Annotated in this window: 51 protein-coding genes and 2 pseudogenes (2 of these 53 running past the window's edge); 26 read left to right on the top strand and 27 right to left on the bottom strand. The window is 68.8% G+C overall.

Features of this window, described 5'->3' with window-relative positions; translation table 11 throughout:
- Positions 1-1,694: pseudogene (locus LXE91_RS00560) on the bottom strand (DNA translocase FtsK) (it extends 3,060 nt beyond the left edge of the window).
- A gap of 176 nt (positions 1,695-1,870) precedes the next feature.
- On the bottom strand, positions 1,871-2,416 hold the full coding sequence (locus LXE91_RS00550; RefSeq protein ID WP_039370419.1) for an META domain-containing protein: 546 nt from the start codon (positions 2,414-2,416) through the stop codon (positions 1,871-1,873).
- 213 nt (positions 2,417-2,629) lie between these two features.
- Here LXE91_RS00550 and purT point away from each other — a divergent pair, with 213 nt between their 5' ends.
- The 4 genes from purT to LXE91_RS00530 all read left to right on the top strand — a co-directional run bounded on the left by purT (position 2,630) and on the right by LXE91_RS00530 (position 6,471).
- Complete coding sequence (gene purT, locus LXE91_RS00545) at positions 2,630-3,844, top strand: formate-dependent phosphoribosylglycinamide formyltransferase (protein ID WP_039370421.1); 1,215 nt, start codon at positions 2,630-2,632, stop codon at positions 3,842-3,844.
- 18 nt (positions 3,845-3,862) lie between these two features.
- A complete protein-coding gene (locus LXE91_RS00540; RefSeq protein WP_039370423.1) occupies positions 3,863-4,048 on the top strand; it encodes a DUF6726 family protein in 186 nt (61 codons plus the stop codon).
- A 78-nt stretch (positions 4,049-4,126) separates the two neighbouring features.
- On the top strand, positions 4,127-4,507 hold the full coding sequence (locus tag LXE91_RS00535; RefSeq protein ID WP_039370427.1) for an MliC family protein: 381 nt from the start codon (positions 4,127-4,129) through the stop codon (positions 4,505-4,507).
- Positions 4,508-4,968: 461 nt separating this feature from the next.
- Entirely contained in the window at positions 4,969-6,471 is a 1,503-nt protein-coding gene (locus tag LXE91_RS00530) for a DEAD/DEAH box helicase (protein WP_321200088.1), read from the top strand.
- 185 nt (positions 6,472-6,656) lie between these two features.
- On the opposite strand, the gene gluQRS is transcribed toward LXE91_RS00530, so the two are convergent.
- Both gluQRS and LXE91_RS00520 read right to left on the bottom strand, forming a co-directional pair.
- Positions 6,657-7,550, bottom strand: a complete 894-nt coding sequence (gene gluQRS, locus LXE91_RS00525) for a tRNA glutamyl-Q(34) synthetase GluQRS (protein ID WP_039370432.1) — start codon at positions 7,548-7,550, stop codon at positions 6,657-6,659.
- 22 nt (positions 7,551-7,572) lie between these two features.
- A complete protein-coding gene (locus LXE91_RS00520; protein WP_039370435.1) occupies positions 7,573-8,430 on the bottom strand; it encodes a sulfurtransferase in 858 nt (285 codons plus the stop codon).
- 216 nt (positions 8,431-8,646) lie between these two features.
- On the opposite strand from LXE91_RS00520, the gene dnaE reads away from it, so the two are divergent.
- The 3 genes from dnaE (at position 8,647) to LXE91_RS00505 (ending at position 14,928) form a co-directional block, all read left to right on the top strand.
- Positions 8,647-12,177: a DNA polymerase III subunit alpha gene (gene dnaE / locus LXE91_RS00515; protein WP_039370438.1), complete on the top strand. Its 3,531-nt coding sequence runs from the start codon at positions 8,647-8,649 to the stop codon at positions 12,175-12,177.
- Between the two features lie 308 nt (positions 12,178-12,485).
- The gene (locus LXE91_RS00510) at positions 12,486-13,577 is read left to right on the top strand and encodes a glycosyltransferase family 9 protein (protein WP_039370670.1); all 1,092 of its coding nucleotides are present in this window, start codon (positions 12,486-12,488) and stop codon (positions 13,575-13,577) included.
- 175 nt (positions 13,578-13,752) lie between these two features.
- Positions 13,753-14,928: a glycosyltransferase family 9 protein gene (locus LXE91_RS00505; RefSeq protein WP_278068103.1), complete on the top strand. Its 1,176-nt coding sequence runs from the start codon at positions 13,753-13,755 to the stop codon at positions 14,926-14,928.
- A gap of 142 nt (positions 14,929-15,070) precedes the next feature.
- Here LXE91_RS00505 and LXE91_RS00500 read toward each other — a convergent pair whose 3' ends face one another.
- The 3 genes from LXE91_RS00500 to LXE91_RS00490 form a co-directional block, all read right to left on the bottom strand.
- A complete protein-coding gene (locus LXE91_RS00500; RefSeq protein ID WP_039370444.1) occupies positions 15,071-16,351 on the bottom strand; it encodes an O-antigen ligase family protein in 1,281 nt (426 codons plus the stop codon).
- Positions 16,352-16,514: 163 nt separating this feature from the next.
- Positions 16,515-17,357 (bottom strand): glycosyltransferase family 2 protein, encoded by an 843-nt coding sequence (locus tag LXE91_RS00495; RefSeq protein WP_039370447.1) that lies wholly within the window; start codon positions 17,355-17,357, stop codon positions 16,515-16,517.
- A gap of 116 nt (positions 17,358-17,473) precedes the next feature.
- On the bottom strand, positions 17,474-18,226 hold the full coding sequence (locus tag LXE91_RS00490) for a glycosyltransferase family 2 protein (RefSeq protein WP_278068102.1): 753 nt from the start codon (positions 18,224-18,226) through the stop codon (positions 17,474-17,476).
- Between the two features lie 224 nt (positions 18,227-18,450).
- On the opposite strand from LXE91_RS00490, the gene msbA reads away from it, so the two are divergent.
- The gene (gene msbA / locus LXE91_RS00485) at positions 18,451-20,202 is read left to right on the top strand and encodes a lipid A export permease/ATP-binding protein MsbA (protein ID WP_039370450.1); all 1,752 of its coding nucleotides are present in this window, start codon (positions 18,451-18,453) and stop codon (positions 20,200-20,202) included.
- 118 nt (positions 20,203-20,320) lie between these two features.
- Entirely contained in the window at positions 20,321-20,701 is a 381-nt protein-coding gene (locus LXE91_RS00480) for an RcnB family protein (protein ID WP_039370454.1), read from the top strand.
- 64 nt (positions 20,702-20,765) lie between these two features.
- Here LXE91_RS00480 and LXE91_RS00475 read toward each other — a convergent pair whose 3' ends face one another.
- The 13 genes from LXE91_RS00475 to upp all read right to left on the bottom strand — a co-directional run bounded on the left by LXE91_RS00475 (position 20,766) and on the right by upp (position 32,198).
- Positions 20,766-21,332, bottom strand: a complete 567-nt coding sequence (locus tag LXE91_RS00475; protein WP_039370458.1) for an FUSC family protein — start codon at positions 21,330-21,332, stop codon at positions 20,766-20,768.
- A gap of 41 nt (positions 21,333-21,373) precedes the next feature.
- Complete coding sequence (locus LXE91_RS00470; RefSeq protein WP_039370460.1) at positions 21,374-22,633, bottom strand: MFS transporter; 1,260 nt, start codon at positions 22,631-22,633, stop codon at positions 21,374-21,376.
- Positions 22,630-23,595: a PRC-barrel domain-containing protein gene (locus LXE91_RS00465; RefSeq protein ID WP_039370462.1), complete on the bottom strand. Its 966-nt coding sequence runs from the start codon at positions 23,593-23,595 to the stop codon at positions 22,630-22,632. Before LXE91_RS00465 ends, LXE91_RS00470 begins: the two co-directional genes overlap by 4 nt.
- Before the next feature lie 270 nt (positions 23,596-23,865).
- Positions 23,866-24,201, bottom strand: coding sequence for a YggL 50S ribosome-binding family protein (locus LXE91_RS00460; RefSeq protein WP_039370464.1), 336 nt, complete (start codon positions 24,199-24,201; stop codon positions 23,866-23,868).
- A gap of 127 nt (positions 24,202-24,328) precedes the next feature.
- Positions 24,329-25,798 (bottom strand): ribonuclease G, encoded by a 1,470-nt coding sequence (rng, locus tag LXE91_RS00455; RefSeq protein WP_011352748.1) that lies wholly within the window; start codon positions 25,796-25,798, stop codon positions 24,329-24,331.
- 7 nt (positions 25,799-25,805) lie between these two features.
- Positions 25,806-26,438, bottom strand: coding sequence for a Maf family protein (locus LXE91_RS00450; RefSeq protein WP_039370469.1), 633 nt, complete (start codon positions 26,436-26,438; stop codon positions 25,806-25,808).
- 51 nt (positions 26,439-26,489) lie between these two features.
- The gene (gene rlmH, locus LXE91_RS00445; RefSeq protein WP_011352746.1) at positions 26,490-26,960 is read right to left on the bottom strand and encodes a 23S rRNA (pseudouridine(1915)-N(3))-methyltransferase RlmH; all 471 of its coding nucleotides are present in this window, start codon (positions 26,958-26,960) and stop codon (positions 26,490-26,492) included.
- A 25-nt stretch (positions 26,961-26,985) separates the two neighbouring features.
- The gene (rsfS, locus tag LXE91_RS00440; protein WP_039370472.1) at positions 26,986-27,435 is read right to left on the bottom strand and encodes a ribosome silencing factor; all 450 of its coding nucleotides are present in this window, start codon (positions 27,433-27,435) and stop codon (positions 26,986-26,988) included.
- A gap of 4 nt (positions 27,436-27,439) precedes the next feature.
- Positions 27,440-28,171, bottom strand: coding sequence for a nicotinate-nucleotide adenylyltransferase (locus tag LXE91_RS00435; RefSeq protein ID WP_046196932.1), 732 nt, complete (start codon positions 28,169-28,171; stop codon positions 27,440-27,442).
- Positions 28,168-29,091: an oxygen-dependent coproporphyrinogen oxidase gene (gene hemF / locus LXE91_RS00430; protein WP_039370475.1), complete on the bottom strand. Its 924-nt coding sequence runs from the start codon at positions 29,089-29,091 to the stop codon at positions 28,168-28,170. The genes LXE91_RS00435 and hemF overlap by 4 nt, the downstream gene beginning before the upstream one ends.
- Positions 29,092-29,209: 118 nt before the next feature.
- Positions 29,210-30,487 carry a phosphoribosylamine--glycine ligase gene (gene purD, locus LXE91_RS00425; RefSeq protein ID WP_039370477.1) on the bottom strand — a complete coding sequence of 426 codons (1,278 nt, stop codon included), beginning with the start codon at positions 30,485-30,487 and terminating at the stop codon, positions 29,210-29,212.
- A gap of 104 nt (positions 30,488-30,591) precedes the next feature.
- Positions 30,592-31,320, bottom strand: coding sequence for a YebC/PmpR family DNA-binding transcriptional regulator (locus tag LXE91_RS00420; RefSeq protein ID WP_046543589.1), 729 nt, complete (start codon positions 31,318-31,320; stop codon positions 30,592-30,594).
- Positions 31,321-31,547: 227 nt separating this feature from the next.
- The gene (gene upp, locus LXE91_RS00415) at positions 31,548-32,198 is read right to left on the bottom strand and encodes a uracil phosphoribosyltransferase (RefSeq protein ID WP_011352740.1); all 651 of its coding nucleotides are present in this window, start codon (positions 32,196-32,198) and stop codon (positions 31,548-31,550) included.
- 229 nt (positions 32,199-32,427) lie between these two features.
- Between upp and LXE91_RS00410 the strand changes: the two genes are divergently transcribed.
- The 17 genes and pseudogenes from LXE91_RS00410 (at position 32,428) to LXE91_RS00330 (ending at position 49,705) form a co-directional block, all read left to right on the top strand.
- Positions 32,428-33,207, top strand: a complete 780-nt coding sequence (locus LXE91_RS00410) for an SDR family oxidoreductase (protein WP_039370482.1) — start codon at positions 32,428-32,430, stop codon at positions 33,205-33,207.
- Positions 33,208-33,255: 48 nt separating this feature from the next.
- Positions 33,256-33,648: a methylglyoxal synthase gene (locus LXE91_RS00405; RefSeq protein WP_039370485.1), complete on the top strand. Its 393-nt coding sequence runs from the start codon at positions 33,256-33,258 to the stop codon at positions 33,646-33,648.
- A 190-nt stretch (positions 33,649-33,838) separates the two neighbouring features.
- Positions 33,839-34,813 (top strand): quinone oxidoreductase family protein, encoded by a 975-nt coding sequence (locus LXE91_RS00400; protein WP_039370487.1) that lies wholly within the window; start codon positions 33,839-33,841, stop codon positions 34,811-34,813.
- 192 nt (positions 34,814-35,005) lie between these two features.
- Positions 35,006-35,128, top strand: coding sequence for a hypothetical protein (locus LXE91_RS00395; RefSeq protein WP_256093628.1), 123 nt, complete (start codon positions 35,006-35,008; stop codon positions 35,126-35,128).
- Positions 35,125-35,217: a K(+)-transporting ATPase subunit F gene (gene kdpF / locus LXE91_RS00390; RefSeq protein WP_006752209.1), complete on the top strand. Its 93-nt coding sequence runs from the start codon at positions 35,125-35,127 to the stop codon at positions 35,215-35,217. The genes LXE91_RS00395 and kdpF overlap by 4 nt, the downstream gene beginning before the upstream one ends.
- Positions 35,214-37,019 (top strand): potassium-transporting ATPase subunit KdpA, encoded by a 1,806-nt coding sequence (gene kdpA / locus LXE91_RS00385; RefSeq protein WP_039370493.1) that lies wholly within the window; start codon positions 35,214-35,216, stop codon positions 37,017-37,019. The genes kdpF and kdpA overlap by 4 nt, the downstream gene beginning before the upstream one ends.
- 54 nt (positions 37,020-37,073) lie before the next feature.
- Complete coding sequence (kdpB, locus tag LXE91_RS00380) at positions 37,074-39,158, top strand: potassium-transporting ATPase subunit KdpB (protein WP_039370496.1); 2,085 nt, start codon at positions 37,074-37,076, stop codon at positions 39,156-39,158.
- A 25-nt stretch (positions 39,159-39,183) separates the two neighbouring features.
- The gene (gene kdpC, locus LXE91_RS00375; RefSeq protein ID WP_039370500.1) at positions 39,184-39,765 is read left to right on the top strand and encodes a potassium-transporting ATPase subunit KdpC; all 582 of its coding nucleotides are present in this window, start codon (positions 39,184-39,186) and stop codon (positions 39,763-39,765) included.
- A gap of 153 nt (positions 39,766-39,918) precedes the next feature.
- Positions 39,919-42,762 carry a DUF4118 domain-containing protein gene (locus LXE91_RS00370; RefSeq protein ID WP_039370503.1) on the top strand — a complete coding sequence of 948 codons (2,844 nt, stop codon included), beginning with the start codon at positions 39,919-39,921 and terminating at the stop codon, positions 42,760-42,762.
- Positions 42,755-43,453 carry a two-component system response regulator KdpE gene (gene kdpE / locus LXE91_RS00365; RefSeq protein ID WP_039370506.1) on the top strand — a complete coding sequence of 233 codons (699 nt, stop codon included), beginning with the start codon at positions 42,755-42,757 and terminating at the stop codon, positions 43,451-43,453. The genes LXE91_RS00370 and kdpE overlap by 8 nt, the downstream gene beginning before the upstream one ends.
- A 157-nt stretch (positions 43,454-43,610) precedes the next feature.
- On the top strand, positions 43,611-43,895 hold the full coding sequence (locus LXE91_RS00360; RefSeq protein ID WP_039370679.1) for a putative hemolysin: 285 nt from the start codon (positions 43,611-43,613) through the stop codon (positions 43,893-43,895).
- A 146-nt stretch (positions 43,896-44,041) separates the two neighbouring features.
- Positions 44,042-44,362 (top strand): quaternary ammonium compound efflux SMR transporter SugE, encoded by a 321-nt coding sequence (sugE, locus tag LXE91_RS00355; RefSeq protein WP_039370509.1) that lies wholly within the window; start codon positions 44,042-44,044, stop codon positions 44,360-44,362.
- A 211-nt stretch (positions 44,363-44,573) separates the two neighbouring features.
- Positions 44,574-45,191: a DUF4126 domain-containing protein gene (locus LXE91_RS00350; protein ID WP_011352729.1), complete on the top strand. Its 618-nt coding sequence runs from the start codon at positions 44,574-44,576 to the stop codon at positions 45,189-45,191.
- 107 nt (positions 45,192-45,298) lie between these two features.
- Positions 45,299-47,802, top strand: a pseudogene (locus tag LXE91_RS00345) (ABC transporter permease).
- Between the two features lie 43 nt (positions 47,803-47,845).
- On the top strand, positions 47,846-48,256 hold the full coding sequence (locus LXE91_RS00340) for a group II truncated hemoglobin (protein ID WP_039370515.1): 411 nt from the start codon (positions 47,846-47,848) through the stop codon (positions 48,254-48,256).
- 103 nt (positions 48,257-48,359) lie between these two features.
- Positions 48,360-49,091, top strand: a complete 732-nt coding sequence (locus tag LXE91_RS00335) for an alanyl-tRNA editing protein (RefSeq protein ID WP_039370520.1) — start codon at positions 48,360-48,362, stop codon at positions 49,089-49,091.
- Entirely contained in the window at positions 49,088-49,705 is a 618-nt protein-coding gene (locus LXE91_RS00330; RefSeq protein ID WP_039370521.1) for a DUF924 family protein, read from the top strand. Before LXE91_RS00335 ends, LXE91_RS00330 begins: the two co-directional genes overlap by 4 nt.
- A 185-nt stretch (positions 49,706-49,890) precedes the next feature.
- Here LXE91_RS00330 and LXE91_RS00325 read toward each other — a convergent pair whose 3' ends face one another.
- The 7 genes from LXE91_RS00325 to LXE91_RS00295 all read right to left on the bottom strand — a co-directional run.
- The gene (locus LXE91_RS00325) at positions 49,891-51,783 is read right to left on the bottom strand and encodes an ArnT family glycosyltransferase (protein ID WP_039370524.1); all 1,893 of its coding nucleotides are present in this window, start codon (positions 51,781-51,783) and stop codon (positions 49,891-49,893) included.
- A 229-nt stretch (positions 51,784-52,012) separates the two neighbouring features.
- On the bottom strand, positions 52,013-52,774 hold the full coding sequence (locus tag LXE91_RS00320) for an SDR family oxidoreductase (protein WP_039370526.1): 762 nt from the start codon (positions 52,772-52,774) through the stop codon (positions 52,013-52,015).
- A 28-nt stretch (positions 52,775-52,802) separates the two neighbouring features.
- Positions 52,803-53,384 (bottom strand): LOG family protein, encoded by a 582-nt coding sequence (locus LXE91_RS00315; protein WP_006497020.1) that lies wholly within the window; start codon positions 53,382-53,384, stop codon positions 52,803-52,805.
- On the bottom strand, positions 53,381-54,139 hold the full coding sequence (locus tag LXE91_RS00310; protein ID WP_039370533.1) for a TetR/AcrR family transcriptional regulator: 759 nt from the start codon (positions 54,137-54,139) through the stop codon (positions 53,381-53,383). Before LXE91_RS00310 ends, LXE91_RS00315 begins: the two co-directional genes overlap by 4 nt.
- Positions 54,140-54,344: 205 nt before the next feature.
- Complete coding sequence (locus tag LXE91_RS00305; protein WP_039370536.1) at positions 54,345-54,881, bottom strand: diacylglycerol kinase; 537 nt, start codon at positions 54,879-54,881, stop codon at positions 54,345-54,347.
- Complete coding sequence (locus tag LXE91_RS00300) at positions 54,878-55,912, bottom strand: glycosyltransferase family 4 protein (protein WP_039370539.1); 1,035 nt, start codon at positions 55,910-55,912, stop codon at positions 54,878-54,880. The genes LXE91_RS00305 and LXE91_RS00300 overlap by 4 nt, the downstream gene beginning before the upstream one ends.
- A gap of 29 nt (positions 55,913-55,941) precedes the next feature.
- On the bottom strand, positions 55,942-56,741 hold the 3' portion of the coding sequence (locus LXE91_RS00295; RefSeq protein ID WP_039370541.1) for a UDP-2,3-diacylglucosamine diphosphatase. 139 nt of this gene lie beyond the right edge of the window; only the last 800 of its 939 coding nucleotides appear in the window; its start codon lies beyond the right edge, outside the window; it ends in the stop codon at positions 55,942-55,944.

Raw genomic sequence — 56,741 nt, 5'->3', positions numbered from 1 at the left:
GTCGGTATCGAACGATGCCGGCGGGTTGCTCGTGGCGAGGTCCTGGGCCGCCTCGGTCCTTGCTTGCACGAAGGCGGCATGCGCCGGTTCCGATCCCGTCACGTTCGTCGATGACTCGGTGACCGGGTTCCATGCGGACGCGTCGAACGCGGAAACCGGCGGGCTGGCGAGCTCTTCCCACGGTGCGAGGTCGACGGGCGCGTCGAACGACGGCGCGGACGCGATCCCCGATGCCGGCGTGGCAGCGACATCGTTCGCGTGCCGGGTCTCGTCATTGGCGCGATGAGGGAACGCGCCGTCGTCGCCGGTATTCGACATCGCGTGCGGTGCGGCGGCGTTGAATGCCGCGGCTCCCGCATCGGCGACCGGTGCATGGACGGCGGGCGCTGCCGGCATGAATGCGTCGAGCACGATCGGTGCGTTGTCGTCGTAGGCCGGCGCCGGCTCGTGGGCGAGCGGAGCACTGGCGTCATGCGCAGCGGCGGGGCCGTGGGCCGCGGGGCGATCCCGGTCGGCACGGCCGCTGCTGCCGGCGCTGCCATGCCGGTAGCCGCCGCGGTTACACCGGCCACGGTTGCCGCTGCCGCCGCGTGCCCGGCATCGTCCTGCGCACCGGCCAGCGTCGCCCACTGGGCGGTGCTGGCTTCGATCGAGCGCAGCGTGTCGTGCACGCTCGGCGCCGGCGTGATCGGCGCGGCAGGTTTCTCCGTCCACGCATAGAGCGGTGCACGCGCCGGCGTTGGCTGCGCCGGGCGACGTCGTGCCGCATCGGGTGGCAGGCCGGCCGAACCGGCACCTGCGGCGGCACGTACCGGCGGGCGCTGCGGCTGCGTGGCGGCCGGCCGCGGCGCGACCGTGGTACGCGGCGGGGTCGGCTTCAATGCGGCGGTGGCCGGCCGCGCGGCAGTCGGCCGCGGGCGCACAGGTTGGAATCCGGCAGGAAGCGGGGCCGGATCGGGGCGCGGGACTTGCGAGTTCGCGGCTGCGCGCGCGAGGCTGGCGGTGCTGCCGGTCGTCGGCGGCGGCATCGCGGTGGCCGGTGTGATCGGCGCGGGCGGTGTCGGCATGCTGCGCTGGGGTGCGGTCGGTTTCAACCAGCCCGATGGCGCGACAGGTTCCACGTGCGGGCGCGCAGGCGTGCTGCTGCGCGGCTTCGGCCGCGCCTGCGGGTCGGGTTTCCACAGCGTCGGGCGCGAATACCGGCCATTCTGGCGCGGCGCCATCGAATTGACGGTATGCGCGGTGGTCGGCTGGACGACGTCGTCGTCGCGATGCAACGCGCTGCGCGGCAGGTCGGCGATGCCGCGCGCTTCGTCATCACCGCCGTCGCGCGCCAGCTTGACGCCGAACGACGTGTCGACCCACGCGGCGAACTGGCGCCAGCCGATGCCGGTCAGCCAGGGCAGCCCGGCGAAGAACAGCACGACCATCGCGACCGGCGTGCCGATCGGGCCGAGCACGTGGGCGAAGCCTGCCGAGAACGCATGGCCGAGCGCGTTCGTGTCGGGGCCCGACAGCGGGCTCGTCAGCGTGCAGCTCGCCACGAACACCGCGGCGAAGCCGAGCCACAGACGGATCGAGCCGCGGCCGGCAAGCCCGACACCGCCAGGCAGCATCGCCTGCACGAGACGCCAGAAGAGAAGGAGGAACCAGACGGCGGAGATGCCGAACCAGCCGAAGACTACCGTGTGCATGCTTTGAAACAGGAGTGGGGAGGGGCGCGCGGGGCGCGACCCGCCGAGTTTAACCGGCCGGCGGACAAGACTCTAACGCGGCGTGCATTCGATTCACGCCGCGCGACGCGTGGCGCGGCACACGCGCGTGGCGCGCCACGCGAAGGCGGTCGGTCGGCCTTCGCGCGCGCCGTGCATCAGGGGCTCCGGTGCGTGAAGGTGAGCGTTGCGCCGGACGTGGTCACGATCTGCAATTGCTGCGGCTCGCGCATCTGCACGCCGGTCTTGTCGACGTGGGCGAGCGCGTCGAGGTACGCGGTTTCGAGCTGGCCGCCGAGCGTATTCGGGCAGGCCATCCGCGTGCCGGCGAGCGGCCCGAAGCTCAGCAGGCCGTTCTTGATCGCGTAGGTGCCCATGTAGCGATTGCAGCCTGAGAACCCGCTGGCGCGCCGGATGCCCGAGTCGGTCGACAGTGCGAGCTTGATCGGCTCGCCGTTGTCGCCGTGCGGGATCGCGCGCTGCGTGCCGTCGGCATTCAGCCAGCTGGTGAGTTCCCAGCTTGTATCGTCGAGCAGCTGGACGGCGGCCGGGTTGTACGGGTCGGGCGCGGGGGCGGCGGAGTCGGAATGGGTCGGCATCGCGCAGGCGGCGAGAAGCGTGGCAAGCGTCAACGCACAGAGCGGCGCGCGCAACGGGCGAAGCAGGCCGTTGCGAGCGCGTGCGGCGGCGGACAGGTGGGACATGAGCCTCGTTCCTCATCGGATTCTGATCAAGGCGTAAGAGTAACGCACCCGTGCCGCGGCAGGCGAGCCGACACTTCACGCGTGAAAACGTTCGCAGCCCGCTCGCGAGCGGCCCGCGGCCGGTTGCCGGCGCGGCGAAACGCGCAAAACCGGCGCCGTGGCGCGTGTTAACATCGGAGCCGTTTTCGTCCTCCACCAGAAGCGGGTAATCACATGCAGATCGGTCAGCGGCTCGGTACGCCGCTCTCACCCTCGGCCACGCGCGTCATGCTGCTTGGCGCCGGCGAACTCGGCAAGGAAGTCATCATCGCGTTGCAGCGGCTCGGCGTCGAAGTCGTCGCGGTCGACCGCTATCCCGATGCACCGGGCCACCAGGTCGCGCATCGCGCGCACGTGATCGACATGACGGACGCCGCCGCGCTGCGCGCGCTCGTCGAAGCCGAACGCCCGCACCTGATCGTGCCCGAGATCGAGGCGATCGCGACCGACGCGCTCGCGGCGATCGAGGCGGCCGGCCTCGCCGAGGTGATCCCGACCGCGCGCGCGACGCAGCTCACGATGAATCGCGAAGGAATCCGCCGGCTCGCGGCCGAGGAGCTCGGCCTGCCGACCTCGCCGTATGCGTTCGCGGATTCGTTCGAGGCGTTCAGCGCGGCGATCGCGAAGATCGGCATGCCGTGCGTCGTCAAGCCCGTGATGTCGTCGTCGGGCAAGGGGCAGTCGGTCGTGAAGACCGAGGCTGACGTGAAGCCGGCGTGGGACTACGCGATGGCGGGCGGGCGTGTGAACCACGGCCGCGTGATCGTCGAGGGCTTCGTCGATTTCGACTACGAGATCACGCAGCTCACCGTGCGCGCGATCGACCCGGCGACGAACGCCACCCGCACCTATTTCTGCGAGCCGGTCGGCCACGTGCAGGTCGCGGGCGACTACGTCGAATCGTGGCAGCCGCAGCCGATGAGCGCGGTGGCGCTCGAGAAGTCGCGCGAGATCGCGCACAAGGTCACCGAGGCGCTCGGCGGGCGCGGGATGTTCGGCGTCGAGCTGTTCGTGCGCGGCGACGACGTGTGGTTCTCCGAGGTGAGCCCGCGGCCGCATGATACGGGCCTCGTCACGCTCGCGTCGCAGCGCCAGTCGGAATTCGAGCTGCACGCGCGTGCCATTCTCGGGCTGCCGGTCGATCCGGCGCTCGGTACGCCGGCCGCGTCGGCCGTGATCTACGGCGGGCTCGACGAGCGGGGGATCGCGTTCGAGGGCGTGCGCGACGCGCTCGCGGTGCCGGGCACCGACCTGCGCCTGTTCGGCAAGCCGGAAAGTTTCGCGAAGCGGCGCATGGGCGTCGCGCTGGCGACCGGCGCGACCGTCGACGAAGCCCGCGAACGCGCGAAGCGTGCCGCCGCGGCCGTCCGGCCGGTGTCGGCCCGCTGACGTAACCAGGAGAGGACGATGACGCCGAACTGGCTGCGTATCGGTAAGCTGGCCGCCGCGCTGGCGCTTGCAGTGAGCCTCGCGGGTTGCGGGCTCGCGGCCGCACCGTGCCGGGTGGCCTCGGCCGGGCTCAAGATCGTGCCGCTCGTCGGCCATGTCGCGGCCGCACCGACCGACGCGTGTGCCGACGTCATCGATCCCTGATCGCGACCCGACCCGATCGGCAACAACAATCACGCGCCCCGCGGGGCGCGTTTCCACCCGTCTCGTGAGAGGACCTGCATGATTCGCCAAACCCTCGCCGCGCTCGCGCTCGCCGGCACGGCCGTTTCCGTCGCGCATGCCGCGCAGCTGACCGTCGAGGAGATCGACGCCGATTCGCGCCAGTCCACCGTCTACCAGTGCGCGAACCAGAAACAGCCGGTGCGCGTGTCGTACTGGCTCGCGGGCAACGGCCAGAGCTTCGCGCTCGTGCCGGTCAACGGGAAGCAGATGCTGTTCGTCGACACCGTGTCGGCGTCGGGCGCGCGCTACCAGGCCGGCCGCTACACGTGGTGGACGAAGGGCAAGGAAGCGACGCTGCGCGACGAGATCGCCGACCAGAGCTCGCCGCCGCTGCTGGGCGACTGCGTGCAGGTCGAGAAGAAAAAGAAGAAGGGCTGAGCGCCGGGCGGGAACGTGGATCATGCCGCCGGTGGCGGCCAGCGGCCGGCTTCCGGGCCAGACAGCTCGGCATGCCGGCTGGCAGCGGGAGATTGGGCAAGACGATACGCGATCGGGCCCCTTAAATCGTCCACTGGCCGATTCGGATAGCCCGATCGGGGCGTTCCTCCGGCCGCGCGGGCCTGCCCGGGCCCGCCGCGCGACCCGCCGTTGTGGCCGTTCGCCGCGTTGTCACGGACAGATGGCCGCGCAGTGCTACAATACGCCCCTTTCCGCCGGCATTCGCGCCGAACGGAGTCCGCACGGCCTGGCGTCCAGCGTTCACATTGAACCGGTCCCAAGCGCCAGAGCGGCGCCGCGCGGCGCGCCGCGGCTCCGTCTATTTCCGAATTGTGATGAGCGCAGGCCCGGCTGGCCTGACGCACGATGTCCCCGCCGCGCCTTTTGAGCGAAACGCCACCATGTCCGATTCTGTCGCCAAGCCCGTCGACGCAACCTTCGATCAATTCGGCCTTGCCGCCGATATCCTGAAAGCCATTGCGGAGCAGGGCTATACGACGCCGACGCCGATCCAGGCGCAGGCCATTCCGGTCGTGCTCGCCGGCCGCGACGTCATGGGCGCCGCGCAAACGGGCACCGGCAAGACCGCGAGCTTCTCGCTGCCGATCATCCAGCGCCTGCTGCCGCAGGCCAACACGAGCGCGTCTCCTGCGCGCCACCCGGTGCGCGCGCTGATCCTCACGCCGACCCGCGAACTCGCCGACCAGGTCGCCGCGAACGTGCACGCGTATGCGAAGCACACGCCGCTGCGCAGCGCGGTGGTGTTCGGCGGCGTCGACATGAATCCGCAATCGGCCGAACTGCGCCGTGGCGTCGAGATCCTGATCGCGACGCCGGGCCGCCTGCTCGACCACGTGCAGCAGAAGACGGCGAATCTCGGCCAGGTGCAGATCCTCGTGCTCGACGAAGCCGACCGGATGCTCGACATGGGCTTCCTGCCGGATCTGCAGCGCATCCTGAACCTGCTGCCGAAGGAGCGCCAGACGCTGCTGTTCTCGGCCACCTTCTCGGGCGAAATCAAGAAGCTCGCGTCGACCTACCTGCGCAACCCGCAGACGATCGAAGTCGCGCGCAGCAACTCGACGAACGCGAACGTCACGCAGATCGTCTACGACGTCGCCGAAGGCGACAAGCAGGCGGCCGTCGTGCAACTGCTGCGCGATCGCGGCCTCAAGCAGGTGATCGTGTTCTGCAACAGCAAGATCGGCGCAAGCCGGCTTGCGCGCAATCTCGAGCGCGACGGCGTGGTCGCGTCGGCGATTCACGGCGACAAGACGCAGATCGAGCGGATGCAGGCACTCGACGCGTTCAAGCGCGGCGAGATCGAGGCGCTGGTCGCGACCGACGTGGCCGCGCGCGGCCTCGACATCGCCGAACTGCCGGCCGTGATCAACTTCGACCTGCCGTTCAGCGCGGAAGACTACGTGCACCGGATCGGCCGTACCGGCCGTGCGGGTGCGACGGGCGATGCGCTGTCGCTGTGCAGCCCGAACGAGCGCAAGCAGCTCGCCGATATCGAGAAGCTGATCAAGCGCCCGCTCGAAGTGCAGACGCTCGCGCTGGACAAGCCGGCGCGCCATCGTCACGACGAGCGCGGCAGTGAGCGCGGCGGCGATCGCAACAGCGAGCGCGGTGGCGAACGGGGCGGTGAGCGAGGCGGCCGTCGCGATCGCGACGAGCATCGCGGCGCAGCGGGGCGCCGGCCGGCCGGCGCCGAGCGCGGTCATCACCGTCGCCACGAAGCGCCGGTCGACGATTTCTTCCTGAAGCCGTACGAGCCGTCGGCGCCGGCGAAGCAGCGCGACGACGCGCAGCCTGCGCAGCAGCCCGAGAAGAAGGGGCCGAAGCGTCAGGTCGCCGCACTGCTCGGCGGGTTCGGGATGCCGCGCAAGCCGTCGGCATAAGCCGCGCGGACGTGACGGCGCAGCGCGCGAGCGCTGCAGGAGAAGCGGGTGCATGCGATGAGCATGTGCCCGTTTTTCATTGGGGCTGCGGTTCGAGGGGGAAGCCGGAACGCGGCATCGGCGGCGGTGATGCAGTCGGCATCCGCCTCAATCCCGGTCGCCGCGAAATCGGCGCACTGCGTGCGTCAGCCGGCCCGCGGCCCGAAGCGCATCGCCCATGCGGCCGTGGCGGCGGCGTAGAACGCGTCGAGCGTGGTGCCTGCGAGCGTGCCGTCGGCGGCAAGACCCAGGTGCGCGGCCGCGGCGTGCAGCGCCGGCAGCGGATCGCTGCGTTCGAGCGCGGTCGCGCCCGTCTGCTTGCTGAGCTTCTCGCCGTTGGCATCGACGACGACGGGCACGTGCAGGTATTGCGGCGTCGGCACGCCGAGGCAGTGCTGCAGGTGAATCTGGCGTGCGGTCGAGTCGAGCAGGTCGGCGCCGCGCACGACGTGCGTGATGTGCGCGTCGGCATCGTCGACGACGACCGCGAGCTGGTAAGCCCATTGGCCGTCCGCGCGCTTCAGCACGAAATCGCCGACTTCGGTCGCGAGGTTCTGCGATTGCGTGTGCTGCCAGCGATCGTCGAACGTGACGATCGCGTCGTCGCCGTCCGGCACGCGCAGCCGCCAGGCGCGCGCGGGCTTGCCGTGCAGCCCGGTGCGGCAGGTGCCCGGGTAGGCGAGCGTCGTGTGGCGCTCGTGCGCGGCGCGCAGCGAATCGGCGATTTCCTTGCGCGTGCAGCCGCACGGATAGACGAGCCCGGCCGCGACGAGCCGCTCGAGCGCAGCCGTATACGCGGCATCGCGCGTGCTTTGCCAGACGGGCGGCTCGTCGGGCGTCATGCCGAAATGCGCGAGCGTCGCGAGGATGTCTTCGGCGGCGCCGGGCACCGTGCGCGGGCCGTCGAGATCCTCGATGCGCACGAGCCATGCGCCGCCGTGCGCGCGCGCGTCGAGCCAGCTCGCGAGGGCGCCGACCAGCGAGCCGAAATGCAGCGGGCCGGTGGGCGACGGCGCGAAGCGGCCGCGATAGCCGGTCATCGGGGTGCGGGGCAGTGCGCGCTTACGCGGCGCTGGCCGCCGCCGGTGCGCAGGCCGGGCACGACTTGCCGGGCACGTAGCTCGGCGACTGTTGCGCTTCCGGCGTGACGACCGCGCGGCACGCGAAGCACGTGACGTTCTCGGTGGGCTGGAGCTGCGGGTTCAGCGCGGTGCGGTAATCGAACACGAAGCAGTCGCCGTGATAGTGCGCGCCGCCGACTTCCTCGAAGTACTTCAGGATCCCGCCTTCGAGCTGGTACACGTTCTCGATGCCGATTTCCTTCATGTGGATCGCGGCCTTCTCGCAGCGGATGCCGCCCGTGCAGAACGACACGACCGTCTTGCCTTCGAGGTCGGCGCGGTTCGCGTCGATCACTTCCGGGAATTCGCTGAACTTGTCGATCCGATAGTCGAGCGCGTCGTCGAACGTGCCGACGTCGACTTCGAAGGCGTTGCGCGTGTCGAGCATCACGACCGGGCGGCCGGTGTCGTCGTGGCCGCGGTCGAGCCAGGTCTTCAGCGTGCGCGCGTCGACGAACGGCGCGCGGCCGAGTTCCGGCTTGATCGCCGGCTTCTTCATCGTGATGATTTCGCGCTTCAGGCGCACGAGCATGCGGCGGAACGGCTGCGAGTCGGACAGGCTTTCCTTGAACTGCAGCGTCGCGAACTTGCCTTCGAACAGCGGATCGTGGCGGATGTAAGCAATGAACGCGTCGGCGGCTTCGCGCGTGCCGGCGATGAACAGGTTGATGCCTTCCGGCGCGAGCAGGATCGTGCCGCGCAGGCCGAGTTCGTTGCAGCGGGCGGTGACGAGCGGGCGCCATTGCTCGATCGTGTCGAGCGACACGAAGTGGTAGGCGGCGAGGTTGACGATGGTCATGATGGTCCGACGGGAAAACGGCCGCACGGCGGCCCGCAAAAAAGGGTGCGAAGCCGGGGCGTTGATTCGAAAAACCGTATTATCCCGCAAACCGCGCCCCGGCCGGCACCCTGCCGTTTGGCCAGCCATGCGACGGGCGGTCGCGCACATCGGCCGAACGGCCAGCGCGGGGATTTTTTGGGCAGCCTGCGTGGCGAGGCGGCTACAATAGCGCCCATGTCAGATCCCCGCTTCGTCCATCTTCGCGTTCACTCCGAATTCTCGATTGCCGACGGCATCGTGCGCATTGACGACATCGTCAAGGCGGCGGCCGCAGACGGCCAGGGCGCGCTCGCGCTCACCGATCTCGGCAACGCATTCGGCCTCGTCCGTTTCTACCAGGAAGCCCGCGGCAAGGGCATCAAGCCGATCGCCGGCTGCGACGTCTGGATCGCCAATCCGGACGACCGCGACAAGCCGTCGCGGCTGCTGCTGCTCGTCAAGGACAAGGTCGGCTACCTGAATCTGTGCGAGCTGCTGTCGAAGGCGTGGCTCACGAACCAGTATCGCGGCCGTGCAGAGCTTGACGCGAGCTGGCTCGACGGCGAGCTGTCGCAAGGGCTGCTCGCGCTGTCGGGCGCGCAACAGGGCGATATCGGGCTCGCGCTTGCCGCGGGCAACGAAGACGCCGCGCGCCGTCACGCCGAGCGCTGGGCGAAGGTGTTCCCGGGCGGCTTCTACATCGAGCTGCAACGTTACGGCCAGCCGGGCGCCGAGGCCTACATCCAGCAGGCCGCGACGCTCGCCGCGGCGCTGAAGCTGCCGGTCGTCGCGACGCACCCGACGCAGTTCATGACCGACGACGATTTCACCGCGCACGAGGCGCGCGTGTGTATCTCGGAAGGCGACATCCTCGCGAACCCGCGGCGCCAGAAGCGTTTCACGACCGACCAGTATTTCCGTACGCAGGACGACATGGTCGCGCTGTTCGCCGACCTGCCGTCGGCGATCGCGAACACGGTCGAAATCGCGAAGCGCTGCAACCTGAAGCTCGAGCTCGGCAAGCCGAAGCTGCCGCTGTTCCCGACGCCGGACGGCATGTCGCTCGACGACTACCTGGTCCAGCTGTCGAAGGAAGGGCTCGAGACCCGTCTCGCGCAGCTGTATCCGGTCGAAGCCGAGCGCGACGCGCAGCGCGACACGTATTACAAGCGGCTCGAATTCGAGTGCGGGACCATCACGAAGATGGGCTTTCCGGGCTACTTCCTGATCGTCGCGGACTTCATCAACTGGGCGAAGAACAACGGCGTGCCGGTCGGCCCGGGCCGCGGCTCGGGCGCCGGTTCGCTGGTCGCGTACGCGCTCGGTATTACCGACCTCGACCCGCTGCGCTACAACCTGCTGTTCGAGCGTTTCCTGAACCCGGAACGCGTGTCGATGCCCGACTTCGACATCGACTTCTGCCAGCACGGCCGCGACCGCGTGATCCAGTACGTGAAGGAGAAGTACGGCGCGGACGCCGTGTCGCAGATCGCCACGTTCGGGACGATGGCCGCGAAGGCGGCCGTGCGCGACATCGGCCGCGTGCTCGACCTCGGCTACATGTTCACCGATGGCATCGCGAAGCTGATCCCGTTCAAGCCGGGCAAGCACGTGACGATCGCCGACGCGATGAAGGAAGAGCCGCAGCTGCAGGAGCGCTACGACCACGAGGACGAAGTGCACCAGCTGCTCGATCTCGCGCAGCGCGTCGAGGGCCTCACGCGTAACGTCGGGATGCACGCGGGCGGCGTGCTGATCGCGCCCGGCAAGCTGACCGATTTCTGCCCGCTGTACACGCAGGGCGACGACGGCGGCGTGGTCAGCCAGTACGACAAGGACGACGTCGAAGCCGTCGGCCTCGTGAAGTTCGACTTTCTGGGTCTCACGACGCTGACGATCCTCGACTGGGCCGAGCGCTATATCCGTCGCCTCGATCCGTCGAAGGCCGACTGGTCGCTCGCGCAGGTGCCGCTCGACGATCCCGCGTCGTTCCAGATCCTGAAGAAGGCCAACACGGTCGCGGTGTTCCAGCTGGAAAGCCGCGGGATGCAGGGCATGCTGAAGGATGCGCAGCCCGACCGCTTCGAGGACATCATCGCGCTCGTGTCGTTGTACCGTCCGGGCCCGATGGACCTGATCCCGAGCTTCTGCGCACGGAAGCACGGCCGCGAGAAGGTCGAGTATCCGGATCCGCGCGTCGAACCCGTCCTGAAAGAGACCTACGGCATCATGGTCTATCAGGAGCAGGTGATGCAGATGGCGCAGATCATCGGCGGCTACTCGCTCGGCGGCGCAGACTTGCTGCGTCGCGCGATGGGCAAGAAGAAGCCCGAGGAGATGGCCAAGCACCGCGAGATCTTCGCCGAGGGTGCGGCGAAGAACGGCCTCACGCGCGAGAAGTCCGACGAGATCTTCGACTTGATGGAGAAGTTCGCGGGCTACGGCTTCAACAAGTCGCACGCGGCGGCCTACGCGCTGCTCGCGTATTACACCGCGTGGCTGAAGGCGCACCATCCGGCCGAATTCATGGCGGCCAACATGACGCTCGCGATGGACGACACCGACAAGGTGAAGATCCTGTTCGACGACTGCGTCGTGAACAACCTCGTCGTGCTGCCGCCGGACATCAACGCTTCGCATTACCGGTTCGAGCCGGTCGCCGAAGCCGACGGCAAGCGCTCGCGCACGATCCGCTACGGCCTCGGCGCGGTGAAGGGCAGCGGCCAGAACGCGATCGAGGAAATCCTGCGCGCCCGCGAGGAAAAACCGTTCACCGATCTGTTCGACTTCTGCGAGCGGATCGACCGGCGCATCGTCAACCGCCGCACGGTCGAGGCGCTGATCCGCGCCGGCGCGTTCGATTCGCTGAACACGAACCGTGCGCAGCTGATCGCGTCGGTGCCGCTGGCGATGGAAGCGGCCGACCAGGCCGAGGCGAACGCGATGCAGGCCGGCCTGTTCGACATGGGCGCCGAGTCGCCGCACGCGCATGCGCTCGTCGACGAGCCCGCGTGGGACGACAAGCGCCGCCTGCAGGAAGAAAAGGGTGCGCTCGGCTTCTACCTGTCCGGCCACCTGTTCGACGCGTATCGCGACGAGGTGCGCCGCTTCGTGCGGCAGAAGGTCGGCGACCTGAAGGAAGGGCGCGACAAGCTCGTGGCCGGCATCATCGCGTCGCTGCGCACGCAGATGACCCAGCGCGGCAAGATGCTGATCGCGCTACTCGACGATGGCTCGGGCCAGTGCGAGATCACGATCTTCAACGAGCAGTTCGAGGCGAACAAGGCGCTGTTCAAGGAAGACGAACTGCTGATCGTGCAGGGGCAGGCGCGCAACGATGCGTTCACGGGCGGTATCCGCTTCACGGCCGATACCGTGATGGATCTCGAGCGCGCGCGCAGCCGCTATGCGCAGGCTGTCCGGCTGACGATGAACGGCAACGCCGACGCGGCCGTATTGCGCCGCGTGCTCGAGCCGCACGTGTCGAAGGACGATCCGGCGGCGAACGTGGTTGAAGCACCGGCGCCGCGCGGCGGCGGGCGCGATGGCGGTCGTCGCCCGCAGGCGCCGCTGCCGAACGGGCTCGCGGTGCAGGTCCACTACAGCAACGCGCGGGCACAGGGTGAGATGCGCCTCGGCGACGCATGGCGCGTGAAGCCGAGCGACGTGCTGCTCGCGGAGCTGCGTGCGACGTTCGACGGCAGCGTCGTCGAAATCACGTACTGATCGCGGCTTCGCCGGACGGCTGTCACGCCATGCGGCCCGTCGCATCGCCATCGAGCGGTGCGGCGGGCCGTTTTTGCATGTTCACGCAAACGGGTATTGGGCTGGCCATCCGGACGCTATACAATCCGGCGCTAGCCGCACGAACGCGGCGCTGACCGCCGCTTGCCCGGCGGATTGCGCCGGCATCGCGCACATAAACGGGGGCGGATCCGTGCGGCAAGCGGCGACATGCGACCAGGCCGCCGCAGAACCGGATGCCGTGATATGGCCCGTCGCGACGACAAAAAACGGACAGTCTCCACATGACCATGGCCAATGTGAACCCGACGCAGCGAATCCTCGTGATCCGGATCGATTTTCTGGGCGACATGCTGTGCACAACGGCGTTTCTCCGTGCGCTGAAGGAGCGCTGGCCGGGCGCGGAACTCCATGTGGTCGCGAACCGCTACAACGCGGCCGCGCTGGCCGGAAACCCGGACGTCGACGCGATCCACACCTACGTCTATAGCCGTCAATGCGAGCGCAACGACCGTCCTGGGCGGATGCGCGCGTTCTTCGACCGGCTGCGGCTGGTGCGTCGCCTGCGTCGCTTGCGGTTCGACCTCGTGGTCGTGCCGAACGGCGGCATGCATCGCAGCAGCATGCAGTTCGCGCGCCAGATCGGCGCGAAGGATTGCCGCTGGCACGATGCCGGGACCGAGTTCGACGATCGCAAGCCCGAGCACGTCGCCGAGCGGCCGATGTGCCACGAGGCGTTGTCGGGTTTCCGGCTCGTACCCGAACTCGGCCGCGCCGATGTCGACCGCCTCGCGTTGTCGGTTCATCCCGACCGCGCGCTGCAGGATGCGTGGCACCGGCTGCTCGGCGCGCGCACGAAGCCGCGCGTCGGGCTGTTCGTCACGAACAAGGCGCTCGAGCGCCGCTGGCCGGCCGATCGTTGGCGCGACCTCGCCGAGCGGCTCGCGCCGCATGCCGACGTGATCGTGTTCCGCGACCCGGCCGTGGGCCATGCTCCCGAGGACGACTCATGGCGCGACGTGTGTGCGCGCCATGTTGCGCCGTCGTCGGTCGCCGATCTGGTGGCCGCGGCAAGCCTGCTCGATGTGATCGTCTCGGCCGACAGTGCCCCCGTGCATCTCGGGTCGGCGCTCGGCGTGCCCGTCGCCGCGCTGTTCCAGGACCGTCCCGAGAAATATCTGCGCTGGCATCCGCTCGGTGTGCCGCACGTGATCCTGCGCGCCGGCGCGACCGTCGACGCGATCGGCGTCGACGCGGTCGAGCGCGCGGTGAATCACCTGTTGCCGCAGGCCGCCCGTCGCGACGAACCGTCGGCAGACACCGTACACGCGGAGCCGGCGGCTGCGGCTGCGACGCCGGTGGTCATGGCCGTCGCTTCGTAGCGCCACGGGCCTCGCGGGCACCGCGTACCCCACCGGCGCGAGGTGCGCATGCCGCGCCGCACCTCGCGAGCGGGGCCGCATCAGGCTAGCCGCACGGCCGATTCGCGATGTCGCGCCGGCTGCTGCAAAATCCTGTACATTGCCAGCCTTGTTCAGCCAGCCAGACACCCCCGCCGTGGCCCTGTTTTCTTCTGCCCGCCCGCCCAGAACCATCCTCGTGGCAGCCCCCCGCCGTATCGGCGATGTGCTGCTGACGACGCCGCTCGTCCGTTCGCTGAAAGCGCGCTGGCCGGAAGCACAGATCGACATGCTGGTGTTTCGCGGCACCGAAGGCGTGCTCGAGCACAATCCGGACGTGCGGCGTGTGATCGTCGTCGCGCAACGCGCGGGCTTCCGCGAGCGGCTGCGCGACGCGCTGTCGATGTGGCGTCGCTACGATCTCGCGTGCGCGGCGCTCAGCTCCGACCGGCCGCGCTTCTACAGCTGGTTCGCGGGCCGCAAGCGGGTCGGCCTCGTCGATCCGGACCGCGTGACGTGGCTCACGCGGATGATGTTGAACGGGATCGCGATCAATCACCACGAATCCGCGCATACGGTCGTCAGCACGCTGGCGCTTGCCCCCGTGATCGGCATCGAGCCGGTGTCCGAGGTCATTGCACCCGGTATCGGCGACGATCCGGCGCGGCGCGCGCACTTCGACGCGTGGCTGGCCGAATCGCCGGCGATCCGTGCCGGCAAACCGCTGGTCGTCCTGCATCCGTATCCGATGTTCCGTTACAAACAATGGCGGCTCGACGGCTGGGTCGAGATGATCGGCTGGCTGCGCGAGCACGGCTTCGCGGTCGCGCTGTCGGGCGGCCCGGCAGACAGCGAGCGCGAGTACGCGGAGCAGGTCGCGGCCGAAGCGGGCGGCGATGTACTGAACCTGGTCGGTCGCCTGACGTTCGGTGAAAGCGCCGAACTCGTGCGGCGCGCACGGCTTTTCATCGGGCCCGACACCGGCGCGACGCACGTTGCGGCCGCGACCGGCACCGACACGATCGCGCTGTTCGGCCCGTCCGACCCCGTGCGCTGGGGGCCGTGGCCGCAGCACTGGCCGGCGACCGAGAATCCGTGGCCGCTGCGCGGCTCGGGGCGGCACGGGAACGTGTGGCTGCTGCAGGGGGGTGATTGCGTGCCGTGCCGGCACGAAGGCTGCGAGCGCAAGGTCGACAGCCGCAGCGACTGCCTCGTCAATCTCGGTGCGCTGCGCGTGAAAGCCGCGGCGGCCGAGATGCTTGGACTGAATCCGCCTGGCCCGGCCGAAGCCGTCGTCGATACGTCGCGACTGCACCGCACCGGGTCCGACTGACGCGCGGGCAACGCGCGTTTCCGGCCGGTTGCCGGCGGCTTGTTTGGCGACGAGCCGGCCGCCCGGCCCGTTTCCGTCGAAGATCGATCGCGAACGCCGCGGTGCCCGAAGCGACCGCCGGCGGAGCGCAGGCCGCTGCGCGTTACGCGCTGCGCCGGATCGCCGACGTTTCGCGCGGCAGCGCCTCGGCGCGCTCGCCGCAGCCGAGCAGGATGCCGGCCAGCAGCACGATCAGGTGCCCTTCGGCGAAATCGAGCAGCAGCGAATTGGCGAGACTGCCGACCGCGAAGATCGCGAGCCAGCCGAGCAGCAGATGCCGCGAGCGCGGATCGAGCGTGCGGCTGCCGCGCGCAATCTGCACGATCAGATTGACGAACAGCACCAGGCCGAGCGTGCCGAGCTGCACGGCCATCAGCAGGTATTCGTTGTGCGGGTTCGACGTGAGCTGGCCTTCGGCCGCCGTCTTGCCGGCCGTGAGCTTCTCGAATTCGGATTCGAGGCCGCCCGCGCCATAGCCGATCAACGGGCGCTGGCTATACAGCCCGAGCCCCTTCTTGTACCACTCGAGGCGCAGCCCGGTCGACGTGACCGCGTCGCTTTGCCGGTATTGCTGCACTTCCGTCACGACCTTCGTCAGCCGGCCGTTGTGAACCGTGCACGCGGCGACCACGAGCGCGATGCCGGCCAGCACGAACACGCCGGCGGCAAGCCCCGCCCGCAGCGCCGACTGCCGGCGCAGCAACAGCACGAAACGCACGGCGACGACGAGGATCAGCAGCAGCGCGATGACCTGCCCGGTGCGCCCCTGCAGCATCACGAACACGTTGACGAGCGACCACGCGGCGACGCCCGCATACGCGGCGCGCGACAGCGCCGTGCGCGCCGCCAGCGCGAGATCGGCCGCCTGGTAGAACAGCAGCGCGCCGAACATGCCGGCGGCGATGTGGTTCTTGAACACCCAGGCGCGTGACAGCGGCAGTTCGGTTGCGTGCGCGGGCCCGATCGCGGTCAGGCCGAGATAGTTGGTGGTCGACAGCAGCAGGATCACGCACAGCGTGCCGAACCAGCAACGCCGCACGATCGGCGCCCAGTTCGAATGACGGAAGGCGAGCACGGCGAACGGCAGCAGCAGCAGCTTGTCGTACTTGGCCACCCAGTTCCACGCCTTGTGGTGCGGCGCGACCGTATAGGTGACGCTGGCGGCCAGCGCGGCCAGGATCAGCAGCGCCGCGAGTGAGGCCGGGTCGGTGACGAACGAGCGCAGATCGCGCCAGAATTCGGGGGAAATCACGAGCGCGGCGGCGAACAGCCCGCAGAACACGTTGGTCAGCGCGGTCGAGACGGGCACCATGCAGAGCGCGGCGACGGCGAATGCGCGGGCGGCGGTCAGGCGCCGCGAGGCGGGAGCGGAAAACGAAAGCATCGGAACCTGTCGAATGGACGAATGCGGCTTGCGTACGTCGTGCCGCGCGCCGCGCGCCCCGGCGGGAGATCCGGGACGAACGGCGCAGAGTATACGCGAAGCAGGGCGCGTTTCCGTGTCGTTTACGGGGCCTGATCAGACGAATCCGATCACCCGGGTGCGATCAGCTGAACGCGCGCTTGATCCGCGAGCGCAGCAGCGCGCGCTTCAGACGGCCGACGACGGCCGGCGTGTCGAGTGCGACGCGCGCGCCGGCCGGCTCGCCGCGATGCAGGAAATAGCGGTCGAACGTCGCCTGGGTCATGCCCCATTTGTTCAGAAACTGGCGGCGGCCATCGTTCTTGACGATCTTGCCCGTGCTCTTCTGCTGGAAGTGGTAGACGAGGCTGTCGCCGACCCCGATGAAGATCCGGCAGCCGGCGTCCCAGAATTTCATCGAGAAGTCGTTGTCGCTGCTCATGCCGGGCGACAGCTCGCTGCTGTAGCCGCCGATCCGGTTCCACCAGTCGCGGTGCACGAGCGTCGGCGGCCAGGTCGAGCCGAGCCAGTCCGCGCGCGCGAGCTTCGGAGCCGCTGCGACGAGGCCCGCCGCGTCGAAATGTTCGGCGTCGCGGCCGAAGTTGCTGACCACGACGCACGGGTTGCGCGTGTCGATCGGCTCGACCATCGTGCCCGACAGCATGAAGAGGTCGGTCGGCATCTGTTCGATGCGGCGCACGAGCGCCGTGTCCCAGCCGGGGCAGCAGAACATGTCGTCGTTCATGTAGACGACGTAGTCGCGCGTGGCGCGCGCGGCGGCCCAGTTCACCGCGTGGCAGATGCCGATGTTGGTCGGCGATGCGGTGTGCTCGATCCCTTCGCTGCGCACCCAGTCGAGCGTGCCGTCCGAGCCGTCGTTCACGTGCACGATGATCTGGTGGTCGTACGCGGAGTGGCGGCGCAGGCTGTCGACGACGAGCTTGAGGTACGGCAGGTTGTTCCAGGTCGGAATGATGATGGAGAACATGGCGGTCGGATTCGGTAGTCGTCGTGGCGGGCGGCGCGTGGCGCCGCCGGTCGGGCGCGCGCGGCGCGGGCAGCCCGGCATTGTAACGCCGGGCCGGCTGCATGCCGGGCGGGCGCCTAGCGCGCCCGTTCGTGCCCGAGCTTCAGGAAGCGGTAGTACACGGTTTCCGCGTTGAACACGGCGATCATGAAACCGGCGCGACCGTCGAGGAAGCCGCGGCGCAGCACGTAGGTGCGCACGAATGCCCGAGCGCCGCGCGCGAGCGCCTTGCCGAAGCCGCCGCGCTGGCCGGCGGCGCGGCGCTGGCGCGCGCCGGCCGTCGAATAGGCGTCGAGCTTGCGCACGACGGTTTCGAAATCCTCGTACGAGTAGTGCATCAGCTTGCCGGACAGCCGCTGCGCGGCGCCGTCGAACACGAGGCGTTCGTGCACGAGATCGTCCGAGAAGCGCGCGGCGCCGCGCCGGAACAGGCGCGGGATCCAGTCGGGATACCAGCCGCTGTGATGGATCCACTGGCCGCAGAAGCTCGACAGACGGTCGACTGCATAGACCTGCGCGGCCGGCGCGCGGATCGTGTCGCGGATCGACTGCGCGAGTTCCGGGGTGACGACTTCGTCGGTATCGAGGGACAGGATCCAGTCGGTGTCGAGCGCGTCGAGCGCGCGGTTCTTCTGCGGGCCGAATCCCGGCCAGTCGCGCTCGACGATCACGCGCGCGCCGTGTGCCTGCGCGATCGCGACGGTATCGTCGGTGCTGCCGCCGTCGATGACGACGACATCGTCGGCGAACGACAGCGCGGCCAGGCACTGTGCGAGCCGCGCGGACGCGTTGAGGGCGATGAGGGCGACGCCGAGGGAGGGTTCAGCCATGAAATCGTCGGAAAAGGCGGAGAAAACGGTGAGCGGCAGTATACCCGCGGCCCGGCCGCCGCCCGCAGCCGCCATGACCGTGCCGGCGGGGGCGGTGCGGCTATAATGTTGAGCCCTTTTCGGCACCCGCCCGACAGGGCGACATTCCGGGCGGCCACGTCCGGGCGCCGCTTCGCGGCTCAAGAAGGATTGCCTTGGAAACCCAGAACACTCTTCGCAAACCGATGGACGGCACGGGCACCTCGCCCGTGACGGTCCTCAAGCGCCTGTGGCCGTACATCCGGCCGCTGATCGGCATCGTGGTGCTCGCCGTGATGACGATGGGCGTCGTCGCGGCCACCGAGGCCGGTATCCCGGCGCTGCTCAAGCCGCTGCTCGACCACGGCTTCGGCTCGCACGGCAGCGACCGCGCGAAATGGTACGTGCCGATGGCCGTGATCGGGCTCGCGCTCGTGCGCGGCGTATCGCAGTACGCATCGAATTACCTGCTCAACTACGTGTCGAACCGCATCCTGCTGCAGCTGCGGCTCGAGATGTTCCAGCGGATGCTGCACACGGGCGCGTCGTTCTTCCAGCGCGAGACGGCGAGCACCGTGATCAACGCGATCGTGTTCGAGGTCAACCAGATCCTGTCGGTGCTGACCGGCGTGATGGTCACGCTCGTGCGCGATTCGCTGACGGTGATCTTCCTGCTCGGCTACCTGTTCTACCTGAACTGGCGACTCACGCTGATCGTCGCGGTGATCCTGCCGGGCATCGGCTGGCTCGTCAGCAAGATCAACCGGCGCCTGCGCCGCCTGAACCGCGAGCACCAGACGTTGACCAACGAGCTGTCGTACATCGTCGAGGAGACGGTCGGCGGCTACAAGGTCGTGAAGGTGCACAACGGCGAAGCGTACGAGATGGACCGCTTCACGCAGATGAGCAAGCGCCTGCGCGGCTACGCGATGCGCATGACGATCTCCGGCGGCCTCGCGCAGCCGCTCACGCAGTTCCTCGCGTCGATCGCGCTCGCGGTCGTGATCACGATCGCGGTCGTGCAGTCGTCGAACGACCAGACGACGGTCGGCGGCTTCGTCGCGTTCGTCACGTCGATGCTGCTCGTGATCTCGCCGCTCAAGCACCTGATCGACGTCAACCAGCCGCTGCAGCGCGGGATGACGGCGGCCGAGCTGATCTTCGGGCTGATCGACGAACCGGCCGAGCCGCAGGGCGGCGGCCGGCCGCTGGAACATGCGCGCGGCGACATCGAGTTCCGCAACGTGACGTTCGACTACGGCACGGCCGAGCGACCGACGCTCGACCGCATCTCGTTCAAGGTCGCGCCTGGCGAGATGATCGCGCTCGCGGGCCCGTCCGGCAGCGGCAAGACGACGCTCGTGAACCTGCTGCCGCGCTTCTTCGACCCGACCGACGGGGCGATCCTGGTCGACGGCGTGCCGGTGGCCGACTACGATCTCCATGCGTTGCGCGGCCAGATGGCGATGGTCAGCCAGGACGTCGTGCTGTTCAACGACACGATCGCCGCGAACGTCGCATACGGGCAGACGCCCGACCGCGCGCGCGTGCAGGCCGCGCTCGAGGCCGCGAACCTCGCCGATGCGGTCGCCGCGATGCCCGACGGGCTCGACACGCTCGTCGGCGGCAACGGGATGCGGTTGTCCGGCGGCCAGCGCCAGCGGCTCGCGATCGCGCGCGCGATCTACAAGGACGCGCCGATCCTGATCCTCGACGAAGCGACGTCGGCGCTCGACTCGGAATCGGAGCGCCACGTGCAGGCGGCGCTCGAACGGCTGATGGAGGGCCGCACGACGCTCGTGATCGCGCACCGGCTGTCGACGATCGAGCGTGCGGACCGCATCCTCGTGCTCGAGGCCGGCAAGATCGTGGAGGAGGGCAGCCACGACGAATTGCTGCGCCACGGCGGCCTCTACGCGCACCTGCACCGGATCCAGTACCAGCAGCAGGCGGCTTAACGCGCTGTCATATGCGTGGTCATGTGCGCGGTCATGTGGCCCCGCGATACCGTGTGCTAGTCTTCATCGGGCAGTCCGAGTGGTTTCGTTCGACGTGACAACACGGAGGGAAGGCACGATGAAGAAGATGCACGGGATGATGCTGGCCGCGCTGATCGCGGCGGGTTTCGCCGCGCCGGCCGCGATGGCGCAGGACCACGACCACCACGACGACCAGGGCGGCCACGGCATGCAGCGCGGCCATGGCCCGAAACACGTGCCGCCCGGCCAGATGCGCCATGAGGACGACGCGCCGCCGCGCTGGGCCGACCAGCCGCGCCGCGAGTGGCACAAGGGCGACCGGCTTCCGCCCGAGTTCCGAGATCGCCAGTACGTGATCGACGACTGGCGCGGCTATCGCCTGAGCCCGCCGCCGCGCGGCTATCAATGGGTCGGCGTCGGCGGGGATCACCTGCTGGTGCAGATCGGTTCCGGCATCGTGCTGCGGATCGGCGACTGACCTGGCCGACGGCCCGGCCCGGATCGCGATGCCGCGATGCGCGCCGGGCAGCCGGATCAACGCGTCACTTTGCCGCCGCGTGGCGGAACCAGCGGCGCTCGATTTTCGACATCACCCAGCACACGCCCAGCGCACACACGGTGCCGAGCGTCACCTCGCCGAGCCGCATCAGCGGAATGTCCCACAGCGGGCCGTTGCCCGGAAACAGCAGCACGATCGTCGCGGTTACGCCGCCGAGCCGTGCGGCGCTGCCGACGTTCAGGCACCAGCAGCAGACAATCACGACCGCGACGGTAATCGCATACGCGACGAGTCGGTCGCCGCCGAGCGCCGCGCCGGCGAAGCCGAGCACGCCGCCGACCATCGCGCCGACGAACTGGTCGCGCGACAGCGACATCGTGTCCGAGTAGTTGTGCTGCGTCACGGCGATCGCGGTGATCGCCGCCCATACGGCCTGCTCGGTGTGCAGCGCGTGGCCGATCACGTACGCGAGGCATGCGCCGCACACGGCCTGCAGCGCCATCAGCGCGCCTTGCGCGAGCCGTTCGCTGAATGACAGCCCCTTGAACAGATCGAAGATCGACTGCTGGATCTGCTGGCGGGCTTCGTTGAGTGTCCTGATCGTATCCATCATGCGTTGGCCAAGAAGCAGGTGACGGCGGCGCGCCGGTGTCAGCGCGCCTGTTCAGGCGATGCGGCAGCCGGTTCGTCGGCGGCAGCATCACCGTTCGCGACGCGCGTTTCGGGCATCACGAGCCAGACCAGCAGCACCGCGAGCGCACCGGCGCCCGCGAGCCCGAAGAAGCTCACGGCGTTGCCGAAGTGATCGGCGACGTAGCCGGCCGCGGCCGTGCTGAGGGTCGCGCCGATCCCGGCTGCGAGCCCAAAGAGCCCGATGCACAGGTTGTAGCGGCCCTTGCCGCCCGCGACGTCGGCCGCGATCAGCGGCAGCATCACGCCGAACACGGCCGCGCTGATGCCGTCGAGCATCTGCACCGGTACCAGCAGGTACGGGCTGCTCACGCCGGCGAACAGCAGCGCGCGCACCGGCAGCGCCGAGAAGCCGAGCAGCAGGATCGGCCGGCGCCCCCAGCGTTGCGCGGAGCGGCCGACCCACGGCGACAGCATCGCGACGATCGCTTGCGGCACGATGATGCACGCGGCGATCACGAGCTGCACGTTCTCGCCCATTCCGGCTGTGACTTCGCCGGCCGCGAGGTTCAGCATCGCCGCGTTCGACAGATGGAACAGCACGACGCACGCCGCGAAGATCAGCATCCGGCGGTCGCGCAGCAGCTCGAGCAGCGTTTCGCGTTCGCCGGCTTCGTCGCGATCGTCGGGCTTCGACGACTGCGGGATCACCTCGTGTGTCGGCTGGATCATCGCGAGTGCGAACAGCGCGGGCAGCGCGAGCACGGCGGTCAGCCAGAACACCGCGCGCGCGGAGAAGTATTCGCCGGTGAGCCCCATCAGGCCCGCGGCGACCGCGCTGCCGATCGATGCCCAGCGCGCGTTGCGGCCGAGCCGGTCGCCGAGGTCGGCGCGGCCGACGAGCGAGAACGAGATCGCGGCCATGGCCGGCACGAGCATGCAGCTCGCGAAGCCGTGGAACACCTCGGCGGCGATCACCGGCACGATCGTCGGGCTCGACGCGAGCAGCACCGCGGACAGGATGATGGCCGCGATCGCCCACGCGGCCGCGCCTTTCTTGTTCTTCAGCGCATCGACGGCCGCGCCGCCCGGCACCTGGCTGACCATCGCGCTGATCGTGCCGATCGACAGCACCATGCCGATCTCGCCCTGCGTCCACTTGTGCGACGCGAGGTAGGACGCGATGAACGGACCGAACCCTGTTTGAACGTTTGCAACGAAGAAGTTGAGCCAGTCGAGGGACCGGAGACTGCGTGCGCTGACGGAATGCTTGATCGTCATCGGGTCGCGCTCGCAGACGAAGCCGGTGCCGGGGCAACGGGCGGGAAAACCGCGACGATCGGCTTGTCGGCCGCGTAGGGCGGCGACGCCTTGATCTGTGCGTCGTTCAGGTCGAGCTGCGGATGCAGCGCCTTGTCGCGCGTGACGAAGCGCAGCGCGCCCCAGCTCGCGGCGATCGAACGGCGGTCGGTATTGACTAGACCGCCGAGGTCGAGCACGACCGCCTGCGGCTGCGACGCGCGGTCGATCAGCACGTCGACGATCCGGCCGATCTTCGTGCCGTTCGGGCGCTCGACGTCGCTGTCGAGCATCGGCAGCCGCGTCGCGGGCGAGGCCGCTGCCGAGCCGGACAGCGGCACGGCCTTGGGCCGCGCGGCCGGCGGCAGGTCGCCCGACGGCACGTCGAGCACGATCGGCTCCTGTTTGCCGCCCGGCGTGAAGCGGAACACGTTCCACGGGAAGATGACCTTGCGGTCGCCCACGCCCATGAAGCCCTGCAGGTTGACGATCATCTCGCGCGGCTTGCCGCTCGCGTCGGTCACCATGTCGACCGCGCGGCCGATCACCTTGCCGTTGCGGCGCGCGACTTCGCTGTCGAGCAGCGCATGGATCTGGGTGCGGTCGAGCGGGCGCGTCGCGACGATCGGCGGCGGCGGAGGCGGCGGCGGTGTCGGCGATTCCGGGCGTTGCACGGGCTTCGGCCGCGGGACTTCGCGGTGCGGCTTCTTCGGCGCTTCCGGTTCTTCCGGGTGCGTCAGTGCCGGCATGGGCGGCATCGTCAGCGGCTTGCCGGCGGTTTCCTCGACGGGCTCGACGAGCGCCTCGCTGATCGGCGCGGGCGGATTCTGCACCGGCAGCAGCCCGCAGCCGGACAGCAGCGCGGCGGCGGCGAGGATCAGGAAGACCGTCGAGGACGGCAACGACTTGCTGCGGGATGCGGGAAACGGAAGTCCGCCGCTCATTGACACTCACTCCATGGGTCGGGGGCGGCCCGAGGGCACGCGGCTGGCGATGGATGGCGGGTGCGGGCGGCGCACCACGCGAGGTGAGATTTTAACGTGTCTTGCTTTCAGGTCCGATTTCGACGGCTGGATGGAGGCAGACTGTCGGGAAAAGGAAGGGATCGCGGGGCGATGCGAACGGGTGACCGGCGGTGACATGCGAGGCGTGCCCGCTGCACGCCTCGCGTGGGTCCGGCGCGCGCGCCGGACGAAGCAGGGGAAACCGGAAACTCAGGCTTCCGGGTACCACGCGTCGGTGAATTCGCTGACCTTGACGTCCGACAGTTCCGGCCGTGCGGCCAGCCAGCCGCGCACGAGCTCGCGGTCGGCGTCGGTCGTCGTGCCGCGCGGCGCGCCGGAAATCACGTAAGCGCCGATGCCTTCGTCCGCCGACGCGACGGTCAGCAGCCCGTTCGCCTCGACGAAATCGATGAACGCATCGATCAGTTCGCCGCGCTCGAGGTCGGTCATTTCGTTGCGGTAATGCGCGGTGGCATTGAACGCGAGTTCCTGGAATTCGCCGATGTGGAGTTTCTTGCGCTGGCGGCGGTTGTGGCCTTGGCTCATGGTGTGTGGTGAATGCGAAAAGGGTAGGGTGAAAGGGCGGCGGCGGGTGCCGGCGCGACATGCGCGGGCGGCCCGGGCGCCGCATCGAAGCGCCGCGCGGCGATGCCGGCGGCGGATGGACGGAACGTTACATCAGCACGATATCGTACTGCTCCTGGCTCAGGTTCGACTCGACCTGCAGCGACACCGGCTTGCCGATGAAGTCGATCAGCATCGCGAGATGCTGCGACTCCTCGTCGAGGAACAGGTCGATCACCTGCTGCGCGGCGATCACGCGGAATTCGCGCGGGTTGAACTGCCGCGACTCGCGCAGGATCTCGCGCAGGATGTCGTAGCACACGGTGCGCGACGTTTTCACCTGGCCCTTGCCCTGGCAGGTCGGGCACGGCTCGCACAGCACGTGCGCGAGCGATTCGCGCGTGCGCTTGCGCGTCATCTCGACGAGCCCGAGCTGCGAGAAGCCGTTGACCGTCACGCGCGTGCGGTCGCGCGACAGCGCCTTCTTCAACTCGGACAGCACCGCGTCGCGATGCTCGGCGTTCTCCATGTCGATGAAGTCGATGATGATGATCCCGCCGAGGTTGCGCAGCCGCAGCTGCCGCGCGATCGTGTGCGCGGCCTCGAGGTTGGTCTTGAAGATCGTGTCGTCGAAGTTGCGTGCGCCGACGTAGCCGCCGGTGTTCACGTCGATCGTCGTCATCGCCTCGGTCTGGTCGATCATCAGGTAACCGCCCGACTTCAGGTCGACGCGGCGCGACAGCGCGCGCTGGATCTCCGTCTCGATGTTGTACAGGTCGAACAGCGGACGCTCGCCCGTGTAGTGGTGCAGCTTCGGGCTCACGGCCGGCGTGAATTCGCCCGCGAATTCCGAGAGGCGCTGGTACGTCTCGCGCGAATCGACCTGGATGCGCGTCGTGTCGTCGTTCGCGAAATCGCGCAGCACGCGCTGCGCGAGATCGAGATCCTGGTACAGCAGGCTCGTTGCCGGCAGCCGCTGCGCCTGGGCGACGATCGTCGCCCACGTCTTGCGCAGGTACGTGACGTCGCCGGCGAGCTCGTCGGAGGTGGCATCCTCGGCGATCGTGCGCACGATGTAGCCGCCTTTCTCGTCCGCTGGGATCACGGCCGTCAGGCGTGCGCGCACGGCCTCGCGTTCGGCCTCGCTCTCGATCTTCTGCGAGATGCCGATATGCGGCTCCTGCGGCAGGTAGACGAGCGTTCGGCCCGCGATGCTGACCTGCGTCGACAGCCGCGCGCCCTTCGTGCCGATCGGATCCTTGATCACCTGGACCATCAGCGTCTGGCCTTCGAACACGATCTTCTCGATCGGCTGGTGCGGCGTGCCCGACTGCGGCTCGCCCGCGAGGCGCGGATGCCAGATGTCGGCGACGTGCAGGAATGCCGCGCGTTCGAGGCCGATGTCGATGAACGCCGACTGCATGCCGGGCAGCACGCGCACGACCTTGCCGAGATAGATGTTGCCGACCCGCCCGCGCGACAGCGTGCGCTCGACGTGAAGCTCCTGCACCGCGCCTTGCTGGACGAGTGCGACCCGCGTTTCCTGCGGCGTGAGGTTGATCAGGATTTCTTCGTTCATGGTGGGTTCAGAAGGCGACGCGCGCGGTGCGTAGCAGCGCGGCAGTCTCAAAAAGGGGCAGACCCATGATACCCGAATGGGAACCGTCGATTCGCTCGATGAATTCGGCCGCGCGCCCCTGGATCGCGTACGCGCCGGCCTTGCCGAACGGCTCGCCCGATTCGACGTAGCGCGCGTATGCGTCGCGCGACGCGGCCGCGAAACGCACCGACGAGCGCGACAGCGCGGGCGGCAGCAGTTCGCCGTCGGCATCGATCACGGCGACGGCGGTCAGCACCGCGTGTTCGCGGCCCGCGAGGCGCGTCAGCATCGCGAGCGCGTCATCGGCGTCGGCCGGCTTGCCGAGGATCGCGCCGTCGATCGTGACGGTCGTATCGGCGACCAGCACCGGCGAGGCCGGCTTGCCGCTTGCGACGAGGCGCGCACGCGCAGCCTCGGCCTTGGCGATGGTCACGCGCCGCACGTACGCATCGGCGGCTTCGCCGGGCAGCTCGGCCTCGAGCGCCTCGGCATCCTCGTCGGGGCGCGGCAGCAGCAGCTCGAAGCGTACGCCGATCTGCTGCAGCAGCTCCTGGCGGCGCGGGCTTTGCGAAGCGAGGTAGAGGAACGGGAAAAGCGCGGGGGACGTGCTGGACGGCATGGTGTCGTTATCTCGGTATGCGCGCGTGGCGCGCGTCTCGAGGACGACACGTCATGCGCGGTGGTAGGGGTGATTCTGCGTGATGCTCCACGCCCGGTAAAGCTGTTCGGCGAGCAGCACGCGCACCATCCCGTGCGGCAGCGTCATGCTCGAGATGCGCAGCAGTGTATCGGCACGCGCTTTCAGCTCCGGATCGAGCCCGTCGGCACCGCCGATCACGAACGCGACGTCGCGGCCGTCCTGCTGCCAGCCGGGCAGCGCCTGCGCGAGCTGCATCGTGGTCCAGTCGCGGCCGCGCTCGTCGAGCGCGACGAGACGCGCGCCCTTCGGCAACGCGGCCTCGATCTTCTGCCGCTCGGCCGCCATCACGCTTTCGGCGCTGCGGCCGCCCGAACGCAGTTCGGGCTTGATCTCGCGCAACTCGATGCGCAGCTCGGGCGGCATCCGCTTCGTGTATTCGTCGAAGCCGGATGCGATCCAGCCCGGCATCTTGTGGCCGACCGCAAGGATGAAAAGCTTCATCGGAAGACGCGTAACGACTCGAAGCTCAACGGCGGCGAGCGGCCGTCTTGCGCGCCGGGCGTGCGGGCGCGGTTTCCTCTTCTTCGTCGTCGTCGCCTTCGCTGGCCGTGGCGAAGCCGTTCCCCTTGCCGCCGCCGAGCTTCATCCGCACGGGCTTGTCGCCCCAGATTTCCTCGAGGTTGTAGTACTGGCGCAGGGCCGGTTGCAGGATGTGCACGACCGCGTCGCCGCAGTCGACCAGCACCCATTCGCCGGTGTCTTCGCCCTCGGAGCTGACGATGTCGCCGCCGGCTTCCTTGACCTTGTCACGCACGCTCGACGCGAGCGCCTTGGTCTGGCGGTTGGAGGTGCCCGAAGCGACGACCACGCGGTCGAACAGTTCGGTCAGGTGGCTGGTGTTGAACACCTTGATGTCTTGCGCCTTGACGTCTTCGAGGGCGTCGACGATCACGCGCTGCAGTTTGCGAATATCCATGGATTCAGGAATGGTAGAGGCGATGTTGAAGAATATAGGCCCATACGGCGGCCGGCACATGTTCGGCCGATGCGTCGGGCATTTGCGCATGGCGTGCGATGCATTCGCGCAGGTGGGCGCGGATGTCGGTCGCGGCAATGTCGAACGAAAGGGTCGTATCGATCAGCAGGTGGCCTGCCGGCGTGGCCTTGAGCACGTCGGCGCCGGCCTGCCGCGCGGCGATTTCCTGCGCGACGTCCGGCGGCGCCGCGCCGAGGTCGAACCCCGGGCGCGTCGACACGCAGATGTGCGCGTAGTCGAACAGCGTGCGCCAGTCGCGCCACGTGTCGAGGCGCACGAGCTGGTCGGCGCCGATCAGCAGCGACAGCGATGCGCGCGGGCCGATCCGCTTGCGCCAGCGCGCGAGCGTCTCGACCGTGTAGGTCGGGCCGGCGTGCTCGATCTCGTCGGTGGCGACGGTCACGGTCACACCCGGCACGGACAGCGAGCCGGCGGCCGCGCGCGTCATCGCGAGCCGATGCTCGGCGGCCGACACGTCGCGCTTCTGGTACGGCTGCCCGGCGGGCAGCAGCACGAGTTCGGTCAGGCCGAGCAGCTCGGCGAACCGGCGCGCGAGCGCGAGATGGCCGTCGTGGATCGGGTCGAAAGTGCCGCCCAGCAAGCCGATACGACGCGGCAGCGGGGTGGGGCTGGCGGTGGTGTCCAGAAACGCGTCCTTGTCTTGAAGCAGGGTCAGACCCAGTCGCGCGGCACGATGAAGTCGCTGTACAGGCGCGCTTCCGGCGAACCCGGTTCGGGTTGCCAGTTGTAGCGCCAGTTCGCGACCGGCGGCATCGACATCAGGATCGACTCGGTCCGGCCGCCGCTTTGCAGGCCGAACAGCGTGCCGCGGTCGAATACGAGGTTGAATTCAACGTAGCGGCCGCGGCGGTACGCCTGGAAATCGCGCTCGCGCTCGCCGTACGGCAGCTCGGCGCGCCGCTCGACGATCGGCAGGTAGGCCTGCAGGAACGCGTCGCCGACGCTTTGCATCATGTCAAACGATCGTTCGAAACCGGGCTCCGAGAAATCGTCGAAGAAGATCCCGCCGATGCCGCGCATCTCGTTGCGGTGCTTCAGGAAGAAATATTCGTCGCACCATTTCTTGAAGCGCGGGTAGAGCTCGACGCCGAACGGGTCGAGCGCATCCTTGCAGGTCTGGTGGAAATGGCGGGCGTCGTCCTCGAAACCGTAAACCGGTGTCAGATCCATGCCGCCGCCGAACCAGAACACGGGCTCCTCGCCCGGTTTCGTCGCGATCAGCATCCGCACGTTCATGTGTACGGTCGGGCAGTACGGATTGCGCGGATGCAGCACCAGCGACACGCCGAGCGCCTCGAAGCCGCGGCCCGCGAGTTGCGGGCGCGCCGCGCTCGCCGACGGCGGCAGCGCATCGCCCGCGACGTCGGAAAAGCCGATCCCCGCGCGTTCGAACACGCGGCCGCCTTCGAGAATCCGCGTGCAGCCGCCGCCACGCAGGCGCTCGGCCGGACCGCGCTGCCATGCATCGGTCGCGAGCGGCGTGCCGTCGAGCGCGCCGAGCGCGTCGGCGATGCGTGTCTGCAGGCCCTGGAGGTACGTGCGCACGCGCGCTACGTCGTAGGTCGAATCGGTCATGTCTGGACTGGGTGCCCCCGCCCGAAGCGGGGGCCGTAAAAAAGGCTTCTGCCGGGCATTCTAACGAACCCCGGCAGAGGGGCCGCCGCCGCTTGCGGGCGGGGCGGCAATTGCAACGTCACGCGCTCTTGCGGTTGAGCGCGCGGAAGCCGATGTCACGGCGGTATTGCATGCCTTCGAAATTGATCTGGTTGATCGTCTCGTACGCATGCTGCTGCGCTTCGCGTACCGAATCGGCGAGGCCGACCACGCACAGTACGCGGCCGCCGGACGTCGTCAGCTTGTCGCCGTCGAGCGTCGTGCCCGCATGGAACGTGACGGCCTGTTCGGTCTCGGCCGGGATGCCGTTGATGCGGTCGCCCTTGCGCGGCGCGTCCGGATAACCGTGCGCGGCCAGCACGACGCCCAGCGCGGTGCGGCGGTCCCAGTCGAGCTCGACCGTGTCGAGCGTGCCCGCGATCGCCTGCTCGACGACCTTCGAGAAATCGCTCTTCAGGCGCGCCATGATCGGCTGCGTTTCCGGGTCGCCCATCCGGCAGTTGAACTCGAGCGTGCGCGGATTGCCTTCCTTGTCGATCATCAGGCCCGCATACAGGAAGCCCGTGAAGCGGATGCCGTCCTTCTCCATCCCGCGCACGGTCGGCATGATGATCTCGCGCATCACGCGTGCGTGCATCTGCGGCGTGACGATCGGCGCGGGCGAATACGCACCCATGCCGCCGGTGTTCGGGCCGCGATCTTCGTCGAGGAGGCGCTTGTGGTCCTGGCTGGACGCCAGCGCCAGCGCATGCTTGCCGTCGACCATCACGATGAAGCTCGCTTCCTCACCATCGAGGAATTCCTCGATCACGACGCGCGCGCCCGCATCGCCGAGCTTGTTGCCCGACAGCATCATGTCGACCGCTTCGTGCGCTTCTTCGAGCGTCATCGCGACGACGACGCCCTTGCCGGCCGCGAGGCCGTCGGCCTTCACGACGATCGGCGCACCCTTCGCGTCGATGTACGCGTGCGCGGCAGCCACGTCGGAGAACGTTTCGTACTCGGCGGTCGGGATGCCGTGGCGCTTCATGAACGCCTTCGCGAAATCCTTCGAGCTCTCGAGCTGCGCGGCTTCGCGGGTCGGCCCGAAGACCTTCAGGCCGCGCGCGCGGAACAGGTTGACGATGCCGGCCGCGAGCGGTGCTTCCGGCCCGACGAGCGTGAACGCGACGCCTTCGCGTTCCGCGAAATCGGCGAGTTCGTCGAGCGCCGTGATGTCGACGTTCTTCAGACGCTCGTCCTGCGCCGTGCCGCCATTGCCGGGCGCGACGTAGACCATCTGGACGCGCGGCGACTGCGCGAGCTTCCACGCCAGCGCATGTTCGCGGCCGCCGGAACCGACGACGAGTAGTTTCATGGGATTCCCCGCAGACTAGAAAACAGGGCGGCCGGCACGCTCAGGCGCGCCGGCCGCGGATTCGGTCGGGCCGCCGCCGCGACAGGAACACGGCGGCCGGCACATCATTCCTCGACGATGACGGCGTTCGTATACACGTCCTGCACGTCGTCGAGGTTCTCGAGCGCGTCGAGGAGCTTCTGCATCTTCGCCGCGTCGTCGCCGGTGAATTCGACTTCGTTCTGCGGCTTCATCGTCACTTCGGCGAGTTCGGCCTTGAAGCCCGCGGCTTCGAGCGCGTCCTTCACCGCCGAGAATGCCTGCCAGTCGCACAGCACTTCGATCGAACCGTCGTCGTTCGTGTTCACGTCGTTCGCGCCGGCTTCGAGCGCGGCTTCCATCAGCGCGTCTTCCGACGTGCCCGGTGCGAACAGGAACTGGCCGACGTGATCGAACATGAACGCGACCGAACCGTCGGTGCCCATGTTGCCGCCGAACTTCGAGAACGCATGGCGGACTTCCGCGACCGTGCGGGTGCGGTTGTCGGTCAGCGTGTCGACGATGATCGCCGCGCCGCTGATGCCGTAGCCTTCGTAACGGATTTCCTCGTAGTTCGCGCCATCCGCGCCGCCCACACCGCGATCGATCGCGCGCTTGACGTTGTCCTTCGGCATGTTCGCGTCGGCCGCCTTGTCGACCGCCAGACGCAGGCGCGGGTTCGTGTTGACGTCACCGCCGCCGAGGCGCGCCGCGACCTGGATTTCCTTGATCAGGCGGGTCCAGATCTTGCCGCGCTTCGCGTCGGCCGCTGCCTTCTTATGCTTGATGTTGGCCCATTTCGAATGACCAGCCATACCTTTCTCCGTGCCCGGGCGCACAGCGCGGGCGATTGTTTCAATGTGTCGTTGAATCGGCGGCCGTTTCGGCGGGCATGAAGCCGCGGGGCCGCGCGTGTCGAGTGGATCGAGATTTTATCACGCGGCGACCGCCGGATCGGGGCCGCCGCGCATGGCCGGACGGCCAGGCGGGCCGTCGCGGGCCGGGCCGCGCGCCGGCCGCAGCCGCGCGGCCGTACAGGGGCTCAGTTCTTGGTGCCGAACAGGCGGTCGCCCGCGTCGCCGAGGCCCGGCACGATGTACGCGTGCTCGTTCAGGTGCGAATCGAGCGACGCGACGAACAGCTTCACGTCCGGGTGCGCATCCTGGAACACCTGCACGCCTTCGGGCGCGGCGACCAGCGCGACGAACATGATGTTCGCGGCCGGCACGTTGCGGCGCTTCAGCACGTCGACCGCGTGCACGGCCGAGTAGCCGGTCGCGACCATCGGGTCGCACAGGATGAAGATGCGGTCTTCGAGATCCGGCAGGCGCACCAGGTATTCGACCGGGCGATGGTCGTCGGCGCGGTAAACGCCGATGTGGCCGACGCGGGCGGACGGAACCAGGTCGAGCAGGCCGTCCGACATCCCGATACCCGCGCGCAGCACCGGCACGATCGCCAGCTTCTTGCCCGCGATCACCGGCGCGTCGACCTCGACGAGCGGGGTTTCGACCCGCTTGGTCGTGATCGGCAGGTTGCGGGTGATCTCGTAGCCCATCAGCAGCGTGATTTCGCGCAGCAGCTCGCGGAACGTGCGTGTGGACGTGTCCTTGTCGCGCATGTGCGTGAGCTTGTGCTGGATCAGCGGATGATCGGTGATGAAGAGATTCGGGAAGCGGCTGTCCTGTTTCATGACGGGGGCGCCTTGGCGGCAAAAGAGGATCGGGGGCGGGGGCGGGCGCAAGCCGGCCGCGCGCTTATGTCGGCAATTTTACCAAGGCGCGTCGCATGATCCGGATAATATCGACGTCTCACGACAATCCGCGCGCCCGCGCCCGCCCGATTGCCCGCCTGGCCCACCCGGGGTCCATGCGCCGGCCGACGGGGCCGAGCCGGTGCGTGTCGCCACCAAGGAATCGACGATGGATCTCGGCATCGAAGGAAAGACCGCGCTCGTGTGCGCGGCAAGCAAGGGGCTCGGTCGCGGCTGCGCGGAAGCGCTGGCCGCCGAGGGCGTGAACCTCGTGATCGTCGCGCGCACGCGCGACACGCTGGAGGAAACCGCGGAGGAGATCCGCGCCGGCGCGAACGTGTCGGTGACCGCGGTCGCCTGCGACATCACGACGCCGGACGGGCGTGCGGCCGCGCTCGCCGCGTGCCCGCAGCCGGACATTCTCGTGACGAATGCCGGCGGGCCGCCGCCCGGCGACTTCCGCGACTTCTCGCACGACGACTGGATCCGCGCGCTCGAATCGAACATGCTGACGCCGATCGAGCTGATTCGTGCGACCGTCGACGGGATGATCGCGCGCGGTTTCGGCCGGATCGTCAACATCACGAGCTCGGCCGTGAAGGCGCCGATCGACGTGCTCGCGCTGTCGAACGGTGCGCGCTCGGGGCTGACCGGCTTCGTCGCGGGGTTGTCGCGCAAGGTCGCGGGGCAGGGCGTGACGATCAACAACCTGCTGCCGGGCCTGTTCGACACCGACCGGATCGCGACCACGCTCGCCGCGGCGGCGAAGGCGCAGGGTGTGAGCGTCGACGAGATGCGCGCACGGCGCACGAAGGACATCCCGGCCGGCCGCCTCGGCACGCGTGCGGAATTCGGCGCGGCGTGCGCGTTCCTGTGCAGCGTGCACGCCGGCTACATCACCGGGCAGAACTGGCTGCTCGACGGCGGTTCGTATCCGGGCACGTTCTGACGCGCGCGCCGCCTTTCACGACAACCACCTGAGACAAAGGACCTGGAGATGAGCAAACCCCGCATCGCATTGATTGCGCACGACGCGAAGAAGGACGAGATCGTCGCGCTCGCGGGCGAATTCCGCGCGACGCTCGCGCAATGCCGGCTGGTGGCGACCGGCACGACCGGCGGCCGCATCGCGGACGCGCACGGGCTCGAGGTCGAGCGCAAGCTGTCGGGGCCGCTCGGCGGCGACCTGCAGATCGGTGCGGAGCTGGCCGACGGCCGCATCGACATCGTCGTGTTCCTGCGCGACCCGATGACCGCGCAGCCGCACGACCCCGACATCACCGCGCTCGTGCGCGCATGCGACGTGCACGACGTGCCGGTCGCGACCAACGTCGCCACCGCGCGGATGCTGCTCGACGACCTGGCGCGCAACATGCAGGACATTTGCTAAGGTCTACCCGCGCCCGATCCCGCGCCCGATTGCCCCTGCCGGCGGCAGGGCCATGCACGGATGGCCGCGGCGCGCGAGAATCGGGCGTCGCGACGCGCGACTGCCGGCCGGTTCCCGCATGAACCGGCCGGCTCCGCGGATCGGCGACCCGGATTTTTCCCAGACAGAATCAGACACGAGGAGCGAAGCGATGCCGAAAGCAATCCGATACGACCAACCGGGCGGCCCGGACGTGATGAAGTGGGTCGATGTCGAGGTCGGCGAACCGAAGGCGGGTGAAGTCCGTATCCGTCAGCACGCGGTCGGCCTCAACTACATCGACGTGTATTTCCGCACCGGCCTTTACCCGCAGGCGCTGCCCGGCGGTCTCGGGATGGAGGCGGCAGGCGAGGTGACGGCCGTCGGCGAAGGCGTGACCACGTTCAAGGCGGGCGACCGCGTCGCGTACGTCGGGCAGCCGCCGGGCGCGTACGCGCAGGAACGCGTGATGCCGGCCGAGCGGCTCGTGAAGCTGCCGGACGGCATCAGCTACGACGACGCGGCGTCGGTGATGCTGCAGGGCCTGACCGCGCACTACCTGCTGCGCCGCACGTATCCGGTGAAGGCCGGCGACACGATCCTGATCCACGCGGCGGCCGGCGGCGTCGGCCTGCTCGTGTGCCAGTGGGCGAAGGCGCTCGGCGCGACCGTGATCGGGACGGTCGGCTCCGACGAGAAGGCCGCACTCGCAAAGGCGCACGGCTGCGACCATCCGATCGTGTACACGCGCGAGAACTTCACGCAGCGCGTGAAGGAGATCACGAGCGGCGCGGGCGTGCCGGTCGTCTACGACTCGATCGGCAAGGACACCTACATCGGTTCGCTCGACTGCCTCGCGCCGCTCGGCTATTTCGTCAGCTTCGGCAATGCGTCGGGCCCGCTGCCGCCGATCGACTCGAAGGAATTCTCGTCGCGCGGTTCGCTGTTCTTCACGCGGCCGACGCTGTTCTCGTACATCGCGAAGCGCGCCGATCTCGAAGCCGCGGCCGCCGAGCTGTTCGGCGTGATCCTGTCGGGCAAGGTGAAGACGAGCATCAACCAGCGCTACCCGCTCGCGGAAGTCGGCCGCGCGCATGCCGACCTCGAAGCGCGCAAGACCACCGGCTCGACGATCCTCGTTCCCTGACCTGTCCCCCCGTGCCGGCGCCATGCCGGCACGCGCTTGTCCGGGCGGCGCCACGGCGCCTCCCGTCCCGCCTCCCGGTTTCCGTCGTTCTCCCCCGAATGCCACGTTTACGCGTTTTTTATACGCGCCCCGATACCTTTGACCCGTCCTTTACGTGCGTTCCCATAAGGTTCTAGTCGTCTGATTTCGACGATGGAGAACAGAAAAATGGATGGGGTATTTATCGGCGCACTGGTGCTCTTCACCGCGCTGATCCTCGGTTTGATTGCCGGTTGCGACAAGCTCGTGCAATACGGTCGCGGGGGGCGAGCATGACCTGGATGCTTTGGCTGGCGGGCGCCTCGACGGCCCTGCTGTTCGCGTATCTCGTCTTTGCGCTGCTGCGCGCGGAGGACATCGAATGAACGCGAACAATCTCTTGCAAACGCTGATCTTCATCGTCGTGCTGCTGGCGGCGGCCGTTCCGGTCGCCCGCTATCTGTCCGCGGTCATGGACGGCAGCTCGCGCGTCGTGCGCGTGTTCGGGCCGCTCGAGCGCGCGATGTACCGCATCGCCGGCGTCGACGCCGGCAGCGAGATGAACTGGAAGCAGTACGCCGTCGCGACGATCGCGTTCAACGCGCTCGGCGCGCTGTTCCTCTACGGCCTGCTGCGCCTGCAGGGCTTCCTGCCCGGCAATCCGCAGCAGTTCGGCGCGATGACGGTCGACGGCGCGTTCAACACGGCAGTCAGCTTCGTCACCAACACGAACTGGCAGGACTACACGCCGGAGCAGACCGTCAGCTACCTGACGCAGATGCTCGGCCTGACCGTGCAGAACTTCCTGTCGGCGGCAACCGGCATCGTCGTCGTGATCGCGCTGATCCGCGGCTTCGCGCGCCATACCGCGCAGACGATCGGCAACTTCTGGGTCGACCTCACGCGCGTGACGATGTACGTGCTCGTGCCGATGTCGGTGATCATCGCCGCGCTGCTGATGAGCCAGGGCGTGATCCAGAACATGAAGGCGTACGAGGACGTGCCGGTGCTGCAGACGAGCACCTATGCGGCGCCGAAGCTCGACGCGCAGGGCAATCCGGTGAAGGACGACAAGGGCAATCCGGTCACGGTGCCGACCCCGCTCACGAAGCAGACGCTTGCAATGGGCCCGGTCGCGTCGCAGGAAGCGATCAAGATGCTCGGCACCAATGGTGGCGGCTTCTTCAACGCGAACTCCGCGCACCCGTACGAGAACCCGACGCCGTTCGCGAACTTCATCCAGATCTTCGCGATCCTGATCATCCCGGCCTCGCTGTGTCTCGTGTTCGGCCGCATGATCGGCGACCGCCGGCAGGGTATCGCGGTGCTCGCGGCGATGACGGTCGCGTTCGTGATCGCGATCGGCTTCGAGGTGAGCGCCGAGCAGGGCGGCAACCCGACGCTCGCCGCGCTGCACGTCGACCAGACGGCGAGCGCGCTGCAGCCGGGCGGCAACATGGAGGGCAAGGAAACGCGCTTCGGTATCGCGCAGACCGGCATCTTCACGGTCGCGACGACGGCTGCGTCGTGCGGCGCCGTCGACACGATGCACGATTCGCTGACGCCGCTCGGCGGCCTCGTGCCGATGCTGCTGATTCAGCTGGGCGAGGTGGTCTACGGCGGGGTCGGCTCGGGTCTCTACGGGATGCTCGTGTTCGCGCTGCTCGCGGTGTTCGTCGCCGGCCTGATGATCGGCCGCACGCCGGAATACGTCGGCAAGAAGATCGAGGCGTACGAGATGAAGATGGTGTCGATCGTCGTGCTGCTCACGCCGCTGCTGGTGCTGGTCGGTACGTCGATCGCCGTGCTCGCCGATGCGGGCAAGGCCGGCATCGCGAACCCGGGGCCGCACGGCTTCTCGGAAATCCTGTACGCGTTCAGCTCGGCCGCCAACAACAACGGCAGCGCGTTCGCGGGCCTGACGGTCGGCACGCCGTTCTACAACTGGACGACCGCGATCGCGATGTGGTTCGGCCGCTTCGGCACGATCGTGCCGGTGCTGGCGATCGCCGGCTCGCTCGCCGCGAAGAAGCGCATCGCGGTGACGAGCGGCACGCTGCCGACGCACGGCCCGCTGTTCGTCGTGCTGCTGCTCGGCACCGTGCTGCTGGTGGGCGCGCTGACCTACGTGCCGGCGCTTGCGCTCGGCCCGGGCGTCGAGCACCTGATGATGTGGCTGGGCGCGTGATGCGCGCCCGCATGGCGACACATTGAAAAGACTGAAGAGATTGAAGAGATCGCAATGACTCAACATTCCGCAACACGGTCCATGTTCGATCCGGCGCTGCTGCGCCCGGCGATCGTGGACTCGTTCAAGAAACTCACGCCGCGCACGCAGTTCCGCAATCCGGTGATGTTCTGCGTGTACGTCGGCAGCATCCTCACCACGATCCTGTGGATCGCGGCGCTCGCCGGCCAGGCCGAGGCGCCCGCGGGCTTCATCCTCGCGATCGCGCTGTGGCTGTGGTTCACCGTGCTGTTCGCGAACTTCGCCGAAGCGCTCGCCGAAGGGCGTTCGAAGGCGCAGGCGGCGTCGCTGCGCAGCGCGAAGAAAGACGTGATGGCGAAGAAGCTCAACGAGCCGCATCCGAAGTCGCCGATCCGCATCACGACCGCGACCGAGCTGCGTAAAGGCGACGTCGTGCTGGTCGAGGCCGGCGACGTGATCCCGGCCGACGGCGAGGTGGTCGATGGCGTCGCCTCGGTCGACGAGTCGGCGATCACCGGCGAATCCGCGCCGGTGATCCGCGAATCGGGCGGCGACTTCTCGTCGGTCACGGGCGGCACGCGCGTGCTGTCGGACTGGATCGTCGTCAAGGTCACCGCGAACCCCGGCGAGGCGTTCCTCGACCGGATGATCGCGATGGTCGAAGGCGCGAAGCGCAAGAAGACGCCGAACGAGATCGCGCTGACGATCCTGCTCGTCGCGCTGACGATCGTGATGCTGCTCGCGACCGCGACGCTGCTGCCGTTCTCGATGTTCTCCGTCGAAGCGATGAAGGCCGGCCACGTGGTGACGATCACTGCGCTCGTCGCGCTGCTGGTGTGCCTGATCCCGACGACGATCGGCGGCCTGCTGTCCGCGATCGGCGTGGCCGGGATGAGCCGGATGATGCAGGCGAACGTGATCGCGACGTCGGGCCGCGCGGTGGAAGCCGCCGGCGACGTCGACGTGCTGCTGCTCGACAAGACCGGCACGATCACGCTCGGCAACCGCCAGGCATCGACGTTCGTGCCGGCGCCGGGCGTGACCGAGGAAGCGCTGGCCGATGCCGCGCAACTGTCGTCGCTCGCCGACGAAACGCCGGAAGGCCGCAGCATCGTCGTGCTCGCGAAGGAACGTTTCAACATTCGCCAGCGCGACATGGGGCAGCTGCACGCGACGTTCATCGGCTTCTCCGCGCAGACGCGGATGAGCGGCGTCGACCTGCCGGGCCGTGAAATCCGCAAGGGTGCGGCCGATGCGATCCGCAATTACGTCGAGACGCACGGCAGCCGCTTCCCCGAGGAAGTGCGCCGTGCGGTCGACGAAGTCGCGCGCCGCGGCAGCACGCCGCTCGTCGTGGCCGACCTGCAGGACGGGGCGGCGCGCGTGCTCGGCGTGATCGAGCTGAAGGACATCGTGAAGGGCGGCATCAAGGAGCGCTTCGCGGAGCTGCGCAAGATGGGCATCAAGACCGTGATGGTGACGGGCGACAACCGGTTGACGGCCGCGGCGATCGCGGCGGAAGCGGGCGTCGACGATTTCCTCGCGGAAGCGACGCCGGAAACCAAGCTCGCGACGATCCGCGAGCACCAGGCCGCAGGGCGCCTCGTCGCGATGACGGGCGACGGCACCAACGACGCACCGGCGCTCGCGCAGGCCGACGTCGCCGTGGCGATGAACACCGGCACGCAGGCGGCGAAGGAAGCCGGCAACATGGTCGACCTCGACTCGAACCCGACGAAGCTGATCGAGATCGTCGAGATCGGCAAGCAGATGCTGATGACGCGCGGGTCGCTGACGACGTTCTCGATCGCGAACGACATCGCGAAGTACTTCGCGATCATCCCGGCCGCATTCGTGACGACGTACCCGCAGCTGCGCGTGCTCGACATCATGCACCTGACGTCGCCGGCGTCCGCGATCCTGTCGGCGGTGATCTTCAACGCGCTGATCATCGTCGCGCTGATTCCGCTGGCGCTGAAGGGCGTCACGTACCGGCCGCTCGGCGCGGCTTCGCTCCTGCGCCGCAACCTGCTGGTGTACGGCCTCGGCGGCGTGCTGCTGCCGTTCCCGTTCATCAAGCTGATCGACATGACGCTCGCTGCACTCGGCTGGGCCTGAGCCGGCCGTATTTGAAGGAAACATCATGAAAACGTTGATTCGTCCGCTCGTCGTGATCTTTGTCGTGCTGACCGCGGTGACGGGGCTCGCTTACCCGGCCGTGATGACCGTGATCGGCCAGGCCGTGTTCCCGTCTCAGGCGAACGGCAGCCTGATCGAGAAGGACGGCAAGGCGGTCGGCTCCGCGCTGATCGGCCAGCAGTTCGACGCGCCGAAGTATTTCTGGGGCCGGCTGTCGGCCACGACGCCGATGCCGTACAACGCGACCGGCTCCGGCGGCTCGAACCTGGGCCCGCTGAACCCGTCGCTTGCCGACCAGGTGAAGGGGCGCATCGCCGCGCTGCGCGACGCGGGCACCGACATGTCGAAGCCGGTGCCGGTCGACCTCGTGACGGCGTCGGCGAGCGGCCTCGATCCGGAAATCACGCCGGCCGCCGCCGCGTACCAGGTCGAGCGCGTCGCGAAGGCGCGCAACCTGGCGCCCGACGCGGTCGCGCAGCTCGTCGCCGCGAACACGAAGGGCCGCCAGTTCGGCGTGCTCGGCGAACCGCGCGTGAACGTGCTGCAGCTGAACCTCGCACTCGACGCGGCGCAGGCCGCGCACTGACCGGGCATCCGGGCAACCGGCGTCCGGCGCGGCCCGATCCGCGCCGGACGCAGCTTTTTCCCGACGGCGCATGCGCCGTCTTTGCCTTTTGCGGCGATTTGGAACAACAATGCTCGTACTCGCGCGCATCCGGGCGCTCCGCCTTTCTGACGCATGAATCGTCCCGATCCAGACCAACTCCTCGACAAGCTGCAGCGTGACGAAGAAAAGCAGCGGCGCGGCCAGCTCAAGATTTTCTTCGGCGCGTCGGCCGGTGTCGGCAAGACCTACGCGATGCTGCAGGCCGCGCGCCAGCGCCTGCAGGAAGGCGTCGACGTCGTCGTCGGCATCGTCGAGACCCACGGGCGCAGCGAAACCGCCGCGCTGCTCGACGGCCTCGACGTGCTGCCGCTCGCGCGCATCGACTATCGCGGCCGCACACTTGCCGAATTCGATCTCGACGGCGCGCTCGCGCGCCAGCCGCAACTGATCCTCGTCGACGAACTCGCGCATTCGAACGTGCAGGGCGCGCGGCACCTGAAGCGCTGGCAGGATGTGTACGAGCTGCTCGACGCGGGCATCGACGTCTACACGACCGTCAACGTCCAGCACCTCGAAAGCCTGAACGACGTGGTCGGCGCGATCACCGGCATCCGCGTGTGGGAGACCGTGCCCGATCGCGTATTCGACGCGGCCGACGAAGTCACGCTCGTCGACCTGCCGGCCGAGGAACTGCTCGAGCGGATGCGCGACGGCAAGGTCTATCTCGCGCAGCAGGCCGAGCGCGCGGTGCGCAACTTCTTCCGCAAGGGCAACCTGATCGCGCTGCGCGAACTGGCGCTGCGGCGCACGGCCGATCGCGTCGACGCGCAGATGCGCGAATATCGCGCCGATCGTTCGATCCAGCGCATCTGGCAGGCGCGCGAGCGGCTGCTCGTGTGCGTCGGCCCGGGCCCTGAGGCGCCGACGCTCGTGCGGGCGGCCGCGCGGCTCGCCGCGAGCCTGAAGGCCGACTGGATCGCCGTCTATGTGGAGACGCCGCGCCTGCAGCGCCTGCCCGACGCACGGCGGCAGCGCACGCTCGACGCTCTGAAGCTCGCGGCCGAGCTCGGCGCGGAGACGGCCACGCTCGCCGGCGCAGACGCGGTCGCCGCGCTGATCGGCTATGCGAAGGTGCGCAACGTGTCGAAGATCGTCGCGGGCGGCTCGCCGAAGGTCGGGCTCGTGCGCCGCTTCGTGCGGCCCTTCGGCGAGAAGCTTGCCGAACGCGCGGGCGACGTCGACCTGATGCTGATCCGGGCGTCCGCGAGCGACGAGGCGCGTGCAGCGCCCCTCGACGCGCGTGCGCGCGACTGGCGCGACGCGTTCGCGCAGTTCGGCACGCATCGTTCGCCGCCGCGGCACTACGTGTATGCGGCCGCGATCTGCGCGGCGATCACGGTCGTCGCGAGCCTCGTGTCCGAGCGGCTCGACCTCACGAACCTCGTGATGCTGTACCTGCTCGGCGTCGTGTTCTCGGCCGTGCGGCTCGGGCGCGGCCCGGGCGTGCTGCAGTCGTTCCTGTCGGTGGCCGCGTTCGATTTTTTCTTCGTGCCGCCGCGCATGTCGTTCTCGGTCAGCGACACGCAGTACCTGCTGACCTTCTTCGGGATGCTGCTGACGTCGCTCGTGATCAGCCACCTGACGTCGACGCTGACGCGCCAGGCGAGCGTCGCGCAGCGCCGCGAGCGCCGCACCGGCGCGATCTACGCGATGGCGCGCGAGCTGGGCGCGGCGCTGACCACCGAACAGATCGTCGAGATCGGCAGCCGTCACGTGGGCGAGGTGTTCCGCGCGCGCGTCGCATTCCTGCTGCCCGACAGCGCGGACAAGGTGCGCCAGAAGATCGAGGAGCCCGATGCGGCCGTCACGCTGACGGGCGCCGATCTCGACAGCGACGTCGGCCAGTGGGTGTACGACCAGCAGAAGCCGGCCGGCCGCGGCACCGATACGTTGCCCGCGACGGCCGCGCTGTACCTGCCGCTGAAGGCGCCGATGCGCACGCGCGGCGTGCTCGCGGTCGCATCGCGCGAGCCGCGCGAACTCGAGGTGCCGGAGCAGCAGCGGATGCTCGACGCGTTCGCCGCGCAGATCGCGCTCGCGCTCGAGCGCGTGCACTACGTCGAGATCGCGCGCGACGCGCTCGTCAACATGGAATCCGAGCGGCTGCGCAACTCGCTGCTGTCGGCGATCTCGCACGACCTGCGCACGCCGCTCACGACGATCGTCGGCTTCTCGTCGATGCTCGCGAACGGGCGCGCGGCCGCACAGGGCGGCGATGCGGCGGCGGCCGAACGCTTCGCGCAGCGCGAGGGAGAACTCGTCGACGCGATCCACGACGAGGCGCTGCGGATGACGGGCATCGTCACGAACCTGCTCGACATGGCGCGGCTGCAGGCCGGCAGCCTGCAGTTGAAGCGCCAGTGGTCGCTGCTCGAGGAAACCGTCGGCGCCGCACTCGCCGCCTGCAAGCGCGTGCTTGCGCGCCATCCGGCGCGCGTCGTGCTGCCGGCCGACCTGCCGCTCCTGCAGATGGACGCGGTGCTGATGGAGCGCCTGTTCACCAACCTGTTCGAGAACGCGGCGAAGTACACGCCGGCCGATACGCCGCTCGACATCGGTGCGGAGCGCGTGACCGACGACGGGCTGCCGTTCGTGCGCGTGCTCGTCGACGACTACGGTCCCGGCCTGCCGGCCGGGATGGAAACGCGGATCTTCGACAAGTTCACGCGCGGCGAGAAGGAATCGGCGACGCCGGGCATCGGCCTCGGCCTTGCGATCTGCCGCGCGATCGTCGAAGCGCACGGCGGTAAAATCGGCGCGTTCAACCGTACAGCACCCGACGGCCATGTGACGGGCGCGCGTTTCTGGTTCACGCTGCCGGTCGAGACACCGCCTGCCGCGCCTGCCGTACCCGACGACGAACCCGAAGTGCCGGGTGCGTCGTCTCCATCCGAATCATTGCCAGACCATGAGTGAACCCAGCCTGACCGTCGTCCTGATCGAGGACGAAAAGCAGATCCGCCGTTTCGTGCGCGCCGCGCTCGAGGAGGAGGACATCGCGGTGTTCGAGGCCGAGACGGGCAAGCAGGGGCTGATCGACGCGGCGACGCGCAAGCCCGATCTCGTGATCGTCGATCTCGGCCTGCCCGATACCGACGGCCTCGACGTGATCCGAGAACTGCGCGGCTGGTCCGAGGTGCCGGTGATCGTGTTGTCCGCGCGCACGCAGGAAGAGGAGAAAGTCGCGGCGCTCGACGCGGGTGCCGACGATTACCTGACCAAGCCGTTCGGCGTGTCCGAACTGCGCGCGCGGATTCGCGCGCAACTGCGCCGGCGCAACCAGGGCGGCGCGAACGAGTCGCCGAAGGTGACCTTCGGCACCGTGACCGTCGATCTCGCGCTGCGCCAGGTGTGGCGCGACAACGAGATCGTGCACCTGACGCCGCTCGAATACCGGCTGCTCGCGACGCTCGTGCGGCACGCGGGGCGCGTGCTGACGCACCGCCAGCTGCTGCGCGACGTGTGGGGGCCGTCGCACGTCGAAAGCCACCACTATCTGCGCATCTACATGGCGCACCTGCGCCAGAAGCTCGAGCGCGACCCGGCGCAGCCCGAGTACATCGTGACGGAGACGGGCGTCGGCTACCGGCTGGTCGGCGCCGCATGACGGGCGTAGCCCGTGCGCAACGGCGCACGTGCACGTGACGTCGCGCGCCGGCAGGTTGCGCCGGCGCGACAGTCTCGCGGCCGGCGCGCGCGTTGCACACCCGGCGCTCATTCCCCGTTATCCTGACCGTTCCGCGAACGAAAACGAGGAGCGTGCAATGTCCGTCCGTCTGGTCGTCATCTGTGCGCTGGCGCTTGCCGCGTCTGGCGCGTTCGCCCAACCGCTGCCGCCCGGGCAGCAACCGTCGTCGCAGCAGCAGGCGATGGCCAACCCCGCGTCGGTCAATTGCGCCAAGCTCGGCGGCCGCCACACGATCCGCAACCTGGCGAGCGGGCAGGTCGGCATGTGCGTGTTCAAGGACGGCCGCGTGTGCGAGGAGTGGGCGTTGTACCGCGACGACCGCTGCGTCGGCGGCGCCACGCCGAAGCGCGTATCGAACTGACCGGCAGCGGGCCGGTTGCGCCCCCGATCGGCCGCCGGCCACGCGCCGCGGCCGTAAGCATCTTGTTATACTCGGCGCCGCCCGGGGACGACCCCGGGTCATTCGTTTCAACGGGGACGGCCCCATCCGATACGGAGTACGTCGAGATGGCGTGGGTATTGTTGTTCATTGCCGGGTTGCTGGAAGTGGCCTGGGCGGCCGGCATGAAATCGTCGGACGGCTTCACGAAGCTCGGTCCGTCGGTGTTTACGATCGTGACGGCGCTGGCCAGCTTCGGGCTGCTCGCGGTTGCGATGCGCCAGTTGCCGCTCGGCACCGCGTACGCGGTGTGGACGGGCATCGGCGCGGTCGGTGCGTTTGTGTTCGGCATCGTGATGATGGGAGAGGCGCTGACCGTCGCGCGCGTCGCGAGCGCCGCGCTGATCGTCGCGGGGCTGATCGGCCTCAAGCTGTCGTCCGCTGCCTGACGCGGGCACCCGGGCGCGCGTGCACCCGGGTGCCGCACCGAGGAATTGCGCCGGCCGTGCGCCTAGCCTGTCTATAATGGAACGCATTCGGGCCTGAATACCGTCGTGCTTCTCGCGGCACGCGGTGCCGGTCGCCACGCGCCGCGCGGCCTGTCTGTCCAACCCGATCCGATCAATCGGCAAATCGCACGGAAAGTGCAAGGAGAGGGCCATGATCGAAGCCATTTCGCTCGGCGCGGGGCTCGCGTGGGCGAGCGGCCTGCGCCTGTACCTGACCGTGCTGATCGCCGGCGTGCTGGCGCGGTTCGGCTGGCTCCACCTGCCCGACACGCTGGCCGTCCTGATGTCGCCGTGGGTCATCGGTGCCGCGGCCGTGCTCACCGTCACCGAATTCCTTGCCGACAAGATCCCCGCGTTCGACTCGCTGTGGGATGCCGTGCACACCTTCATCCGCATTCCGGCCGGCGCGGTGCTCGCGGCCGGCGCGCTCGGCCACGCCGATCCGACCGTGCTCGCGGTCGCGGGGCTCGCAGGCGGCTCGCTCGCCGGTGCCGCACACGTGGCGAAGGCCGGCACGCGCGCGATGATCAACCTGTCGCCGGAACCGATTTCGAACTGGATCGCCTCGTCTACCGAGGACGGCCTCGTGGTCGGCGGGCTCGTGCTCGCGTTCTTCGTTCCGCTAGCCTTCCTCGTGCTGCTTGCCGCCTTCATCGCGGCGTCTGCGTGGGCGCTCCCGCGCCTGTGGCGCGGTGTCTCGGGCGGCTTTCGCGGCATGGCGAACCACATGGTGTCGCGGCTCAATTCGATCGGGGGGAAGCGCGATTGAAGGGGCGGCAACACGCGGCGCAGCCGCCGGCCGGGCAATCCGGCCTTGAGGTGCACGCGCATGCAGGCCGCTTCGGCCTGCGCGACCTGATCCGCCAGGCCGCCCGCATGACCGCGCGCGACTGGCGCGCGGGCGAGCTGACGCTGCTCGTTGTTGCATTGGTGCTCGCGGTCGCGGCGCTGACGAGCGTCGGCTTCCTCGCCGACCGGCTGCGCCAGGGGCTCGAGCGGGACGCGCGCCAGATGCTCGGCGCCGACTTCGTCGTGCGGGCCGATCGCCCCGTCGATCCGTCGTTCGATCAGCAAGCCCGCGCGCTCGGCCTGCGTACCGCGACGACCGCCATCTTCCCGAGCATGATCGCGTCCGCCACGGGCGGGCAGGCGACCGACGCGGCGCCCTCGCGCCTCGCGGCCGTGAAGGCCGTGTCGCCCGGCTATCCGTTGCGCGGCGCGGTCGATATCGTGCCGGCCGGCGCGGCCGCCGCGCAGAAGGCGGCCGCGATTCCCGCGCCCGGCACCGTATGGGCCGATCCGGCGCTGCTCGATGCACTGCACCTGAAGGCGGGCGATACGGTGCGCGTCGGGCTGCGCACGTTCAAGGTCGCCGCGTCGATTTCCCGAGAACTCGATCGCGGGTTTTCCTTCGTCAATTTTTCGCCGCGGCTGATGATGCGCGCGGACGAGCTGGCCGCGACCGGGCTCACGGGCTACGGCAGCCGTGTCACGTACCGGCTGCTGGTTGCCGGCGACCAGCAGGCTGTCACCCGCTTCGAAGCGTATGCGCATGCACGCGTCGACGGCGGCAAGCTGCGCGGCGTCGGTCTCGAGTCGTTGCAGGAAGGCCAGCCGCAGGTGCGGCAGACGCTGGATCGTGCGCGTCACTTCCTGACCCTCGTCGCGCTGCTCACCGCGCTGCTCGCGGCGGTCGCGATCGCGATGGCCGCGCAGCGCTACATGCGGCGCCATCTCGACGGCTGCGCGACGATGCGCTGCCTCGGCGTGAGCCGCCGCACGCTCGGCGCGCTGTTCGCACTCGAATTCGCCGGCATCGGGATCGTGTCCGGCGCGGCAGGCGCGGTGCTCGGCTACGGCGGCCACTGGGCGTTGCTGGCCGCGCTGGGCGGCCTGATCGACGTGGTGCTGCCGCCTCCCACGCTGTGGCCGGCCCTGATCGGCATGGGCGCCGCGCTCGTGCTGCTGCTCGGCTTCGCACTGCCGCCGCTCGTGCCGCTCACGCGCGTACCGCCGGTGCGCGTGCTGCGGCGCGAGTGGGCGATGCGTCGCGCACCGCGTGGGCCGCGTATGCGGTCGGCGTCGTGCTGTTCGCGGGGCTGCTGATCGTGGCCGCCGGCAACCTGAAACTCGGGCTGATCGTCGCGGGCGGTTTCGCCGGCGCGCTGGTCGGTTTCGCGCTGATCGCGCGGCTCGTGCTGTTCGCCGCCGCGCGTGCGGTGCGCAACGCGCGCGTGGCCGCGGGCGTCGGCTGGCGTTACGCGCTCGCGTCGCTGCACCGGCGCGGCACGGCCAGCGCGCTGCAGATCACCGCGCTCGCGCTCGGCCTGATGTGCCTGCTGCTGATCGCGATCACGCGCAACGACCTCGTCGCAGGGTGGCGGCAGTCGACGCCGCCCGATGCGCCGAATCAGTTCCTGATCGACATCCAGCCCGACCAGCGCGCCGACGTCGCGGCCTATCTGGCCGCGCACGGCGTGCGCGACGCGGTGCCCGAGCCGATGGTGCGCGGCCGCCTCGTCGCGATCAACGGCAAGCCGGTGAATCCGGACGCCTACCCGTCCGAGGAGGCGCGCCGGCTCGTCGACCGCGAGTTCAACCTGTCCTATACGACCCGGTTGCCGTTCGACAACCGGATCGTCGAAGGCGACTGGTTCGGCACCGCGGCGACGCCGCAGATCTCGATCGAGGCTGGCCTCGCGAAGACGCTGAACGTGAAGCCGGGTGACGTGCTGCGCTTCGACGTGACGGGGCTGACGGTCGATGCGCCGATCACGAGCGTGCGCAAGCTCGACTGGGGTTCGTTCCGCGTCAATTTCTTCGTGCTGATGCCGCCGCCGGTGCTGAAGGATTTCCCGGCCGTGTACCTGACGAGCTTCCATTTGCCGGCATCGAATGCCGCGCTGCTCGATCCGCTGATCGCGCGCTATCCGAACCTGACCGCGATCGACGTCGCGCCGATTCTCGCGCAGTTGCAGCGGATGATGCTGCAGGTGGTCGGCGCGGTGCAGTTCCTGTTCATGTTCACGCTCGCGGCCGGCGTGCTCGTGCTGTACACGGCGCTGGCCGGCACGCGCGACGAGCGGGTGCGCGAGGCGGCGCTGCTGCGCGCGCTCGGCGCGTCGCGCGCGCAGGTCAACGCGGTGCAGCGCGCGGAGTTCGTCGTGGTCGGCACGCTGGCCGGTGCGTTGGCCTCGGCAGGCGCGATCGCGGTCGGCTGGGTGCTCGCGTCGCGCGTGTTCGACTTCCAGCTCGCCGTCGATCCGTGGCTCGTGCCGGCCGGCATCGCGGCCGGCGTCGCGTGCGCCGGTGCGGCCGGCTGGCTGAGCCTGCATAATGTGCTGCGGCGCCCCGCGCTGCAGTCGCTGCGCGACGCCTGAGCGTCGCTGGCGGCCCCGAAGATCCCGTTTTCCGACTATCCGTATGACCGATGTGAATGACGATGCGCCGTCGCAACCGACGGCGTTCGAGCTCGTGGGCGGCGAAGCCCGCGTGCGCGAAATGGTGGACCGCTTTTACGACCTGATGGACCTCGAACCCGAGTTCGCGCAGATTCGCGCGATTCACCCGGCGTCGCTCGACGGTTCGCGCGACAAGCTGTTCTGGTTCCTGTGCGGGTGGCTAGGCGGCCCCGACCACTACATCAGCCGGTTCGGCCATCCGCGGCTGCGTGCGCGGCACCTGCCGTTCCCGATCGCGTCGGTCGAGCGCGACCAGTGGCTGCGCTGCATGGCGTGGGCGATGGACGACATCGGGCTGGCCGAGCCGTTGCGCGAGCGGCTCATGCATTCGTTCTACGACACGGCCGACTGGATGCGCAACCGGCCCGGTTGATCGACCGGTACGCCGCCGCCCGTGCGGGGGCGATTTGCGTCTGGGCGCGCGCGCCGTGCGGCGCGACACTGGCCGCTTCCCGAATCGATACGAGGCTCGCCCGATGACGACACAAGCACTGTTTCGCGAAGACGCATACCTCACGCAATGCGACGCGGTCGTCCTGAACGTCGGCGACGACGGCATCCGGCTCGACCGCACCGTGTTCTATCCGCTCGGCGGCGGCCAGGCCGGCGACACCGGCACGCTGACGCTGCCCGACGGCAGCACGATCGCGATTGCCGATACGCGCAAGGCCAGGTTCGACGGCGCAACCCCCGACGACGCCGTGCACGTGCCCGCACCGGGGCAGGAGGCGAGTGTCGCGGCGCTCGAGCCCGGCATGCGCGTGGTCGCTCAAATCGACTGGCTGCGCCGCTATCGCCACATGCGGCTGCATACCGCGGCGCACCTGATGTGCGCGGTGCTGCCGTACGCGGTCGACGGTTGCAGCGTGACGGCCGACTACGTGCGGCTCGATTTCGCGACATCCGATGCAATCGACCGCGACGACGTCGAGCGGCGCCTCGCCGGCCTCGTGGTCGGCGCGCACCCGGTCACGACCGAATGGATCACCGACGACGAGATGGCCGCACGGCCGGACCTCGTGCGCACGATGAGCGTGAAGCCGCCGATGGGCCTCGGCCGTGTGCGGCTGCTGCGCATCGAGCAGGTCGACCTGCAGCCGTGCGGTGGCACGCATGTGCGCAATACGTCCGAAATCGGCGAGCTGCGGGTCGCGAAACTGGAAAAGAAGAGCGCGCGCACCCGGCGCCTCGTACTGGAGTTTGCATGACGATCGACACCACCCACGCGGGCGCGGCGGCGCTCGATCCGCAAGCGCGGGAGATTCTGGATTTCTGGTTCGGCGAGCCGGGCTCGGCCGAATTCGGCCAGAACCGCAAGGTCTGGTTCAACGGCGGCGCGGCGTTCGACGACGTGCTGCGCACGCGCTACGGCGCTTTGCTCGACGCCGCGTGCGAAGGCGCTTGCGATCACTGGGCCGGCTCGCCGTCGGGGGCGCTGGCGTTGATCGTCGTGCTCGACCAGTTCTCGCGCAACATCCATCGCGGCACGCCGCGCGCGTTTGCCGCCGATCCGAAGGCGCTCGCGCTCGCGCGCCGTGTCGTCGCGGCTGGCTGGGACGCGCAGTTGCCGAGCGGGCATCACCGTGCGTTTGCGTATCTGCCGTTCGAGCACGACGAGTCGGTCGAGAGCCAGCGCGAGGCCGTGCGCCTGTGCGCGGGCATCCGGGACGAGGCAGGGTGCGAGAGCTATCACCGCTTCGCGTTGCTGCATGCGGCCGTCGTCGAGCGCTTCGGCCGCTTTCCGCACCGGAACGCGATCCTTGGCCGGGCATCGAGCGACGAGGAGACGGCGTTTCTTCGCGAGCCCGGTTCCTCGTTCTGACGATTCGGGCAGTTGCGTGACGTGGGAAGGGGGCAGGCCCGCGGAGTCACGCGGGCACGGTGGCGGCGGGGAACACCGGTCGGCGGCGCGCATTTCCCGATGGCTGTTCGCTGCTCGGGCGGTGGCGCTCACCGCTCCACGCCCGGCATGAGAGCCAGCACGGCGGCACGCCGTGCCTCCGCCCGTTACTCCGCGTGCTGTTCGGGCGTGCGCACGTATACGCGCAGCAGTTCCTCGTTGTCGCCCGGGCGGGCGCCCGTCCAGAACAGTTTCCATGCGTTGCCGGGCGCCGGATCGACGGCCCGCACGCCCTGGACGATCATCCAGGTGCAGCGCGTCGTCTTCGCGTCGGCGATCGGCGTGTGCTGGATGCCGGAGAAGTAGTACAGCATCGGCGCTTCCGATTCGCCGAGCCCGTGCAGGCTCGCCATGCAGTCGCCGTCGTTCCACTCGAGCGCGAGGTGCGCGTTCAGGTCGTCGAACACGGAGCGGTAGCTCTTCGCGACGTCGAGCCAAGGCAGCAGCAGCGTGTAAATGAGCCCCCATGCGACGAGTGCGCCGGCGCCCCACGACAGCGCGCCGCGCCACACGCCGGTCGCGCGCAGCTTGGGCAGCAGCGTCAGCCAACCGACCGTCAGCGCGAGCGCACCGATCACGAGCGCGGGTTCGATCGGCATCGTCCAGTCGAGCGGCAGCCAGCGGCCGAGCGGCGCGAGATCCGCGCGCGACGCGGCCGGATCGGCCATCACCGCCCAGATGGCCCATGCGAGCGCGGCGGCCGTGCCGAACAGGATGCGGCTCAGGTAATCCCACGCGAGATGCAGCCGGTGCGGCAGGCGTTCGATGGCTTGCGCGGCGACCAGCGCGAGCGGGGCGAAGAACGGCAGGATGTAGAGCTGGCGCGACGTCGCGGACACTTGCAGCACGGCGAGCCCGATCGCCACGAACATCACGGGCAGCGCGATGCGCGGCGTGCGCCAGTCGCGCCACGCACCGCGCGCGAGCGCGACGATCGCGAGCGGCGCGACCGGGAAGCCGACGAGCAGGAACGCACGCAGGATGAAGAACGGCTTGTCGTTTTCCGCGCCCAGTTCGGGGACGGAGAAACCGAAGAAGCGGCCGACGTTGTTATCCCAGAACCACGTCATGAACAGCGTCTCGGAGCGCAGGAACAGTGCAATCGGCCAGATGAGCGCGAATGGCGCGAACACCAGTGCCGCGACGCCGAGCGAGCGCGCGAACGCGCGGGTGCGGCAGGCCGGGTAGAGCACCAGCGCACCGACGAGCGTGGCTGCAAACACGAGCGGCACGAACAGCCCCTTCGTCATCAGCGCGATGCCGACGCCCGCGCCGAAGGTCGGCGCGGCCCAGCGACTCGACGGCCGGACCGGCAGCCCGTGCCGCATCTGCTGCGCGCGCGCGACGTGCTGCATCACGAGTTCGAGCAGTCCGCAGAACGCGATTGCCGTGCCGGCGAACAGTGCGACGTCGGTCATCATGTCGTGCACGTGCTTGATGACGACGAGCGTGCCGGCGCTCAGCACGACGGGACCGATCACGCGCAGGTCGAACCAGGAGTCTGCGCGGCTGGCGACACGCGCCGCGCGCGCGATGAAGCCGAATGCGAGTGCGGCGAACAGCGCGCTCGCGAGCCGAGCGGCGTCGTGCAGCGGCATCACGCGCTGCAGCAGCCATGCAAGGCTGGTCGCGACCCACGCGTAAAGCGGCGGCTTTTCCATGAATGGCAGGCCGGCATTGGTCGGTACGACGAAGTCGCCGGTCTCGAGCATGTGCTGGATGATGCCGAACGTGTAGGTTTCGTCCTGCTTCCATGGATCGTGGCCGAGCACGCCCGGCAGCGTATACGCGCAGATCAGGGCGACGACGAACAGCCACGTGCGCCAGCCGAGCGGGCGCGAGCGTTCGCGCGTCGCGCTGGTGGCGGTGGTCGAGGCGACGACGGGCGTGCCGGCGGCGTCGAGCGCTGCAGTGAGGTCGGCGTCGGCGGTCGAGCGGGTGTGCTGGGCCGGGGCGGGCACAGACGTGCGTCGCCGGCTGGGCGCTGCGGTTCCGGGCATGGAAGGAGTCTCGGGTCGAGTCGAGCCGGTCCGGCGACTTGGGCAGGACCGATTGGGGCCACATCAAGGGCCAACGGGCAGGGGTTTATGACACCTGTCTGAATGTCCGCTAGTAGACCACGGAATTGTTACGGTGGATTACCGTTCGTGTCACGAAATTGTGGAGATTTGTGGTGTCGTGACGACGGATTGCTTCGGGCGGCGAGTTTTGATGCGCCGCAGTGCGGAATTACCGGCCGCCGCCGACGTCGAGCAGGGCGCCGGTCGTGTAGGACGCCGCGTCGCTCAGCAGCCAGACGATCGCTTCGGCGATCTCCTGCGCTTCGCCCGCGCGGCCGAGCGGGGTCGTTGCGCCGAGGCGGGCGGCACGGCCCGGCTGGCCGCCGCTCGCGTGAATCTCGGTCTCGATCAGGCCGGGGCGTACTGCATTGACGCGCACGCCGTGCGGGCCGAGTTCCTTCGCGAGGCCGATCGTCAGCGAGTCGACCGCGCCTTTCGACCCCGCATAGTCGACGTATTCGTTCGGCGAGCCGAGCCGGGAGGCGATCGACGATACGTTGACGATCGCGCCGCCGCGGCCGCCGCGGTCGGTGGACAGCCGGCGCGCGGCTTCGCGCGCGCACAGGTAGGTGCCGAGCACGTTGGTGTCGAACATCCGCTGCAGCCGGTCGGCCGGCATGTCGGCGAGCGGCATCGACTGCGCGACGATGCCCGCGTTGTTGACGAGCGCGTCGATGCGACCGAATGCGGCCGTGACGGAGTCGAACATCGCGACGACATCGGCTTCGTTCGCGACGTCGCCCGCGACGACGCACGCACGACCGCCCGCGTCGCGGACGGCCTGCGCGGTGAGTTCGGCCGCCGCCGCGTCCCGCGCGTAGTTGATGCCGACGTCCCAGCCGCGCTCGGCCGCGAGCACGGCGGTCGCGCGGCCGATGCCACGGCTCGCGCCGGTGATGAGGACGGCCTTGCGGTCGGACAGTGCGGTCATCGCGTGCGGGTTCCGGTGACGGTTACGGTTACTTGGCCGCGTCGGGTGCCCACTTGTCGCGGGCGGGCGGCTGGTAGCGGCGCAGTCGCTCGATCAGTGCGACGGGTTCCGACTCGACGCACAGTGCGTCGAAATAGGCCGGACGCATGAAGCCCTCGTCGACCGTATGGCGCAGCAGCGCGATCAGCGGATCGTAGAACGAATCGATGTTGTAGAGCGCGACCGGCTTGCGGTGATAGCCCAGCTGCGCCCACGTGTAGACCTCGAAGAGTTCCTCGAGCGTGCCGGCGCCGCCGGGCATCGCGACGAACGCGTCGGACAGGTCGGCCATCATTTTCTTGCGGTGGTGCATGTCGGGCACGACGTGCAGTTCCGACAGCCCCGTATGGCCGACTTCCTTGTCGACGAGCAGTTCGGGGATCACGCCGACCGCACGGCCGCCGGCCGCCATCACTTCGTCGGCGATCACGCCCATCAGGCCGACCCGGCCGCCGCCGTACACGAGCGTGAGGCCCGCATCGACGAGCGCGCGGCCGAATGCGCGCGCGGCATCGGCATAGACGGGCCGCACGCCTGACGACGAGCCGCAGTAAACACACACAGCCTTCATTGCTTGGAATCCTTGGCGGGGGCTTGCCCGGTGGTGACCGGACTGCCGGCCGGGCGCGGCGAGCCGTCGCGCGGCGGCAGGTAGTCGGTGAACTGGCGCTTCGGCAGCTTGCCGGAGACCAGGTCGTCGAACAGCTGGCGCGAACGGCCGCGCAGGTACGGCGCCATCACGGAGATCACGTGCATGCTGACCTGGTGCAGTTCCTCGCGGATCGCGTCCTGGTCGTTGTATTTGCGCGGATGCATCACGTACTGATACGACAGCCAGTACGTCGAAATGACGGCCATGTTGGTGGCGATGACTTCGATCTCGGCGGGCGTCGCGACCATCTCGGCGTCGGACACGAGCAGTTCGCACATGTCGCGCGCGAAGCGCACCTTGTGGCTGATGATCTGCTTGAAGTGCGTCTCGAGCGTGCGGTTGCGGGCGAGCAGGTCGTTGAGGTCGCGATACAGGAACCGGTAGGTCCACATGAAATCGGCCATGTACTGCAGGTACGACCAGGTTTCATCGATCGTCGGACGATGATCTTCGGGAAAGCGCAGCCGCCGTTCGATCTGCTGCTCGAACTGCGCGAAGATGCTGTTGATGATGTCGTCCTTGTTGCGGAAATGGTAGTACAGGTTGCCTGGACTGATTTCCATTTCCTCGGCGATCGTCGTGGTCGTGACGTTCGGCTCGCCGATCTCGTTGAAGAGTTTCAACGACAACTCGAGAATCCGTTCGCGGGTGCGGCGGGGAGGTTTCGCTTCCATGTCGTCCGGCCCTGTGTGTGCCGGACTGGCGGGCGCTGCAATCGATGCTGCGTGATTCGTCCGGCGCGGGTTGCTGTTCTATGTCTAGCGGACGATTATAAACCGGGGTTTCGCCACACCGGGGCATTTCCTGTTCGCCGCCCCGCGCGGCGCATGGTGCAGCGCCGCACGCGGGCGGTGCGCCGGATACCCGCGGGGCAGCCGTCTAGAAGCCGAGCCAGCGTGCGACGACCGGTCCGAGTACGAAGCCCCACGTCGTCACGCACGCGAACAGCGCGACCGTCACGGCTGCGCTGCCGAGGTCCTTCGCGCGCTTCGAGAGTTCGTGACGCTCGAGCGAGATGCGGTCGATCGCGGCCTCGACGCTCGAGTTCAGCAGCTCGACGATCAGCACGAGCAGCACCGACGCGATCAGCAGCGCACGCGATGCCGCCGGCACCGGTGCGAACGCGCCGATCGGGAGCATCAGCGCGGCGAGCGTGAGCTCCTGGCGAAACGCGCTCTCCTCGCGGATCGCCACGCGAAAGCCGTTCAGTGAATGCTTGAGGGCGTACCAGGCGCGCGTGATGCCGCGGTGGCGCTTGTACGGGTTCGGTGGCAGCGGCGCGAGCCGGTCGTCGGGGCCGAGCGGCTCGTGCGCATGCACGTCCGCGTCGGCGTGCGGCTCTTCCTCGTCGAACGGGCGGTGCCGTTGCGGCGTTGCGTCGGGGGGCGGGATTTTGTCGTTCAGGTCTCGTTTCAAACGGCGGCACCTTCTGCTGGCGAGTACGCGGTCTTCGGCAGCGGCTTCAGATGCGACGCGAACTGCTCGGATGCCGCACGCCACGAGAAGCGTTCGGCCCATGCGCGCGCAGTGGAGCGTTCGATCTTCAGCGCTTCGAGGCAGGCTTCCTGCAGGTCCTCGTGCATCGCGCCGGCGTCGCCTTCGCCGAGCACGTCGATCGGGCCCGTCACGGGATAGGCGGCCACCGGCGTGCCGCAGGCGAGCGCCTCGAGCAGCACGAGGCCGAACGTGTCGGTGCGACTCGGGAACACGAACACGTCGGCCGCAGCATACACCTTGGCGAGCTCGGCCTGTGACAGCACGCCGAGATAGTTTGCTTCCGGATAGCGCGACTTCAGCTCCGCGAGCGCGGGGCCTTCGCCCGCGACCCACTTCGAGCCGGGCAGGTCGAGGCGCAGGAATGCCTCGACGTTCTTCTCGATCGCGACGCGGCCTACGTACAGGAAGATCGGCCGCGCGGTATTGAGCACCTTCGATTCCATCGGCCGGAATACGTCGAGATCGACGCCGCGCGTCCACAGCACGACGTTCGTGAAGCCGAATTTCTCGAGGTCCTGCTTGACGACCGGCGTCGGCGCCATCACCGCGAGCGACGGGCCGTGGAACCAGTGGAGGAAGCGATAGGTCGCGGCGAGCGGGATGCCGAAGCGCGCCTGCACGTATTCCGGAAAGCGCGTGTGGTACGCGGTCGTGTACGGCAGCTTGCGCGAACGCGCGTAGCGTCGCGCGGCGAGGCCGAGCGGGCCTTCGGTCGCGATGTGCAGCGCGTCGGGCGCGAACGCGTCGATCCGCGCGCGCAGCTTGCGGTACGGCAGGATCGACAGGCGGATTTCCGGGTAGGTCGGGCAGGGCACCGTGCGGAATTCCAGCGGCGTCAGCAGTTCGACGCGGTGGCCGAGCGCGGTGAGTTCGCGTGCCGTGCTCTTCAGCGTGCGCACGACGCCGTTGACCTGCGGTTCCCACGCGTCGGTGACGATCATGATCTTCATCGCGGCTTTGTCCTGTAAGTAGGGGTGTGTCAGGCAGTGGCCTTGGCCTTGCGCGACGTGGTCTCCGTCGGTGCGGTGCGCATCACCGTCCAGTAGACGATCTTCAGTTCGCCTTCCATCGTTTCGACGAGCGCGGACAGGCTTTCGACCCAGTCCCCGTCGTTGCAGTACAGCACGCCGTCGATGTCGCGGATCTCCGCCTTGTGGATGTGGCCGCATACGACGCCGTCGCAGCCGCGGCGGCGCGCTTCGTCGGTCATCACGGTCTCGAACTGGGAGATGAAGTTGACGGCGTTCTTGACCTGGTGCTTCAGGTACTGCGACAGCGACCAGTACTGGAAGCCGAGCCGGCTGCGGATCCGGTTGAACCAGCGGTTCAGCACGAGGATCAGCGTGTAGAGCGTGTCGCCGAGGTACGCGAGCCATTTCGCGTGCTGGATCACCCCGTCGAACAGGTCGCCGTGCACGATCCACAAACGTTTGCCCGCGAGCGTCGTGTGGAACGCCTCGCCGCGCACCTGGATGTCGCCGAACGCGAGATCGCAGAACTGCCGCGCGCCTTCGTCGTGATTGCCGGGGATGTAGACGACCTGGGTCCCCTTGCGTGCCTTGCGCAGGATCTTCTGCACGACGTCGTTGTGCGCCTGCGGCCAGTACCAGCCCTTCTTCAGCTGCCAGCCATCGATGATGTCGCCGACGAGGTACAGGTACTCCGAATCGTTGTGGCGCAGGAAGTCGAGCAGGTACGGCGCCTGGCAACCGCTCGAGCCGAGATGGATGTCGGACAGCCAGATGGTGCGGTAGCGATGGGCCGACGAGTCGGGGTCGT

This window comes from Burkholderia contaminans (assembly GCF_029633825.1).
In the GTDB taxonomy this organism is placed as follows: Bacteria; Pseudomonadota; Gammaproteobacteria; order Burkholderiales; family Burkholderiaceae; genus Burkholderia; species Burkholderia contaminans.
The sequence above is the reverse complement of the archived record's forward strand: the minus strand, read 5'-3'. Positions and strand labels throughout refer to the sequence as shown.

Bases quoted from the DNA above. Each gene is read 5' to 3' on its own strand.
- LXE91_RS00550 (WP_039370419.1), bottom strand. From the start codon at position 2,416: ATGTCCCACCTGTCCGCCGCCGCACGCGCTCGCAACGGCCTGCTTCGC.
- purT (WP_039370421.1), top strand. From the start codon at position 2,630: ATGCAGATCGGTCAGCGGCTCGGTACGCCGCTCTCACCCTCGGCCACG.
- LXE91_RS00540 (WP_039370423.1), top strand. From the start codon at position 3,863: ATGACGCCGAACTGGCTGCGTATCGGTAAGCTGGCCGCCGCGCTGGCG.
- LXE91_RS00535 (WP_039370427.1), top strand. From the start codon at position 4,127: ATGATTCGCCAAACCCTCGCCGCGCTCGCGCTCGCCGGCACGGCCGTT.
- LXE91_RS00530 (WP_321200088.1), top strand. From the start codon at position 4,969: ATGTCCGATTCTGTCGCCAAGCCCGTCGACGCAACCTTCGATCAATTC.
- gluQRS (WP_039370432.1), bottom strand. From the start codon at position 7,550: ATGACCGGCTATCGCGGCCGCTTCGCGCCGTCGCCCACCGGCCCGCTG.
- LXE91_RS00520 (WP_039370435.1), bottom strand. From the start codon at position 8,430: ATGACCATCGTCAACCTCGCCGCCTACCACTTCGTGTCGCTCGACACG.
- dnaE (WP_039370438.1), top strand. From the start codon at position 8,647: ATGTCAGATCCCCGCTTCGTCCATCTTCGCGTTCACTCCGAATTCTCG.
- LXE91_RS00510 (WP_039370670.1), top strand. From the start codon at position 12,486: ATGGCCAATGTGAACCCGACGCAGCGAATCCTCGTGATCCGGATCGAT.
- LXE91_RS00500 (WP_039370444.1), bottom strand. From the start codon at position 16,351: ATGCTTTCGTTTTCCGCTCCCGCCTCGCGGCGCCTGACCGCCGCCCGC.
- LXE91_RS00495 (WP_039370447.1), bottom strand. From the start codon at position 17,357: ATGTTCTCCATCATCATTCCGACCTGGAACAACCTGCCGTACCTCAAG.
- LXE91_RS00490 (WP_278068102.1), bottom strand. From the start codon at position 18,226: ATGGCTGAACCCTCCCTCGGCGTCGCCCTCATCGCCCTCAACGCGTCC.
- msbA (WP_039370450.1), top strand. From the start codon at position 18,451: ATGGACGGCACGGGCACCTCGCCCGTGACGGTCCTCAAGCGCCTGTGG.
- LXE91_RS00480 (WP_039370454.1), top strand. From the start codon at position 20,321: ATGAAGAAGATGCACGGGATGATGCTGGCCGCGCTGATCGCGGCGGGT.
- LXE91_RS00475 (WP_039370458.1), bottom strand. From the start codon at position 21,332: ATGGATACGATCAGGACACTCAACGAAGCCCGCCAGCAGATCCAGCAG.
- LXE91_RS00470 (WP_039370460.1), bottom strand. From the start codon at position 22,633: ATGACGATCAAGCATTCCGTCAGCGCACGCAGTCTCCGGTCCCTCGAC.
- LXE91_RS00465 (WP_039370462.1), bottom strand. From the start codon at position 23,595: ATGAGCGGCGGACTTCCGTTTCCCGCATCCCGCAGCAAGTCGTTGCCG.
- LXE91_RS00460 (WP_039370464.1), bottom strand. From the start codon at position 24,201: ATGAGCCAAGGCCACAACCGCCGCCAGCGCAAGAAACTCCACATCGGC.
- rng (WP_011352748.1), bottom strand. From the start codon at position 25,798: ATGAACGAAGAAATCCTGATCAACCTCACGCCGCAGGAAACGCGGGTC.
- LXE91_RS00450 (WP_039370469.1), bottom strand. From the start codon at position 26,438: ATGCCGTCCAGCACGTCCCCCGCGCTTTTCCCGTTCCTCTACCTCGCT.
- rlmH (WP_011352746.1), bottom strand. From the start codon at position 26,960: ATGAAGCTTTTCATCCTTGCGGTCGGCCACAAGATGCCGGGCTGGATC.
- rsfS (WP_039370472.1), bottom strand. From the start codon at position 27,435: ATGGATATTCGCAAACTGCAGCGCGTGATCGTCGACGCCCTCGAAGAC.
- hemF (WP_039370475.1), bottom strand. From the start codon at position 29,091: ATGACCGATTCGACCTACGACGTAGCGCGCGTGCGCACGTACCTCCAG.
- purD (WP_039370477.1), bottom strand. From the start codon at position 30,487: ATGAAACTACTCGTCGTCGGTTCCGGCGGCCGCGAACATGCGCTGGCG.
- LXE91_RS00420 (WP_046543589.1), bottom strand. From the start codon at position 31,320: ATGGCTGGTCATTCGAAATGGGCCAACATCAAGCATAAGAAGGCAGCG.
- upp (WP_011352740.1), bottom strand. From the start codon at position 32,198: ATGAAACAGGACAGCCGCTTCCCGAATCTCTTCATCACCGATCATCCG.
- LXE91_RS00410 (WP_039370482.1), top strand. From the start codon at position 32,428: ATGGATCTCGGCATCGAAGGAAAGACCGCGCTCGTGTGCGCGGCAAGC.
- LXE91_RS00405 (WP_039370485.1), top strand. From the start codon at position 33,256: ATGAGCAAACCCCGCATCGCATTGATTGCGCACGACGCGAAGAAGGAC.
- LXE91_RS00400 (WP_039370487.1), top strand. From the start codon at position 33,839: ATGCCGAAAGCAATCCGATACGACCAACCGGGCGGCCCGGACGTGATG.
- LXE91_RS00395 (WP_256093628.1), top strand. From the start codon at position 35,006: ATGGAGAACAGAAAAATGGATGGGGTATTTATCGGCGCACTGGTGCTC.
- kdpF (WP_006752209.1), top strand. From the start codon at position 35,125: ATGACCTGGATGCTTTGGCTGGCGGGCGCCTCGACGGCCCTGCTGTTC.
- kdpA (WP_039370493.1), top strand. From the start codon at position 35,214: ATGAACGCGAACAATCTCTTGCAAACGCTGATCTTCATCGTCGTGCTG.
- kdpB (WP_039370496.1), top strand. From the start codon at position 37,074: ATGACTCAACATTCCGCAACACGGTCCATGTTCGATCCGGCGCTGCTG.
- kdpC (WP_039370500.1), top strand. From the start codon at position 39,184: ATGAAAACGTTGATTCGTCCGCTCGTCGTGATCTTTGTCGTGCTGACC.
- LXE91_RS00370 (WP_039370503.1), top strand. From the start codon at position 39,919: ATGAATCGTCCCGATCCAGACCAACTCCTCGACAAGCTGCAGCGTGAC.
- kdpE (WP_039370506.1), top strand. From the start codon at position 42,755: ATGAGTGAACCCAGCCTGACCGTCGTCCTGATCGAGGACGAAAAGCAG.
- LXE91_RS00360 (WP_039370679.1), top strand. From the start codon at position 43,611: ATGTCCGTCCGTCTGGTCGTCATCTGTGCGCTGGCGCTTGCCGCGTCT.
- sugE (WP_039370509.1), top strand. From the start codon at position 44,042: ATGGCGTGGGTATTGTTGTTCATTGCCGGGTTGCTGGAAGTGGCCTGG.
- LXE91_RS00350 (WP_011352729.1), top strand. From the start codon at position 44,574: ATGATCGAAGCCATTTCGCTCGGCGCGGGGCTCGCGTGGGCGAGCGGC.
- LXE91_RS00340 (WP_039370515.1), top strand. From the start codon at position 47,846: ATGACCGATGTGAATGACGATGCGCCGTCGCAACCGACGGCGTTCGAG.
- LXE91_RS00335 (WP_039370520.1), top strand. From the start codon at position 48,360: ATGACGACACAAGCACTGTTTCGCGAAGACGCATACCTCACGCAATGC.
- LXE91_RS00330 (WP_039370521.1), top strand. From the start codon at position 49,088: ATGACGATCGACACCACCCACGCGGGCGCGGCGGCGCTCGATCCGCAA.
- LXE91_RS00325 (WP_039370524.1), bottom strand. From the start codon at position 51,783: ATGCCCGGAACCGCAGCGCCCAGCCGGCGACGCACGTCTGTGCCCGCC.
- LXE91_RS00320 (WP_039370526.1), bottom strand. From the start codon at position 52,774: ATGACCGCACTGTCCGACCGCAAGGCCGTCCTCATCACCGGCGCGAGC.
- LXE91_RS00315 (WP_006497020.1), bottom strand. From the start codon at position 53,384: ATGAAGGCTGTGTGTGTTTACTGCGGCTCGTCGTCAGGCGTGCGGCCC.
- LXE91_RS00310 (WP_039370533.1), bottom strand. From the start codon at position 54,139: ATGGAAGCGAAACCTCCCCGCCGCACCCGCGAACGGATTCTCGAGTTG.
- LXE91_RS00300 (WP_039370539.1), bottom strand. From the start codon at position 55,912: ATGAAGATCATGATCGTCACCGACGCGTGGGAACCGCAGGTCAACGGC.